This window comes from Aliidiomarina sanyensis, assembly GCF_003987175.1.
Lineage (GTDB): Bacteria > Pseudomonadota > Gammaproteobacteria > Enterobacterales > Alteromonadaceae > Aliidiomarina > Aliidiomarina sanyensis.
On record NZ_PIPM01000002.1, the window covers coordinates 115,344 to 173,014 of the forward strand.

Sequence of the window (57,671 nt, forward strand, 5' to 3'; positions counted from 1 at the left end):
ACCTTCGAAGGTAGCTCCGAAGGTTTGAATGCTAGCTCCGAAGGTTTGAGTTCATTAGGGAGTCATTCTAACGGTGAAGGTGACGTAAGCACTCCTCCGAGAGATTCATTTGGAAGGCTAATCATTGAGGGATTAGATAAGCCGTTCATAGATGATTTGAATGAGCTACATGGAGAGTTCCGAGAAAATCTCTACCAAATTGCTCAAAAAGCTCATCAGACACGAAAATTATCAAAAGATACAATGCACGAACTAATATTAAAGTTATGCGAGGAGCAATACCTATCGAGAACTGTCCTAGCAACGCTACTTTCACGCTCACCTGATGCTTTGAGACAAAGCTACTTAACTCAAATGATCAGAAATGAAATCTTATATTACGCTTTTCCACAACAGCCTACGCATGAAAAGCAAGGATATATAGCAAGTCCTAAAAAACAGTAGTAACTTATCGGAAATAAGCAATGACGACGCACCACTTACCGATCTCATAGCACCACAGACTATACAATTTTCGACCGAGAGAGCCAAAACGCAAGCTTTTAATATTTATAATTTGAAAGAGAGTGAATTAAATGTCTGAAGACAAAGCTAGAAATTTCCTCAATCAAAATGTCTTTCTCGGACTTTTGTTCGGATTTATTTTATTAGTAGCAAGTATTGTCCTCTTCGTGTATCTCATGGCCTCAGAGCGCACATTTACCGCTAATCACGAGCATATTTATTGGTTCGCAGGTATCTTCAGCGGAACCTTTGGAACTTTGGTCGCAGCGGTTGCTGCTATTCTTTTTGCAAAAAGCTTAGAGCAAATCAATGAAAGCAATAAACTACTTGCTGCGAGTGCTACCGCATCAAATAGGGCTGTCACAGAAAACACAAAAGCGTTCCAACTCAACGAGTATCGTTATGCTATAAAAGCCATAACAGATCAGATTCTTCAGAAGAACAAATCAGTAAAAGTTTGGCAGCCAGAAGGGAACGATAAGAACCCTCTCTATAATATTAATATTGAAGTTAAAACGAACTTTTGGGACCTGTTTCACGGCTCACTTTCCGCGCTCTACCCAGGAATTGATATTGAACGTGTCATTGTAGCTCAAGCTGGTTGGGCTGATTTATTCGATAAGTTAGACGATGAAGATAAGAGCGATTTGATTTCATTTGGGAAATTATTAGCAAGACAAAGAGCTTTAATCAAAGAATACATACACCTTGGGGGCAACCCTTCAATCTATCTGGACGATATCGAGAACTCCGAGTACTCGGTAAAATACCTAAATAAACCATGCAAATTTTATAACCCCCCTCCCTTTCTAGACAGACTTCCTCATGTTTTTTGCTCCGTTTACACGGCCTCAATAGATCTAGTCGAAACAATTGATAGACTCACGGAATGAGTTCTTCCCTAAGAATGGTCACATGACACCCAGAGAAAGTTTGCTATCATTGGAGTTGTTAAACAGGTGATACAAGAGTTTTAGAGTTTATGAGAAATATAAACGTCCAAATCGAAGACTGCTTTTGCACTATAAAAGTTCCAAGTGATCAATGTGAACTTACAGAAATGAAACTTACAAATGGAGAAAATCTAGAGGTCTGGTGTAATTCGACAAGTCGTTGTTGTAGCATGAAAATACAAGAGTTAAATAGTGCGCACATAAAACTAAAAAACTCATGTGGTTATTATTCAGATACCCATGTTATATATTTTTAATTATTTGCAGAGCGGTATAACTACTACACCCAGTTAGGTAGAGAGCTTTTTGATAATCCATCGCGCGACATGCGTCAGCGAAACTATAAAGTTGCGCCCGCACCAAGTCAATTGGATCATGTTTGAGCTCTATTCTGAAAGTTTGACATTGTCTTCTCGGGATAAAGCATTTGCAAAATCGGATTTCGGGAAAGCTGTTCTAAAGAACCAAGTTTAGCCATTTCACTTGAATTTTAACCATTCTAAAATACAACTCTTGCCTGTTGCTGCTCTTGAAGTGCTTAATTTACTGGACTTACAGGCTTCCTCGTTTAAAATAATTTGTTAGCGCTTATTGTGGGAATTTAGCATTTATTGTGGAAATTGACACATTGGTCCTATTTTAAGGGATGCTTACAAAGTGATTACGTATCTTCTTCGTTGACTAATCGTTCTTGAATTAACTTATGATTTGCAATGCTGGAGAGGTGCGCTTTTATTTTATTGTTGTTGTTTAAAAGTTCGATCAATTCATCTAGCTTTTCGCTACTCCATTTACTCAAATTCGCGTCTTGAGAGTCTAGCCACTTTAAAAACCCTTCATCATCTCGTCCGACTTGTAAAAGATATAAGAGTACTTCCGCGGCCTTTTCAACATCACTAAAATCAAATGTGATCTCAACTCCAAAGTGGCTCACTAGCATGATTTTGTAGTCCGGTGGGTAATTATGAATATTGAACACGGATTGAGCCGCCGAAATCACACGCCGACGACTAGGACCAGTTAAGATCTCTACCAGCATGCTGAGCCATTTTTTTTCTGCAGTTTTTAATCGCTCCTTATCTGAAATAATGGTTATAATTGCAGCGGTTAAATTGCCACATTGTTTGAATGATTTTCCTTTTTGCAAAAAGCAAGCTGTAACGAAGTGTCTGATATTCTCATGCGGAATTTTTATTTGGCTTTCCCACCATGCTTCATTTTTCGCGCCTAACAGGTTGCGTATATGTTCTGCGAACGCATCTCCCGATGGGCTTTCGCTCACCGCATCGATAAAGCTCTTGGGCGCACTTAGTACGTGAGGGAGTGTTATATCTGTCACATCCCAGCGCTTCAGCCAGAGTAGAATCTCTTCGCTTGGCAATTGGGATAACAATAACAACTCAAATTTTTCGATCGCATCTCCAATGACTAGAGTGTCCACTTTGTCATCAATGATTAAAACCTTTAAAGCTCTTGCTACAGGGACTAAATGATCTTCTAGGGCCAATTCCTGATATACGTCTTCCAACGAGCACTGACTGGCTAAACAAGATGCTAAATAAGCATAGTCAGTCTGATCTTCGCTTCTTACGTCCTGCGGAGGCCTTTGTTTAGTTATTAGGCAAACCGTAATAATTTGAGCCCACAGCTTTGATTTTGCGTCTTCATTGGTAAGGCTCTGTAATTGTTTCAGCATTTCTCCAATTTGAACCTGAGTCCATGCCACTTTGAAAATATTTCGGGTAAGTCTTTCTGGATCCTTGTCAGCGTCTGAGATTTTGACAAGCGGCTGAGGTTTTTTTGATTCGAATCGCTCCCAGCTCAATCGATACGACGTTAAAATATGCTCAAACAGTTCATTAGTGTGTTCAGCTATCGCAGCTAAGGCAGTCCCATCAGATTCATCATAGGGGACTTGGTCTAACTCATTGAGGAGAGCAATCGCCTGCTCTTCCTCTAACTCGATATCCTCGATACTCCAATAAGGTGTCTTGTTTCGATTAGGCCATAATAGGGTGACATAAGTCACGGCATTAAAATCCGAAATAATTGACGGCATTACTTTGAGAATGGTGCTTAGCGTATATAGTAGCTCAAGGTTTTCATCTTGAATTTTATGGGCTTTATTGTTCAGTGAATTGTATATTCTAAGAAGTTTTGCGTCCGATACTTGATAGCCGGCTTTGTGAACGGTTTGCCATGCACTTGTGTATTTAACGCTGTCATTTAACTCCTGCGAATCAGATTTTGTTTTGTCATTAATTACCGGTAAAAACTTGCTCATCCAGACATGCCCCGACTCTTGAGTGGCTTTATCCTCAAGCATGTGTGCGGCTGTTACAACAATATCTTCCGTGCCAATCTGATCAATCGCATCCTCTAAAATGGATTCATACCCTAGAATCCCTTGCTTGCTCAACAGTGCTTTAGGTGCGTTCTTACGTAAAGCACTTTCTATTGGTTTTATAAGAAACTCACTTTCCGCGATTTCATAGCTTGTTTGAAAGTGTATTGACGCTAAATCCAATGTAATGTCCTGAAGGGGAATACCACTCTTTAGCACTTTCATGCTTTGAACGATTCTGTCGTCTACTACCGAACTTCTTGGCACTTCAGCCTCTGCGTAATCACTAGCTACTTGATCGAGAGGTATGCCGCCTAAGTAAACGGCCAGGTAATAATAAAATGCAGTGGCGGATTTTATTTCCTCTGCTTCTAATAGCATTGAACTCACAACCAAATTAACAAGACGCTTAAGGTATCGTGGCGTTATTTCATCGTCATCTCCGGTCCAAATGCCAATCAATTTTGTCGCCATGTCAACTTCAATTGTTGGCATTTTAGGTATAGATTCTTGAGCCATTCGCTCAAGCTCTTTTCTCCAGTCGGCAGTGACCAGTGGTGAAACTCGGAACGTGATCGGTATTCGTTTCGAAATAAACTCTCTCCCGATGGCAGCATGCTCTTGTTTGGCTTCTTTATTCAAGATGGCTTCTACATGGACAGCAGAATAGGGAATTAAAACTTGTATTTGCGTATTCGCAATTGACTTGAAAACATCAATATCACTCCAGACTTCCCGTAGCTTGTCATCTGTCACTCGATCAATATTGTCTATCACCAAAATGATTTTGACATCTTCTTTGAGTGAGTGTTGAAATTCCTTTAATGCTTCCTCAAGCTCGTAGGGCCCTACTTCGCGCGTAATATCGAATGTCTCACTAACTCGGTCGCTACCGGTACGTTTGAATAAGTTTGAGATTGATGGGATGTTTAATCTTTCTACTTTTAGGTAGGAGAGGAAGAGAATCACAAACGGCGATAGGAAAAAGAAAACTGCTAGACCGTGTTTAAAGCTGGGCTCGTGGCTTTCACGTAAAACGACGAACTCTAGAAAATATCCTAAACCTGTCAAACCGTCTCTTGCAGCCCCAACAGCAAATAAGACAGCAATTGCAAATGCGATTGTCCAAGCGCTGAAATGGCTGTTGACGTCGATGCTGTAATCGAGTTTATTGCCTAAGGCGATTTGTTTTGCTTTAAGTGCTCTCTCAGTGCAGCCTGGTTTAAAATGGCGGTTTATATTGTCATAGATAGTCTCGATTAGTGCTTTTTTTGTGGCGCCATGCTGATATTTTTCAACATTAAAATCTATGATCTCAAAAGTCTTGTGCTGAGGATTACCCTCTAATTTCTGACGTATTAACTCAATAACGGTGCTTTTCCCGGATCCGAGCGGCCCCTCAATACCAACTATATTTATACCATTATCTTCAGTTAGAGTGTCACATACAGCGCTCGCAGCGCGTTGATGTCCGCCTCCTAAAAATCGGTCTTCTGCTGACGGAGATTCATCCTGAAATCGATATTTATTCATTGGTTTACTGGCTCCATGTAAAGAATATGGCGTCGATGCTGATGCATGGTTAGAGGTCTGTTGCTCAACAATACGTTATTACGAATTGAATTTGTAGATTTTTAAAGCCTCTCCCGGGCACCGATCAAATGAGCGCTTTGATATTGCTTGTTCATACATTGTGACACCAGTCTAAATGGAGTTCGAATTCAATCTTTAACGGTCCTCATCTCGAGTGCTGAATGAGGTAGGACTCATCGTTGCTTGCTGAAAGAAGTTTAAAGGGGACTCCAACCAGACAACCATCTGCGCTTCGAGTCGCGATCGCTTCGCCTGAAAGTTTGGCACATACCAAAATCCCTATCGCTCAGATATTCAATAGAAAGTCTTTCGATGGAGATATAGGGAGACCCGAGCGGCTCCGTGCGGTGACTATTGTGCATTTTATTATTCTTGTGAGACTCGTTGAGTTGGGCTACGTCTCGTCCCATCATTTTTTTCGATCTATGCCGACGGTGGTATCAATGGTATCGACAGTATCTGTATGTGGATCATGCGGAGATGGACCAGTAGTAATTCCCCACGTATTTCGCTCTATCGCACCTGTTGTGAAAGTTAACAGCAATTGCAGATAGCATTGAATAGACAACATAGCACAACGATACCCATTATCATCTATTTCGCCTCATTATCATTTATTTTGCAATCTTACAGCCACCACCCACCAAAGCGGCTGCAGAACACGAATGATGAGGGCTCCGAAATGGCCGCAAGCGCCAACGCTCGGGCGCAAAAGAAACTCCGGATAAAGACTCGATGGCCGCCACTTCCAATGCTTGGCTTTCATTGAGCGGCGGCATGAGCGTCGCGAGCCGCTGGGCGAGCATGGTTTTTCCCGTCCCGGGAGGCCCAACAAAAAGCACATGATGACCACCTGCGGCGGCGATCAAAAGTGCCCGCTTCGCAATCGGTTGCCCTCGCACATCTTGCATATCTCCGGCTTTCGCCGGAATGTAGTTCAATTCACAGGGAGTCACCTGAGGCAAGGCCTCGTACTTTTGAAGATGTCGTACAGCCGCGAGTAGTGAACTCACCAATAACGCGTTGGGCTCACGTAAAAGCGCCGCTTCCTCTCCGTTACCGGCTGGGATAATCCCCTGATGACCCGCCGCTTGACATGCTAAAAGGGCGGGTAGCGTCCCATGCATTGGTCGGATCGCGCCATCAAGAGCAAGCTCACCAAAGCACTCCAATCCCGCAAGCTCTGACTCATCGAATTCCTCACTGGCTGCGAGGATACCTAGGGCAATGGCTAAATCGTATCGTGCGCCTTGTTTCGGTAATTCCGCAGGAGATAAGTTGATCGTAATCTTTGCAGAAGGGAACGTCATTCCGCTATTGAGAATTGCTGTTCGCACTCTATCCTTCGCTTCGCGAATGGTAATTTCCGGCATGCCAATAATCTGAAAAGCCGGCACACCACGCGCAACATTCACTTCAACGCGAATTAACGGTGCATCCATACCCATTTGTGCTCGCGTCAGCACCACCGCAAGTCCCATAAACGACTCCTCTTTCATCCATGAAAACTGAGACTAAGAGTGTAGAAGGGTTGCAACGCCACGAGTAGTACCCATGCAGGACTTCCGCGAAAGCTTACACCTTTCTTATTCTTGGGTACTTCGGTCGCTCCCGACTACGTAGTTCTCAACTAGAAGAGCTACTAACTCATCCATATTATCCATCGCGCCTTCCAGTTCTAGGAACTCCAATAACTCATGATGCTTGCCTTGGGCCTTCAATGTCGGCAAAGTGGTCGGTCAGCGAAGTCAGGCTCATCGGGGCTCTCCGTATAAGAGAGTATATGATCACGACTGGAACTGATCGTCAAATCAATCATTTAGCAGCTCAAGTGCTCAATAGATGTTCGCGATCCAACCATAGGTTTCTGCGACGCTTACTTCTCAACGACTAATGTAGCGTGGAACGCTTTTTTGTGCGGACACCTAAGAAATTTATTTACATCTCAAGAGAAAATGTGACTTTTATGAATAGTGAGCTTATAAAGTACACGTGAAAATAATCTCTTCAGTAGGGGCTCAGGTAGAAAGTAAAAAATGTTTGACTTTTCTACTTCCCACGGTAGCTTATAATATTCAAAATGATCAATCGGGAAATTAAGGAGCGTATATGACACGGAAGAATATTTTGTTAAGCATATTGTATATGGTGTTTATTCTAAATTTCACCAGTGCAAGTGCAACCAGCGAAACGACCGATTGTGTGGATATTAAAGCTCTGAATTCTGTCATTACAGACTTAGAGTCATCCAATGATTTCATGAATTGTTTTAGTACAAATGAAATCCCGCAAGGGAATGAAATTGTATTCAACGTAGTATCTATGAATCAAGCAATCCCATTTAAAGTATTGATTTACGATATGAGTGGAAGCACTGCCGTTGAAATAAAGCAACTAAATTCACCATCGGGTGAAACAATTCAGTATCAATCAACGGTAGAGGTATCGAGAATTGGCTTTCGTGTCGTTCCTGCATCGAGTGTCACTGCGGATGTGCGAATGACATTGGGCTTCGGGATAACTGAGAATGCCGGTGGTATCTTTTTCATAAATTTAGACTATGCTCCAGACGACACTGGTGGAGGCAGCGAAGCGCTGTCCACTTCCCCCTACTCATCCATGAAGCTCTCTAGCTTAGAGCGGGCTACCGATTCCTTCTAGCACTCGCTACCTATTTCCGTGAAAGCGTACAATGTAGTGGTCGAGGCTGGCTTTTGAAGCCCTACCGGCGCGTTCTTCTCGCAGCTGCTTTACCGATTTTCTAAGCGTGGAATACCCAACGCACATGGCATCGGCGGCTTCCGTGTGAGAATACCTTTGGTCGACGACTAACCGTGCTATTTCCAGTCTAAATGCCGGGTTGAAGTTAGGGCGGTTCTTCTGTGTCACTTTGTCACCTAATTTTGCTATGCTGTCATCATGACAGCCCTAATCAGGTGGCCAAATTCACTATGCCACTGCAGAAAACTTCCCCTTGCAGCCAAAATAAAGAACTTAAAATTATGAAATTAAAAAATCAGATTTATGCATTCACTCTAGCCATTTATATCGCCAGTATTACAAGCGGGTGCAGTAGAGCAGGCATTGATGTAGAACAAGAGATAGAACGTTTTCATAAACATCGAGAGTCTTTTGAGACACTCTCGAAATTAGGCTGTGACGCTCGAGAAGCAATGAATAGCAGATTTTTCCGTTACCCAGTTGATGTAAGCGGTAATGAACCAGAGCCAGCGCGAAAAGCCTTTAATGATATGAGGAGACAACTGAGATCTATTGGATTAGATAGCGTCATACTTCGTCGTTTTGAGGGGATTGAGTGCTCTTTATACGTGGGAATTTCTGGTAGTTCATTTCTTGGTGAGGGATATAATTTCGGCTACTGGTACCAACCTGAAAGCCTTGGGAACTACGAATACACTGAGGGTTTTTTTAGCTCGGAAAATGTGGAGTACAGAGATGCGAATCGAGTGCGAGGCGAAGAACCTGTAAAGTTCTCGATTGAGTTAACCGGTGGTTGGTATCTTCAATACTACCGTTATCCGTAAAGCGAATATCAAATCACAGGTTGCCACCCTTTCGATTGGCCGCTTTCACTTTAATCATGGTCGTTGCCAACTACCGAGGAGATCTGTCAATGAGAGTCTGCGTGGGCGGTTCGGCTTTTCTTATATTGAAAAAACTCTTTGAGCGTGATGACAGCTGCCAGAAAGATCGCCCAAGAAAAGAGCTTAAGGAGTTCATCCATCGATGAAAGATCTAACGTATTCCGAGAGCCCAGTGCCGTATACAGACTGTGAATGACCATAAAGAGGCCGAGTGTCGATAGCATATTGATTACAAATTTTCTTAAAAAAGAATTTTCATGAGAGTATTTAGCTATTGGTGCTGCTACGGCAAAGCAACCCTTTTCAATTGATTGTCCCAAATTCCGAGATACAAAGCTTTGCCATGCTGGGGAAACCGTATGCTTTTACGAAATAAAGCATCTAGGCAGTATCAGGTCCAAACCCAACAATAGATTACGGTCGACAAATTCTCAATAACTAGTCAATATGATATCTCGATTTTGTTAAACCACTTCGTGACAACAGATCGCGAACACGCCAAGGAAGTGCAATTGAAATTCTTATTAACCCTCCTGCTAACGGCTTCTTTTGCTGCATATTCGGCAGACCAAATTACTGAATTCTATATTGGCGATGATGGTCGACTTATTAATTGGCGAGTTTCCGATGACCGCGCGGTTACACTTGACTCTGCGATCCGTTATGAAGAGCAAGTTAGCATTAGGCTAGACAACGACCGTTTTCGTGCCTCAACGAATCATGTACTGCGTTCGTTCCCTCTGAATTTCGAGGCTGAAACCATTGAACTAAGAGCTAAGCTAAAGACGAAAGGTACAGGCGCCTATGCAGGCGCAAATATTTTTCTTCGGCAGGATATTTCACGCAACGCCATCGAGTTTTCAAATAGCCAACCCTTTGTATCTGCAAACGATGACGAGTGGCACGCGGTCCGGGTCGCGCAGGTCATAAACCCACATGCTGATTCGATCGTGATCGGGGCTTTCTTGTCGGGTCCCGGTACGGCATGGGTAACGGATGTTCAACTTTGGGTTGACGGAAAACAACTCAGTGAACTTCCGAACACTGAGCTTGCATCAACCGTGTCATCAGCGCGCAATATGAACGACTTGCAAGAACTCTCCGTTAATTGGCAAGAATTGAATGAAGATACTATCAACAACCTCGTACGGTGGATGAAAGTTTGGGGTTTTCTTAAGTATTTCCACCCTGAGGTAGCGCAAGGGAACTTCGATTGGGATCTGGTATTTATCGAAGTCACGAGGTCTTTAGTGTTGGGGGAGGCGTTAAATCAGTCTATCAATGCTGTGTTAGACGACATTAGCGCTCCGAATACCTTAACATCGTCGAATACCGACTTAGAAAGTCGTAGTACTTTGGAATCCGCACCTTCTTGGTATTTAACAGATACAACTTATAGCCGCGATATTGTGGCGGCGTTGGAGGCCCTTCGTTTAAACCGGCACTCGTTTAACGATAGTGTTTACGCTTTTAGCGACCAAATGGCTCTCCCAGAGTTCGCTCGTGAAAAGCAACTATCGTCAGAACACCTACCAAACGAAATACGATTATTGATGCTCGCACGACTATGGAATGTACTCGAGTATTGGTTTCCTTATCGTGAAGAAATTCAATCTGATTGGTACGCCGTGCTAAACCAGCTAACGGCTAAAACGCTACAAAATCACAGTGAATTTGAATTTAAGAAGATCCTACAAGTACTACTGGCGCAGCTAGATGATGGACATGCTGGTTTATCAGAAGCGATCTTCAAAAAAGGTTCGTGCTATCTGCCGTTTACTGTGCGTCACATAGATACAGACATTGTTATTAGCAGGATCCATAAGGATTTGCCCACAAAAAACGTGCAGGTTGGGGATCGGATAGTCGCTATTGATGAGCAATACATACACGACTTAATCGAAGAGCAAACGCCGTACCACTCCGCCAGTAACGAGACTCATGGCTACTACTCGATTGCAAATGGACTTATGGCACGCTCATGTGAGGAAGCTACATTGCTTTCGTTAAGCAGAGCGGAAGAACATCATCAAGTAGCCATCTCCAATTATGGGGTACCGGAACCAGCCCATAGCGTGCCGGGTGAAGTCGTCCAAACTCTGGAGGGTAATGTAATTTATTTGAAAGTCTCAGGTGTTGATTTCGACATGGTTGACCGTGCACTGGAGCTAAGCAGTGAAACAGGGAAGCTCATCATTGATGTTCGAGGTTATCCGAGCGCATTTATACTTTATTACTTAGGTAATCGGCTCGCAAAAGAGCCACAGAAATTTGCTCGTCTCGCCCGAGTTGATCCTGCATCCCCGGGGCGTGTCACTATGCTTGAACACATCTCCACACTGACACCCGAGGACTCAATAGAGCTGGATGGTATTGCCATATTGGTAGATGAAGCATCTATCAGTCAGTCAGAATTCAGTGTAATGGCATGGAGGGAGCTGCCGAATGCTACAGTGATTGGAAGCACAACCGCAGGCGCTGTCGGTAATGTCCGGCTGGTACCGCTTATGGACGGCATATCGGCGTATTTTACTGGGCTGAGGGTGTACGATAAGAATGGTAATGACGTTCAAAACATTGGGATTGTGCCGGATATCTATGTTCGACCCACCCAGTCAGACATTCGAGAAGAACGCGATGTCGTCCTCGAAAGGGCGCTCGAAATACTCAATGACTTCAAGCCGAATTAGCGAGTTGCTGCGTCAGCTCCTGAAATTTAAAGCCGCGTGGCAGCTTTAAACGCTTCATGTTAAGGTGAGCGACTTGTCGTTCTAACGCGGTATTGTGAATGCGCTTTTATCTAACTCCTTTGCTTTCGGCCTTACTCTTAAGTTTTCTGCTTGTCAGTCCGCACGCGTCGGCATCAGATACTTGGTCGCTCGAATATAACGCAACCTGTTTCACGCCCCCATACGACACCTACGAAAACTTTATTGATCAGTTTGTTCAACGCAACACCAACCCACGTTACGACCGCGCCTACTTCGAACGGATTTATCCCGCAGCTCAATTTCAATCACTACGCACTGATTTTGACTGTCGCTGGCTGGTTTATCGGAATGGAACTGCTTATGTCGGTGGCTTTGCGGTATTTCCTCGCGAATTTTCAGGTAAAGACGACGGCGCAAAACTACCCGTCATTATTTATAACCGCGCGGGTCACGGCCCAACCCATGGCGTAAGCTTTGCCGACATCTTCCAGCGCATTTTCCCGCTCGCTGAAGCTGGCTTTATGGTGATCGGCTCGCAGTATCGCGGTGGTGGTGGTGTGTTTTCTGGCATGAGTAATGGCACCGATGAATATGGTGGTCGGGATCTCAGTGATGTGTTGCGCCTTCCGCAGGTCGCCGAAGCGGTTGGCCCGGCCGATGCAGAACGTGTGGGGCTATATGGCCGCGCGCGAGGCAGTATGATGAGCTTTATGGCTGCGCGCGCACGTCCAAGTGCGTTCAAAGCGCTCGCAAGCGCTGCAACGGTGAGTGATCTTGGCGCATGGATTGATGAGTGGGACGGTGATCACGCAGCAACGCGGTACATCCCAGACTTCACTGAAAATGAAACGACCGCGTTGCAGGCACGTTCGGTTATCGAGTGGGCCGACGAGCTCTCATCTGATCTGCCGATCCTCTTGATTCATGGCCAGCGCGATTGGAATCTTCCGGCAACGCAGTCTGAAGCATTAAGCGCACGTTTAAACGAACTGGGGCACTCACATGAATTGCTGCTGTGGTCACATGCGGATCATCAATTCACGAATTATCGGAGCGACCTCACACAAGCATTGATTGACTTCTTTTCGACACACTTAAAATAACAAAGGCCAGCTTGCTGCTGGCCTTTGATAACATTCGCTCATATTAAACTAGCGTGAATCCGTCCGATCGCGACGACGTTCTCCGCGTTCCTGTCGCCGTTGCTGCATCCGCTCGAGCGCTTCACCGCGGCGCTGTTCTGCCTCTGAGCGACGCTCTTGTGCTTCTTGCCGACGCTCAATGACGCGTTCCCGACGTTCTTCACTTAACGCACTCAGGCGCTCAACAAACTGATCTTCAGTAATGACACCCGTGCCATCTGTATCCAGACGACGGAACATTTGTTGTGCACGTTCCTGAGCTTGACGGGTCATCACCTCGATCATTTCTGATTCTGTTAACGAACCGCTCTGATCGAGATCGAATTCCTGAAAGTGCTGGCGGATCCGAGCTTCTCGAGCTGCCTGCATACGCTCGCGCATTTCTTCAGGCGACACATCCGAAGACTCACCATCGAAGTGCTCGAACCACATCATACGGCCGCTGCCTTTTCCTTCGGCCCGTGGCCCGTATCGGCGGATTTCGACGCGCTTTTCACGCTTTTCTGCCGCCGCTTCGGTTTCTGCTGAAGCGGTCGTTGTGACAACACTTCCCAAAAACAGAGCGGGGGCTAGCGCAGGTATCAGTAACATAGATAACATCTTATTCATTTTCATCTCCTCAGAGCAGCATTGCTCTCTTAACTCCCCAACAGTATGGCGAGTAAAGCTGCAGGAAATATGCGTACTTTATGAAGAAATTATGGAGTAGCTGTATATTTGTAACCAACCCCATAGACGGCCTGAATCAGCGTATTTGGCGCGCCAGCCGCACTTAACTTATGTCTTAGGTTTTTTATGTGACTATCGACCGTCCGATCGCTCACCACCCGGTGATCATCATAAGCCGCATGAATAAGTTCCTCACGACGATACACGCGCCCAGGATGACGCGACAGGGTTTGCAGCAAACGAAACTCAACCGGAGTCAGCTCTAGCTCAACTTTACCGTATCGTGCCTGATAGGCACCAGGATCTAATGAAAGTGCAGTTGCCCCTGATGCGCTTTGTGCAGGCTCTGTCTGCCATTGTTGCCGGCGCAATTGGGCTTCGACACGCGCGACGACTTCACGTGGACTAAAGGGTTTTACGATGTAATCGTCCGCACCGAGCTTTAGACCGACAATCCGATCGACTTCATCATGCCGGGCAGTGATAAAGAATACGGGTACCCGACTGCGTTCCCGAATGCGCCTACACAGCTCGAGTCCATCGAGTCCCGGCATCATCACGTCTAACAGAACAAGATCCCATTCGGCTTCGCTAAATGCTTTCCAAGCCTCCCCACCATCGAGATGGTGAGTGCAGCTATGTCCGGCTTGCTCTAGATAGTCTTTGAGTAACGAGCCAATCTCCGGCTCATCTTCTGCGACGAGAATTCTACCCATGCTCCGGTTTTCCTCCAAACTGGCGTGGTAACTCAATGATAATACACAAGCCTCCGAGAGCGCTTGCTGTCGCCTTAACGCGGCCTTCATGCGCCCGAACAATTCGCTCGACCAACGCAAGCCCAAGACCAGAGCCCCCCGTGTGTCGAGCGCGATCTGACTGAACCCGATAAAACCGATCGAAGATGCGTGGTAATTGATCAGTTGAAACGCTTGGCGCACTATCGTCGACTTGCACGCGAATCCAAGTTTCATTTGTACTAATGTGTATATCCACCGTGCCCGGCGCGTCCGTATAACGAATTGAATTGGTCAACACGTTTGCAAGCACTTGGCGTAATCGCTCTGGATCACCATAAAATGTCAGAGGCTTTTGAGAAGCGACAATCCGCAGACTTAGACCTTTCGCTTGGGCTGCGTCGTGATAAGACTCTGATACTTCAACCGTCAGAGCATTAAGATCAAAGGATTCCCAACGGTAATTGAGGCCCCCTAAATCGGCCTGGGCCAATGTATCGAGATCCTGCACCAAGCGTGTCAATTGCTTCGCTTGCGCCTGTAATCGCTGAATGACTGGGAGCTCTGGCTTACGAACACCATCTTCAATCGCCTCGAGTTCTCCTTGCAAAACAGTCAGCGGCGTACGTAATTCATGAGCAATATCCGCCATGAACTCGCGTCGTTGATACTCATTCGCAGCAAGGGTCGCAGCAAGTTTGTTCAATGTTCGTCCAAGCTGGGCAACATCGTCCATCCCTTCTTGCGAGAAGCGTGTGCTTGCATCACCTGCCGCGAGTGCTTCGGTACTGTGTCGCAAGCTTTGCAAACGTCGCCGCAACCCATTGGCAAATAAAAATGCAACAAGCGCCGCTAAGACAACGGCTGCACCTCCAGCATACAGAAGTGCCTGCTGTTGATTTTGTGCATAGACCGCATCAATTGGAGCGACCGCACCACGTGGGATCGGTGTGCTCAATATGCCGAGAACTTGCCCTTCAAACAGCACGAGTTGAGAAACTGCATCCTCAATTCTCGGTCCAAAAATCAGCTCTCCTGAGTCGGTCACAAAGTTGAGTTCTTCAAATGAGAGGTCTGGATCCAAATTGAAGCGTTCCGGCTCGAGCCATACGTCCCGCTGAATATCACTTAATATCACACGCCATAGCTCGTGCTCTGGCACATCTGAAGTCAACTGGCGACGTTCATATTGGCCGTAATACTCACTTAAAACCTCTGCAACTTGCTGTAGCCGATTGCGTTCTTGTTCTGCAAGGTACTGCGTAAAGTTCTGAATAAAGAGCCAGCGCATACTGAGCAAAATTAGCACGACCAGCAACAAGCTGCTGCCCGCGATCGCGAGGAAAAGTTGCGAGCGGGTGGAAAGTTGATTCAAACGGAAACGGGTAAACAAGCGCTAAACGTCCTGCGAGGAGGGACCACCTTGCTCAAGGGCATCGAGCCGCTCTTCGAGCGCCTCAACTCGCTTGCGTAAACGCAAAATAAGTTCCTGTTGCACGGCCATCTCTTCATGGGTAACGACATCGAGCCGGCCCAGTTGCGCTTGCAACGTCTGCTTCACGCGTTGTTCCATGTTGTCAGCCATATCGCGCACGCCGGGTGGAATACTTTCGGTAATCTGGCGCGCAATCTGCTCAATCTTTTTTGCGTCAATCATCTTCATGTTCTCCATCTACAGGTGACTCTACTATAGCATGACCATGAGAAATCAAGAGCGTTTCCTGAACCTGTGGTTTGCGCTACAATGCGCGAAGCAAAAAGCCGTCATTCTGAACACCAAAAAGTGAGTTCCACATGCAGTTAAATCCCCAGCAACAAGAGGCCGTGCATTACATCGGCGGTCCGATGCTCGTGCTGGCGGGAGCAGGCAGTGGAAAGACCCGCGTGATTACAGAAAAAATTGCCTATTTGATTGGGCAAGCAGGTTATTTACCAAAACATATCGCCGCCGTTACGTTCACCAACAAAGCGGCCCGCGAAATGCGGGAGCGTATCCATCAACGGGTCGGTCGCAAACACTGTCGTGGTTTGCGCGTTTCAACGTTCCACACGCTCGGGTTGGACATGATTCGTCGAGAGACAAGCCTACTTGGTCTCAAGCCAGGCTTTTCGCTTTTTGATGATCAAGATACATTTGCGCTGTTAAACGCACTGAGCGAAGACACCTTGCAGGGTGACAAACAACAACTGCAACTTCTGCAAAGCCGAATTGGGCAATGGAAAAATGCAATGCTGCTTCCGGAGCAGGTCAAGCCCGATCCTGAGCGCCCCGACGACATCTTATTTGCAGCTTTATATGAACGGTATCAGCGCCAGCTCAAAGCGTGCAATGCACTCGATTTTGACGACCTCATTCTACTTCCGACGCTTCTTTTGAAACGTTCAACCGATGTCCGACTGCGTTGGCAACAGCGAATTCGTTACCTCTTGGTGGACGAATACCAAGATACCAACTCGAGCCAGTATGAATTAGTTCGCTTATTGGTCGGTGAACGTGCTCGATTTACCGTGGTGGGTGACGATGATCAAAGTATCTATTCATGGCGCGGGGCGCAGCCCGAGAACTTGGCTCTCTTGCAGGCCCACTTCCCAACCCTGCGCGTGATAAAATTAGAACAAAACTATCGCTCCGTCGGGCGCATCCTTAAATCGGCGAACATTTTAATTGCCAATAATCCCCACGTATTCGAGAAAAAGCTGTTCTCGGTGATGGAGTATGGGGAGCCGCTTCGCGTAATTTTCGGTAAAAACGAAGAGAACGAAGCGGAACGTGTTGTGGCAGAGATTGTCCGAGAGCGCTTTTTAAATAATACCCGCTACGGCGACTATGCCATCCTCTATCGAGGAAATCATCAAGCGCGCATTTTCGAAAAAGCGCTTATGAATAATCGCATTCCCTACAAAATCACCGGGGGCCAATCGTTTTTTGCCCGCGCGGAGATAAAGGATGTGATGGCCTATCTGCGCCTGGTCGTTAATCCGGACGACGACAATGCGCTGCTGCGGATTATCAATACACCGCGGCGCGGAATTGGTCCGAATACCATCGAGCGAATTGGCCAGTTCGCCTTTCAAGAGAATATCAGTCTGTTTGCGGCCTGCCAGCACTCTGGCCTTCGTACCGTTCTCGCTACCCGTGCCTATGCCGACGTGCAAGCGTTTGTGGCCATGATCTCGGTGTGTGCACGGGAGTCGGATGGTGGAGCCGAGCACGCAACACAAGCCGTGAAGCAATTACTTCAAGATATTCATTTTGAGGACTGGCTATACGAAACAAGCGGAAGCCCGACCGCCGCTGAGATGCGTATCAAAAATGTGAATGAGCTCTACCGGTGGGTGAGCGATATGTTGATGGGAAGTCCCGAAAACGAAGCGATGACCCTTGAGCAAGTGGTCAATCGTTTGGTTCTGCGCGACATGCTCTCGCGCCAAGAAGATGAATCTCTTGATGACCAGGTTCAGTTAATGACCCTACACGCCAGCAAAGGCCTTGAATTTCCCTACGTCTTTTTGGTGGGCATGGAAGAGGGACTCCTGCCTCACCAGACGAGCATCGACAATGATGATATCGAGGAAGAACGTCGCCTTGCGTACGTTGGTATTACCCGAGCGCAGCAAAAACTCACATTTACGTTGGCACGCGAGCGCCGGCAATATGGTGAAGTCATTCGCCCTGAAGTGAGTCGTTTTTTGATGGAGTTACCGCAAGACGATATTTCGTGGGAAGATAAAAAGAAAGTGGTGACTGCTGAGGAAAAACAAGAGCGCAATGCGGCTAACGTGGCTCGCCTAAGGGAAATGCTGCGACGGTAATTTTGTTCGCTTTTGCTTGTTTGATCATATCCCCTGCCGCCATGGGACCCGTTTCAAACACTAAATTACCCTGTCCCGCTTTCACCCCAAGCTCGAACAGCCATTCCCGTTGCTCATCACTTTCGATCCCTTCAGCAGTCAGCTCAATCGAGAGTTCTTGGCAGAGGGTCACAATATGGCGCACCATCGCTCGCGCACGCTCTTTACGCGGAACCTGCGCCACGAAACGGCTATCAAGCTTCACGAAGTCGAAGGGGTAGTTGTACAGGAAGTGCAACGGCCCTGTTCCGCGCCCGAAATCATCGAGGGCAAGCTTAAAGCCAAATTCTTTGAGCTTTCTGAGGCTTGCAAGAATGCGACGCGGATCATGCTGCTGCAGTGACTCTTCATCGAACTCAAGGACCAACAGGCCCGCTGGCACTTTCGCATTTTCGACAATTTCGGTCAGGCTCTGAATATGGCGAGGACGCATCAAGTGCTGCGTACACAGATTTAAATGCACAGGTTTGGGGTTATGTCCGGCTTTGCGCACCTCGGCTAGCAGGCGACAACTCTCCTCGAGAACCCATTGATCAATCTCAATAATCGCACCGGATCGCTCTGCCATCAGCATGAAGTCAGAAGGCATCACAATCGTCTCACCGCGCTGCCAACGCACCAAGACTTCATTTCCAACAATCGCATTTGATTGCATGTCCCAAATGGGCTGATACCACAAGCGGAAATCTCGTTGCGCTCGGGCACTGCGTAACGCGGCCTCTTGATTAAGTGCATCGACCAAGCCACTTCGGATCGTCTCATCAAAGACCACAAATCGGCCCCGACCGAGATTTTTCGCTTCATACATGGCGGCATCCGCATCGCGTAATAGGCGATCTGCGCTATCTTCTTCTCCACGGCTTGTGGCAATTCCAATACTCGCCCCAGAGAGGTGCTCTTGCCCTTCAAGAACAAAGGGCTCCTTCATGACATCGATGATGCGTGCTGCGACATCTTTGGCGTCATCAATTTGCTGAATCGGATCTAAAAGAATGACGAATTCGTCACCACCTAAGCGCGCGAGGAAATCTTCTTCGCGGATGGCGTTGTGGAGACGCCGACTGACTTCGAGCAAAAAGTGATCACCTGCCGAATGCCCAAGAGTGTCATTGATATTTTTAAAGCGATCGAGATCCACGAAAAGTAATGCGCAGTTTTCTTTCGGGTTGCGTTTTTGCCGCGCAATGGCACAGTTCACACGTTCAGTGAACATGGCCCGGTTCGGTAAACCGGTCAGGTTGTCGTGATGCGCATCATGATACAACCGAGCTTCGATATCCTTTCTGCGCTCAATCTCTTCGACAAGTTCTTCTGTTCGCTCCGCGATACGTTTTTCCAAGAATTGGTTCGCTTTGGCGAGCTGGTCTGCTGCACGGCGCCGCTCTATTGCCACTGAGACGTGGTGGGCAACAAAATTTAAGAGCTCTAAGTCCTCACGGACAAATGCGCGATCACTCCGATAGGTTTGTGTGGCAATGACACCAAAAATCTTGCCATCCATCATCAAGGGTGAGCCGAGCCATTGATACGCCAATTTTCCTCGATTCTCGGAGAGGACGACATCACCCCTTTTTACCAGCGCGTTGCGCGTGGGCTCATCGACAAAGGCTGGCTTTTTCTGCCGAAGAACATACTCGGTCAGCCCTTTTTGCAAGCTACGTTGACGTGCTTGGAAGCCGCTTTCATCGGCATAATACGGGAAATATACTTGCTGACGGTTCTCCGTCAGCAAAGCGATATAAAAGTTGTCTGCTTGTACAAGTTTCGAGACTTCAATATGCAGCCGTCGGTAAAAACTCTGCATATCTTCTGCGGTATTCGTCAATTCTGAGATCGAGTAAAGCACCGCGTTCTGACGCTCGGCTTTTTCCCGTTCAATAATCTCGCTACGCAGGTCTTCGTTCGACTTTTGCAATTCTGCGGTTCGTTTTCTCACTTCTTGCTCAAGGTATTCCCGATGACGGAATCGCTCAAGCGCGTTCACAACGTGTTGTGAAACGAACATAAGGAGCTCGAGGTCCTCAGCACGATAGCGAACATCTTCCTCGTAGCTTTGCACGACCATGGCACCAATCAAGGTGTCATTTGCAATCAACGGGACACCGAGCCAATCGATCGGAAGTGATCCGAGGAAATTCACTTCGCCGGTCTCAACGAGGTGTTCAATCTCTTCTTTTGTGCACAACATAGGCTCACCGGTCCGAAGGATATATCCGGTGATGCCACGCATCAGCGCCTCAGCAGGCACCTCATCAATGAGCGTGACGTCATCATACTGATCAACAAAATATGGGAATCGGAAGCTGTCTCTGCTCTCCGTGTAAAGGCAGATGTAGAAGTTCTTGGCCGACATAAGCTGGCCAATGATGCGGTGGACCGAATGATAAATCTGGTCCATGTTTTGTGCAGATGAGGCAAGTTCAGAAATACGAAAAAGTGCCTGCTGAACAACTTCAGCCTGCCTGTATTTCTGGGTTAACGCTTTTAAACGCTTCACGACTTTTTCAAGTCGTTTCACCTTCAATGCGTCTTCATTTTCCCGCGAAATCGTGCTCACCCGTGAGCATCCCTCCAACAGCCCTATGTCTAATTCAGCTTTCCTTGGACCTGAGACATCCTGACATCCTACTGAAAAGTAAGGGTTTCCCCTCTAGACAATCATCAGACTTATTTGTTGTTATGTTGTTATTTTTTTGAATTTGTTGAGTATACGACGTAAATCATAGGTTGAAAAGCAATCAATCATGAGAAATTGTGATTTTCAATAACAAAAAAAGCCACTCGGGTGAGTGGCTTTTTGCTCGCTCTTTCAAATTAGAGCTCGGCGATCATGAACTCAATCGCTGCTTCAATCTCTTCATCGGTACAACGGGCACAGCCACCGCGCGGAGGCATTGCGTTGAACCCGTTGATTGAATGCTCCAGTAACACATCCATGCCTTGCGCTAAACGATCAGTCCAATCTTCGGCGACGTTCTTGCGCGGCGCACCGAGTACTCCGCCCGTATGGCAGGCTGCACAGGCTTGATTGTATACCTGCTCGCCCGAACGTGCTTCGCTCGCTGCGGCTTGTTGTTGAGTTTCTGTCCCAGCAATCCGTACTTTCATGGTCGGCTGGATACGTTCAGCAATTGCTTCACGTGACATATCTTGGGTGATTGCCATTACGCTGCCGGCAATCGCGACACCGGCAACAACGGCCAGTACTTGTTTCCACTTAAGTTGCTTTACAAACTTCACGGCTTTCTCCTGACTGATTCAGTGCCAAACTTGAAATCGGTTGCTGAAATTCTGCCCCGATTATAACGAGAAATTCGGTTCCATGAAACTGCTGTCTGCGGGGTTCACTCAGAAGCAGTGTATCTTTACTCACTGTGATACACTTTTTTCTCGTCTTTTAATACGGATTTCTTGCCGCTTGGTTCACTCTGACAACCGTAAAATAGCTCTTTTAGACCTCGACGCCTTCTTTGCAGCAGTCGAGGTAATCAAAGATCCAAGTCTTGCTAAACGCCCGTTTGCAGTCGGTGGTGGAGGTGAGCGTGGCGTGGTGGCAACGGCAAATTATCACGCACGACAATATGGGGTCCGCAGTGCCATGCCGGGCCATCAAGCACGTCGATTATGCCCTGATCTGCATTTTGTAAAACCGGACATGCCCGCCTACAAAGCAATGTCAAAACAAGTACTGGCAATTCTTTCTGAGTATACCTCGTTGGTGGAGCCTGCTTCGATTGACGAGTTCTATCTTGATCTCACCGATAATACCGCGTTTAAAGGAAGCGCAAGCCTCACGATGGAGGCGATTCGGGCGGAGCTTCGGGCGCTTGGTGTCTCAGGGTCTGCTGGCATTTCATGCCAGAAAATGGTCGCAAAAATAGCCTCTGAAGAACGTAAACCTGACGGTCAATTTGTCGTCGCACCGGATCAAATTGTCGAGTATCTCGCCACCTTATCGCTGCGCCGTATCCCCGGTGTCGGCCCAAAGAGCCAAGAACGACTTCAGGCTGCTGGCTTTCGAAACGTGGCCGATATCCAGCAAGCGGATGTTGCCAAACTCCAGCGATTGCTTGGGGATCACGCGGGATATTTGCTCTTTCAACGGTGTAGTGGCATTGATGAACGTCCCGTTTCCATCAGCCGGATGCGCAAACAAGTCAGTGTGGAATCCACGCTGCATCGTGACTTTACCCACGTAAAACATGCAGAGCATTTTTTAGAGACCAGCCTACTGCCTTCTCTGAAGAAAAGGCTCGGACAAGCCCGCTGGCAAGACGTGAAAGCCAAGGGCCAAACCGTCAAGCTCAAGTTCAGTGACTTTACCCAAACAACCGTGAGCCGCGTGAGCAACCGCGTTTCACCGTCGCTGTTTTATCAACTTCTGCACGAAGCATGGCCGCGCGCCGAGCACCGAAGTGTGCGTCTGATTGGCGTTGGGATTACTCTTCCAGACCCAGATGAGAATCGACAGCTCGAATTGGAGTTGGAATAATCGGTCGGTCCCCCAACGAGCAGGTCATATCCGTTTCGGAGAACTGCAGCTCATCGAGAAGTTCTTGCGCTTGATATACGTACCGTAAGAGCCACAGCAAAAAGCGAACATCCGCATGAATCAAGCGATGTCGTTCTTCTTTGAACATCCAGTCACTAAGAATGCCATCGGTTGTACTATCAAAAACAAGCCCTATCAGCTCTCCCCGGCTATTCACCGTGGGGCTACCCGAACTTCCGCCCGTCCCATCGGCCGTAGATAAGAAATTTACGGTCAAGGCCTCAGGACTGATCGCCAAACACCCTGCTCCATGAACCGATGCGGCGGCGAACATACTAAAAGGAAGCGTATAGCGAGGCTCGCTTCCGGATATCTGCAACAGCGAAGCCAAGGTCGTTTGCGCCTCGTTGTCACTATACCCTGCGACAACACCCGTACTCAGTCGGTAGGTGCGATTCGCGTTGTCGGGAAGTCGCCGCCCTTCACTCCGCGCCTGACGTCGAAATGCGTCCATCACGATGGAGCGGGCTTGCTGCTCTTGTCCGCGCAACTCACGTTCTCGCGTGTCCCACTCAAGCCGCTCTTCCGCAGAGTTCATCGCAAACTGTAACCAGGGGTCATGCGAACGGCGCATCTCTGAAAGTGGTGTCCGCATCCACTGTTCAACAACCTCTACCTGATTCAACGAGGATTGCGCGTACAAGGCCTCCACACGGTCACGGATTTTTGCCTCATCATCTGCCTCGTCAAGCTGAAAGAATCGCCGAACAAATGGAATTTGTTGGTCATCAGGCAATGTTTGATGACGCATAAGCAGGTCGACCAACAGCGCTTTCTCAACATCGGCATCGAACTGTCGAATCTGGCCCACCAACTGGGCCCGTAGCGCGGGCACCTGCTGAGCCTGAAATCCACGCGTGCGTCGCTCTTCAGGACGATTTGATTCCTGAGCAAGCCGATACAGTCGTTGAGCTATCACCGGAAGCTGGAGTTCTTGAAAGAACGACCACCAGGTTTGTTGTGCCAAAGTCTGCCGGCGCAGGGCGAGCGTTCGTTCTACTTGATCAAGGCCGGAACGATAGCGGTCACGTTGATCACTTGATTCAAGTTGCTCTATCCAGGACCGTAATTGTGCCTCTTGCGCTGCGCTCTCTGAGAAAAACTGATGCCGCTCCGCTGCGTCCAACATCCCCAAAAAATTTTGCCGACGATTCCCCCACCGCATCAGCGCGGGTGAGTAACGCAAAATACGTTCTGGGTATTGCTCTGAGAGTTCCAGAACAATGTCTTCAAATGCCTGTAAATACTCAATTGCTGCGGGATAGAATTGCTCAAGTGCAAGACGCGCTTCCTTCTCGAGCCGATAACGTTGGGTCAGTCCAGGAAACCCTGCGGTAAATACCGGCTCACCAACATCAGGAGCGGCCGATGATAACGGCAACCAATGGGTGGGTCGCACCGGTTCGCCATCCTGATTGTAGACTCGCAGAAGCGCAAGATCCGCACTATGACGCGGCCACTGCCAGTTATCTTCAACGCCACCAAAATACCCGACATCTTCGGGCGGCGCCCAGACAAGTGTGACGCGCGGGAATATATAATCACGGACCAGCAGATAACCAATCCCATCATATTGCTCAACCACGCGACAGCGGATCTGCGGCGCATTTTCACAGCGGCGCAAAATTTCATTGCGATTGTTCGCTATCAGGTCAAAACGAGCGCGCCCCGTGACACGATCCGTGACGCCTTGCAAAACGTCTTGGGTCACTTCGGTCCGACTGAGGGTTTGTGCCACAACAAAGTCTGCAGGCGCTAGCAACTCGAGCTCTTGCGTTAAGGCTAGATATCCTGTTTCAAGAAAATTGTTTTCAAGGGTTGAGCGGTACTGCAGTAAATCGACAATACAGTGATGGTTGGTGAGCACGAGACCCTGTTCGGAGATAAAGGTACCGGAACATCCACCGACTTTGAGGACCGCAGAGGCGTGAGGTTGAATTGGCCAGTCCGGTTTTTGCTCGGGAAGCCAGAGCCCTTCGCGACTTTGCGCGGAAGATGAAGCAACCACCCACAGACACACACAGAATAGCCAACCAAGCCCTATTCGCTTGGAGCGCTGAATGGATAACTGCTCTTGACTGACACCGATAACCGCTCTGGACACCCTCGAACCTCATATTGCTCCGCGGGCACTTCAACGCGGATTCCATATAGTGTACGCAAATTAAGCATTTTTGGAGACAAATATTACACTTCTTTAAAGATACGCTCTGTATTTCTGTATGCGGATTGTCCTGTTTTCTGCTACAATCCGCGCCTTTCAGAATTCCGGTCATCGCAGTGACTGTACCTGCGATGGCGAATCACCGTTCACTTAAAAATGCCGGGAGAAACGTTCATGGCTTCGGTTCTTATTCTGATGGGGTCAACATCTGATTGGCCTGTCATGCAGGCAGCAGCGCGCATGCTCGATAGCCTCGGGGTCTCTTGGGAGGCGCGAGTTGTCTCTGCGCACCGGACACCAGACCTCCTGCCGACCACCATGCAAGAAGCCGAACAAAATGATGTCCGCGTCGTGATAGCGGGTGCCGGTGGTGCCGCGCACCTTCCTGGCATGCTCGCCGCATTTACTCACCTCCCCGTATTTGGTGTTCCTGTCCCGAGCAAACAGCTCAAGGGGCTAGATAGCTTGCTATCCATTGTTCAGATGCCAAAAGGGGTCGCGGTTGGAACACTCGCTATCGGAGAAGCAGGCGCGGCTAACGCAGGGCTTCTGGCCGCACAGGTCATTGCCACCACCGAACCAGCGGTACGCGACAAGGTGATTGCATTTCGGGCGACACAACGTGACACCGTCCTCACCAACAGTAAATTGGATCTCGATTCTTTATGAAAATAGTCATCCTTGGGAACGGTCAACTTGGGCAAATGCTGGCTCAGGCAACGATTCGTTTAGGGCATGAATGTTTACTCATCAACACGCGTACCGACCAGGTGATGCCGGCCGGTGCCCACGTCCCTCTTGAACTGAGCGTAGCTGAAGCGATGCAGTGGGCCGATGTGGTAAGTTGGGAACATGAGCAGTTGGATCCGAACCATGTTGCCTTGGCCGCTGATAAATTACTGACCGATCCCGCTAAAATTCTACCATTGACTCATCGCCAACTCGAAAAGCAGCTTTGCGATGATCTTGCCATTGCGACGGCACCTTGGGTTGCCTTCGACACGACCGAACAATTTGAAAACGCCCTACAACAGTGGCAAGGCAAAGCAGTGATCAAAGCTGCCAGTGGAGGCTACGACGGCAAAAGCCAATGGCGCTACGACCCCGCTGCAGGACAGAAGGTAACAGACCTCTCTGCAACCGCAGGAAAGCAGCCGGGTATTATTGAGGCGATGATTCCATTTCATTGCGAAGTGTCCCTGGTCGGTGCACGCGCGGCTGATGGTCGAATTCAATGCTATCCGCTCGTCGAGAATGTGCACGACCGCGGCATTCTAAGCCACACCTTTGCCGGTTTATCCGATTTCCCAAGCCACTTGCAACAAGAAGCAGAAACGGCGTTTTGTGCAGTGACTGAGCAGCTTGGTTATGTCGGAACCCTTGCGATTGAGTTCTTCGTCGTTGGACAGGGTGCCACAGCAAAGCTGTTGGTCAATGAAATTGCGCCACGGGTTCACAACTCAGGCCACTGGACTATGCAAGGATGCAACGTCAGTCAGTTTGCCCTCCACGTGCGCGCGCTTACCAACATGCCGTTTGCGCCTTTCGTGGTTCAACCGAGCCTGATGGTCAATGTCATTGGCGTCGATGCGATTCCAGATACGCTCTGGGCAGATGCCCAAGCCGCGCCATTCTGGTATGGCAAAGACGCTCGCCCTGGCCGCAAAGTGGGGCATGTGAATTTTCACGTGAGTGATCGCCAAAGTGCCGAAGCACTCGCCCGAACGTGGGCGCCACAACTTCAGAAGCTAGCCTAATGTCGTGCGTAGGGTCCTGATTACAGGACCCTTTTTTTATCTCCCTTGGGCGAATATCTGGCCCACATTCCCCCATACACTACGAACTGAGAAGTCCATGAATCCCCATGAAGAGTGGAGTCTCGCTTTCGGTTTGCCTATCATGAAGGTAATTCAAAACCGGAGATGTTTATGTCGAAGCAAGGCTATCTACTCGCAATAGACCAAGGAACCACATCAAGCCGCGCGATTGTGTACCGTGCATCCCCGAAGACCATGGATGTGATTGGTCGTGGCCAGCATGAGTTCAAGCAGTACTTTCCCTCCGATGGTTGGGTTGAACATGACCCCGAACAAATCTGGCAAACCACCCTACAGGCCTGCCAAGATGCACTCGAGCAAGCCAACATAAAAGCCTCCGAATTATCTGGAATTGGCATCACCAATCAGCGCGAAACTACCGTGATTTGGGACCGAAAAACGGGACGACCCATTCACCGTGCGATTGTCTGGCAAGATCGTCGAACATCCTCTCTCTGCAAAAAGCTCAAAGCTGATGGACTTGAATCCGAGATCCAGAAGAAAACCGGACTTCTGCTCGACCCTTATTTTTCCGGGACTAAGGTTCAATGGCTACTCGATCACGTGAAAGGCGCACGGGCACGCGCCGAAGCAGGTGAGCTTGCGTTCGGCACCATAGACACGTTTTTGCTGTGGCGTCTCACTGAAGGCGAAGTCCATGCAACCGACATCACCAATGCTTCCCGTACTCTCTTGATGAACTTGAATACAGGTGAATGGGACGACGAGTTGTGTAAAACCTTTGATGTTCCCCAAAGTGTACTTCCGACCATCAAAAAGAATGCGGACCATTTTGGTGATGTTTCTGCAGCCCTATTACAAAAGGGCGAGACTGCATCTGACAAAATCCCTGTTTTTGCAATGGTTGGGGATCAGCAAGGCGCACTCATCGGCCAAGGATGTTTTGAGGTCGGTCAGATGAAAAGCACCTATGGCACGGGGTGTTTCGCACTGGTAAACACCGGCCATGATATTGTGCACTCCGAGCACCGGCTCCTCACAACCGTTGCGTACCACATTGAGAGTAAGCCGGTGTACGCCCTCGAGGGCAGTATTTTTATGGCGGGGGCCATCGTACAATGGCTGCGTGACAAACTCGGTATTATTCAACAAGCGGCTGAGACTGAGCCCCTTGCTGAAGGTGTGCCGTGGGATCAATCCGAACAACTCATTCCTGCGTTTACCGGTTTAGGTGCGCCCTATTGGGACCCCGATGCCCGCGCCGCACTATTTGGTATGACTCGGGATACAGGACGTGCACAGATTTCTGCCGCAGCGCTTCGCAGTGTTGCTCTGCAAACGCGCGACTTGCTTAAGGCAATGGCAGACGATGGGCAAGTTGTAGACGAGCTCCGTGTCGACGGTGGTATGACTGATAACGCTTGGTTCATGCAAGCCCTTGCAGATATGTGTGGGCATCCCGTGCTTCGTGCAAATACCGCCGAAACCACGGTACGTGGGGCAGCGTTCCTTGCAGGATTAAAAGCGGGCATCTTCGATGATCTGACGCAAATTCAACGCCTTTGTACATCCAAAGGAAAGTTCATTCCCGAACTTGAAAAAGATGCGCGCGAACAAGTGTATGCACGATGGTTAGCCGCAGTCGAAAAAGTTAGGTAGAATGTGTGCCCTTTTTTGAAAAGAGTCAGTGTGTATGAGTCAGGACCCGTTGTTTGAAATGGCGAAAGCCGCAATGAAACGTTCCTATTCGCCGTATTCGCGGTTTCCGGTTGGCTGTGCCATTCGCACATCGTCGGGCGCTATTTTTTGCGGCTGCAACGTGGAAAACGCATCCTATCCCGAGGGGACCTGTGCAGAAGCCGGTGCGATTGCCGCGATGGTCATGGGTGGGGAAGACACCATTCAGGATATTTTCGTCATTGGTGAGGCGGACGGTTTGGTCACCCCGTGTGGTGGGTGTCGCCAACGCATCCGTGAATTCTCCACCTCGGAAACACGTGTCCATATGTGCGGGCCAGAGGGCGTTCGGGGTGTGATTAATATTCACGAACTCCTACCCCATTCATTTGGGCCCGAGCACCTCGCACCTGCCGATCACAAGCCGGAGACAGTATGACCGAACTCACTTCGCAGCAGCGTCGCGACGCTGCGCGTCTTGCTTTTTCATTACTTGATTTGACGAGCCTGACCAACCAAGAAACCGATGCAGACATTCACGCCTTGTGTGAGAACGCTCAATGGCGAGATGCAGAAGGTCACCGGATCCATGTCGCTGCGCTTTGTGTCTATCCGCGCTTTATTCCTCTAGCACGCAAGCTGCTCGATGAACGTGAGCTCTTCCAAGTGCGTATTGCGACAGTAACAAACTTTCCGGCAGGTGGTTGCGATATTGATATCGCGGTCAAAGAAACTCAAGCAAGCGTCGCATATGGTGCAGATGAAGTAGATGTCGTCTTCCCTTACCAAGCGTTCATGAATGGGGACACCGAAACACCCCTGCGCCTGATACAGGCCTGCAAAGCAGCCTGTGGCACGGGCGTGCAACTGAAGGTCATTTTGGAAACCGGTGAATTAAAAACCGCTGCATTGATTCAGCAAGCCAGCGAATTAGCCATCGCCGCTGGTGCTGACTTTATCAAAACATCAACGGGGAAAGTGCCAGTCAACGCAACCCCCGAAGCAGCCGACGTTATGTTGCAGTGTATTAGTGCGCACTACGCTGCGGCCGCAAAAAATCCTGCGCCCGCCCGCCCAGTGGGCTTTAAACCCGCTGGTGGCATTCGCACCTTAGAAGATGCCTTAGTTTATATCCGAGCCGCGGAGCGCATTGTCGGCGCAGACGCAACACGTCCGGCCGTTTTCCGACTCGGTGCCAGTTCGGTGCGAGGCCATTTAGTATCTGTGCTTGAAGGCGCAGAAGAAACACAGCAAGCAGGAGGCTATTAAGATGTTGCCCCAAGAAATTATCAAAGCAAAACGCGACGGGAAAACGCTGAGCCCAGAACAGATCGCATTTTTCGTCCAAGGAATTACAAGCGGGGGCGTTACCGAAGGGCAGATCGCTGCATTTGCGATGGCCGTCTATTTCAATGGAATGGTAATGCCCGAGCGCGTTGCGTTAACGGAAGCCATGATGAATAGCGGCAATGTGCTGCAATGGGACCATTTGAATCTTGATGGACCTATCGTTGATAAACACTCCACAGGCGGTGTCAGCGACTCAGTAAGTCTTATGCTCGGCCCCATGGTGGCCGCATGCGGTGGTTACGTGCCGATGATTGCAGGTCGCGGCCTCGGTCATACCGGCGGGACCCTCGATAAGTTCGAGAGTATTCCAGGCTACAACATTCAGCCAGATCAAGATGATTTCCAGCGCATTGTAAAAGAAATCGGCGTCGCGATTATTGGCCAAACAGCGCGCATTGCGCCAGCAGACAAGCGGTTCTATTCAATTCGTGATGTCACGGCGACCGTCGACTCCATTCCACTTATTACCGCTTCAATTCTCTCGAAGAAGCTCTCGGCCGGCCTTGAAGCACTGGTCATGGATGTCAAAACCGGCAACGGTGCCTTTATGACCGACCTTGAAAAATCGCGCGCACTGGCAAGCAGTATTGTTCAGGTCGCAAATGGCGCGGGCGTGAACACGAGCGCGTTGATCACCGATATGAATCAGGCGCTTGGTGATACCGCTGGAAATGCAACAGAGATGCGTGAAGCGGTGGAATATTTGATTGGGAAACGTCGTAACCCGCGTCTCCACGAAGTAACCATGGCACTCTGTGCACAAATGTTGCTCCGCAGTGGCTTGGCCACTAACACGGCTGAAGCTGAATCGAAGCTCAACGATGCCCTCGATTCAGGCAAAGCAGCGGAAGTTTTTGGAAAAATGGTCCATGCTTTAGGAGGTCCAGCGGACTTTGTCGAGCGCTATGACCATTATTTACCAAAAGCACCTGTCATTATGCCCGTTTATGCGGACGCGCCGGGCTATGTAACTCAGGTTGCCACGCGGGAGCTCGGCTTGGTGGTGGTCAGCCTTGGGGGTGGACGCACGAATCCAGAGGACGCAGTGGACCACGCAGTTGGCTTAAGTCAATTGGCATCCATCGGCAGTTACGTCGACCAAGATAAGCCTCTGGCCATGATTCATGCGCGCGATGAAGCTGCAGCAGCAATGGCGGCAGTTGAATTGAAAGCATCGATTGGACTGAGCGAAAACTTGCCGACCCTTGATCCGGTGGTTTATGAGATACTGACCAAAGACAGTATCAAGGAGTCTTAGTATGGCACGTGCGATCATTTTGATGATGGATTCGTTTGGCGTTGGCGCTTCCGCCGACGCTGCAGACTTTGGTGATGTTGGCTCAAATACGTTTGGCCACATCGCTCGCGCCTGCGCGAACGGAGAAGCCAATGAAGGTCGCACGGGTCCGCTGAAACTACCGAATCTTGAACGGCTTGGACTCGGAAAGCTCGCAACCGAAAGTGGCGGCGAGATACCGGCAGGGATGGACTATACCGGCACAGTCGAAGCCATGTACGGATACGCTCAAGAGCTCAGCCGGGGAAAAGACACCCCCAGTGGACATTGGGAAATTGCCGGTGTCCCGGTGCTATTTGATTGGCATTATTTTCCGAAATCCGTCCCCACCTTCCCATCTGACCTCACCGAGGCCTTGATTCAACGGGGTGACTTACCCGGAATCTTAGGGGATTGTCACGCCTCCGGAACAGAAATTATCGCCAAACTCGGCGAAGAACACATGCGGACTGGGAAGCCTATCGTTTACACGTCCGCTGATTCCGTTCTGCAAATCGCAGCTCACGAGGAAACGTTTGGCCTTGAACGACTCTTGGCGTTGTGTGAACTGGCGCGTCAAACACTCGATGAACAAGGGCTCCGCGTGGGGCGTGTCATTGCTCGGCCGTTCGTTGGTGACAGTGCACAAACCTTTAAGCGAACCGGGAATCGACGGGATTACTCTGTACTTCCGCCCGCGCCTACGGTCTTAGATAGTCTAAAAAAAGCCGGTGGTGAAGTGATTAGTATCGGGAAGATTGCTGATATTTATGCCGATCAAGGGATCACGCAAAAAGTCAAAGCGAGCGGGAACGACGCAATTTTTGACGCCACATTAAAGGCGATTCAAGAAGCACCTGAGCACAGTCTGATTTTCCCAAATTTCGTCGATTTTGACATGGAATATGGTCATCGACGGAACGTCGCAGGGTATGCGCGAGCACTCGAAGCATTTGATCAGCGATTACCTGAACTGATCAAGGCATTGCGACCAGGCGATCGAGTCTTCATCACCGCGGATCATGGGTGCGATCCGACGTGGCCGGGCACCGATCATACCCGTGAATACGTACCAGTGATTTGCTTTGGGCCGGGCGTGAAAGAAAAGAATATTGGCCGGCGTGCTTCTTTTGCGGACATCGGACAAAGTATTGCCACACATTTGAACTTGCCGAAAACAGAATACGGGGAATCGTTCTTATAACGAGCAGCCAACGCGTTCGCGTTGGCCACCCAGACACTTTATTTATTTTTTATACCGCTCAAACCACGCTAAGGCATATTCGACCTTCGCGATCATCCGAGACGGTCGGTTCGATACCCCATGAGCTGCACCCGGTACCCGCACCATGACCGTGTCGACGCCTAATAATTGTAGGGCCTGATAAAATTGCTCCGTATCGGCAATCGGTGTCCGACGATCTTCCTCGCCGGTGAACAACAGCGTGGGGGTCGTCACATTACCTACCAAGGATAGCGGTGAACGCTCCCAATAGTGCTCCAGCTCATCCCAAGGCAAGCCAGGGAACTGATTCGGGATCTGCGACAAATATGAGTCTGCCGTCAGCACTTTGCTGATCCAGTTGGTCACCGGGTTAGTCGCGACGGCCGCATTAAATCGATCCGTCAAGCCAATCGCATACGCAGTCGCAATTCCGCCCGCCGAGCCACCGGTAATAAACAGGTTATCGCTATCGACAAAGCCTTTCTCAATCAGCGCATCAATTCCCGACATGTGGTCAGCAAAGTCGTAAGGCGATGAATAACGATTGTGGAGCAGCATCGCGAAATCTTCGCCATAGGACGTGCTACCACGGTAGTTGTTGTAAAAGACAATGTACCCTTCCGCCGCATACCGTTGCAGCTCGGCAGCGAAATAGGGTCCGTAGGCCAAATGCGGTCCACCATGGATTTCTATCAACAGCGGGTAGGACTTCTCTGGATCGAACCCAGGAGGCGTAATATACCACCCATGAATTTCTTGCTCATCATAGCTCGACTTGTAGGTAAACTCATGAACTTCACCGAGCTGGCGTTGGCCGAGCATGCTCTCACTTAAGTTCGTCAGGACTCGCTGATTATTGCCTTGCCAAACCGCCACCTCACCCGGTCGATACGCAGTTGCGTGAGTGAACGCCAACACGCCATTTTGCGATGAGGTAAACATACCCCCAAGATAAGGTCGCCCATTACTGCCAGTGCCCACGTTCTCCGTCAAATCTGTATGGCGTCCGCCGCGCACAGGAACGCGAGCGAGTTTTAACTTTCCGCGGTCAGCATACTGAAAGACAATCGTATTGCTATTCAGCCAGTCTGGACTCTCAATTGAGCGGTCCAAATCGCCCAATAATTCGGTGACTTGCTGATTTCGCCACTCCATCACGTGCAGTTTTGCGTTGCGATAAGGGACTCGCTCATTGCTACCGTGTAAGAAAGCAAGGTATCGCCCATCCGGTGAGAAGACTGGGCTGTATTGACGGCCTGCGCGATCCGTCAGTGCTGTTAGCGTTTTATCCTCGAGGGAAACTTTATAAAGATTTGCTTCGAGAGTCTGGAACTCCCAATCCTCACGCCGATTCGCGGAGAATACTAAACCTGCGCTATCAGGTGTCCAAGCAAGGCGCCCCCCGTGATTGTAAGGCCCGTCCGTCAGCTGTCGCTCCGTTCCACCATCGGCAGGTACGACAAACAGGTGCCGATACGCACTTTGCAACAAACCGCGACCATCCTGCTGATAGTAGGCCCGCTCAATCACGATTGGGGCATCGGCCCAGCGAGCACCTTCCGGTCGTGTTGGCCGATAAACGCTACGCGCAAACTCGGTTGTGCCTTCAGGAACTTCCATACTAAACGCGAGCCACTTCCCATCAGGCGACCACGTAACATCGCTCACACCATTGCGAACGTCAGTCACCCGCGCACTCGTATGTTCGTTTATCCAATGCACGTGAATTTGATTGCTTCCAGAGCGATTTGAAATAAATGCTACGCGGTTGTTGTCAGGCGCCCAGCGTGGGCTTGAGTAACTATATTCATCAGAGAACAGTGGCACATGCTCGCCACTTGCGATATCGAGCATCCACAAACTACGGCGTGTGCTATCAGTCATGATGTCATTGCTATGACGCACATAAATAACACGCTGCCCATCCGGTGAGACCTGCACATCATTGGCAAACTCGAGTGCAAAAATGTCATCGGAGGTAAACCGTGTTTCAGCGGCTTGCGCTGGACTGCTGCACAGCACAAGTACCAAAGTAACAAAAAGCCATAAAGACCAACGAACGATCATTGGGAGTTCTCCTTTTAGCTCAAAACACGACTTAGCCAAGCGCTAATATCGTTGATTTGCGGTGGACACACTTGGTGTGCCATGGGGTACGTTTGATAGGTTACAGTGTAGCCCTTGCCCTGCAACCAAGCCCGTGCATGCTGCCCAAGCTGCTCTGGAACCACCGGATCTTGCGTCCCATGTTGTACCAGAAATTCTGTGTTTTTATTGGTGTCCGATGGGCGAATCGACGCGTGAGTCGCCAAATAAGTCGAGAGGCACATCACCCCCGCGAGCTTCACATCCGCAGTCAGTGCCGCCTCATAAGCGACAGCCCCGCCCTGAGAAAAACCTGCAAGTACAATTCGCTCCGCAGGAATGCCACGTTCAATTTCACGTTTCACCAGCGCGAGTGCTTGGTCAGCCGATGCGCGTAGCTGACTTTCATCCACATTTCGTTCGATGGTCATTTCAAGAATGTCATACCAAGCAGGCATGGTCATTCCACCATTGATCGTCACCGGAATTCGGGGCGCGTGCGGAAAGATAAAACGCGCGTGAACGCCATCAGGCAAACGAATATGGGGAACAATAGGCTCAAAATCATGACCATCGGCACCAAGGCCATGTAACCAAATGACCGCTGCATTTGCCGGTTCTTGTGGCTCAACTTCCACGCAGGGTAAAACACGCATGAGATTTCCTTTTACTTCTTATTCATCAACTAATTCAGTGGGTATTTCCAGTCGCTCGTTGGTGAGCGTCTTATGAACGGGACATTTATTGGCGATTTCGAGCAAACGAATTCGCTGCTCTTCACTCAAATCACCCTCGAGCTTGATGTGCCGGTTCAATTGCTCTGCTCCCTGCTCCCCTTTCGTGTGGGTCAGATCCACCGTGACACGCTCAAGCGGCCAGCCTTTGCGTTGCGCGTACATTCGTAAAGTCATTGATGTACAAGCGCCAAGACCTGCCAAGACCATTTCCATCGGCGCGGGTCCTTCATCGGCGCCCCCAAGCTGTTCTGGCTCATCCGCTATCCATCGATGCTTATGAGTAGTCACTTGGTTTGTAAACGGTGCCATTTTCTCTTTGACACGCACCGCACCGGGTTCAATCTCATGACTCATGATTCCCTCCTTCCTCTCAAAATGCACCTGGCCGATTATGTGGCCCTCGCTTTCATGTGAAGCCTCAAGCTACCCGAGGTACCGACTTGTTGCAAAATTTTTGAGTCCAACTCTTGAAAAGAAAAGTTCAAATCCCTAAATCAGAGGTGTAGGCGGCGGGTCTCAAAGAGAGCGCCTCACCTACACAGTCTACTTACATTGTCATCGCTCAAAATGAGGATACACGACTATGAACACAATTGATTTAACCCCACTTTATCGCAGCAGCATTGGTTTTGATCGACTTGCATCAATGCTCGACAACGCGCTACGAGGTGACACCGGCACTGGTGGATATCCTCCATACAACATCGAAGCCACCGGCGAGAATCGCTATATGATTTCAATTGCCGTTGCAGGCTTCACCGAAGACGAATTGAATATCCAAGTTGAACGTGGCGTTCTTACCGTACGGGGTAAAAAAGCGGAAGACGATCAGGAGCGCAAGTACCTATATCAAGGGATCGCGGCTCGCAGCTTCGAGCGGAAATTCAACTTGGCAGAGCACGTGGAAGTCACTGATGCTGAAATTAGCAATGGATTACTGAACATCCATCTGGTGAAAGAAATTCCAGAAGCAATGAAAGCCCGTTCGATAGAAATTAAACGAGGGGCTGCACTCGAGCACAAGAAGTAACGTCGCTTCCTCTTCGTGTGCGGATAAAAAAGGCGCCGAAAGGCGCCTTTTTACTATGAGGTCTATTATTCCCCGCTATACAGCTTGACCCACTCGGTCAGCAGACGCACACCGTAACCGGTTGCGCCTTCCGGGTGAATCCCAGAGGCACTATCAATTAATGCGCTTCCCGCCATATCGATATGAATCCAAGGCGTGTCTCCTGCAAAATGACGTAAGAAGATAGCGCCAGCTTGTGCGCCAGGTGCACCGGTGTTTTTGATATCCGCAATGCGCGACTGAATCACTCGCTCATAGCCATCCATCGGCAACTGCCACACGCGCTCGCGGGTTAAATCACCAGCCTCACGCATGGTGCGCAGAATTGTTTCATCATCGGTGAATACGGCAGAGTATTCAGTCCCCAAGGCGCCTACTTTTGCACCGGTCAGTGTTGCAATGTCAGCGATCGCTCGGGCGTTTAAATGTTCCCGCGCATACCAAATACCATCTGCAAGAATTAAACGGCCTTCAGCGTCGGTGTTGGCAACCTCGATGGTGGTGCCATCGCCCGCAACAACAACGTCACCCGGCAGGGTCGCTTCACCCGAAATCATGTTCCGTGATAGAGGGACGACACCTACAACATTCACCGGCGCTTGCTGACCTGCAAGCGCTTTGACTGCGCCGACAACCGCTGCACCGCCCGCTTTGTCCGTTTGCATGCGGAGTATTGAAGCAGCATTCGTTTTCAGGTTATACCCGCCTGTGTCGAACGTATTTCCTTTCCCCACCAGCGCAATCGGACGCTCATCATTGTTGTTTTTATAATGGGCTACGAGCAGATGAGACTTATGTTGGCTTCCCTCGCTCACGCTCAGGAGTGACCCCATGCCAAGTGCTTTTACTTGCTCACGGTCATAAATGCGAACTTCGACACCCAATGGCTCAAGCTGCTGACGCGCATACTCAGCAAACGCTGCGGGATATCCATCACTACCCGGAAGATTCGTTAGTTCACGCGCAATAAACACACCCTGCGCGAGAGCATTCATTTGCCCATAGGCTGTCTCCGTATTCGAACGGCTCGTCACAATCCAGGTGAACTGTGCGGCGGGACGGGCGGCCGGCTCGCTCTTGTAGCGGTCAAATCGATAGTTTCTGAGGTCAACCCCATGAGCAACCGCTGCGACGATATCTCGGTTCTCGCTCGCTCCAGTAATCAAACCGGCATCAACTACCACACGCTCGGCTTTTGCCCGATCAACGTATACGGCGAGATCTGCACCGAGCAATTCCGCTGAATGACGCGGAAACTCACTTGGTGCACCAACGCCGAGCACCAGCAGTCGATCAAACGATAAGCCCGCGGGTGCAAGAATGTCGGCCTGCTGGCGCGCTTTACCCGTGAAATCGGCTGCGGACAATGCTCGCTGCAAGTGACGATTACTCTCGTTACTCCAACCCGGCACCGACAAGGTATTTTCATGTTCTGGTACCAGTAGAACCAATACATCACCCTCGGTCACAGTACTTTCGGTAAAGCTGGCCGACGTATTCAAATATTGAGCACTTGCGGTAAATGAAAGCAGCAAAGCCGCCACGGCAAGACTCCACCAACGAGTAATTTTTCGCATCGTATGCGCTCCTCAACGTCCAAGTGTGTTTTAAAAGAACCCTAGGGTTGTCAATTTCACCCAAGAACGCAAGACAAAATCCCGGAACTCCCCGAAATTTGGGACTAAAAGCGGATTTTCAGCCACTTATCCTGCAAAGCATTCGAGTTTTGGCTACCCTTAAAATGTTGAAATGTTCGGAAGGTTCGTTTAGGATTCGCGCCGCTTACGTGTGTAAGTCATTTTTATGAGAGATACATGAACATTAATTATGGTTGCTTAGATTCGGAACCTCCGAGTTGTAGCTTAATAAAAACACGCCGGACTCAATCCGGGTTGTAACCGCTCCGCACGCTCGCCCTCTCCGCCTCACGGCATCGGGCAGTCCTCGGCGCGAACAATCCGCTGAGCGACTGGCCAAAAATAATCAATAACCCAAGTGATGATCCTTCATGCGTCTCGCGTGTGCTGCTGATTTGAGTTATCGATCATTTCTGGAATATCGCAGGAGTCTGGCATTCAGCTAAAAAAGGAATGCTGATATGCGTATGACTAAACTAAAGCGCCTCGCGCTGACGAACACCCTTGTGCTTGGATGCTTGGCGACTGGCTCTGCAGCAGCGAATGGTGGCCATTTCTTGGTCGATGATGCCACCATCACAGACCCTGGCACCTGCCAACTCGAAACCTGGGCTTCCCGCTTCTCTGGGGAATCCTTTTGGGTCTTGCAGCCTGCCTGCAGCACAGTCAATGGGTGGGACTTTACCCTTCCTGCCGTGTATTCGTGGGGCGACAATGAGTTTGTCGAGCTCGGGCTTGAAGTAAAAACTATCCTGTCAGAAGACTTTGCAGGTGGTGCTTTAGCAATCACCTTAGGGACATTCTTCGACCTCGTGGACGATGAGTTCGCAGGTGGTTTTGTCAACTTCCCATATTCTCGGGCACTCGACAGCTACTGGACCCTCCATCTCAATGCGGGTGCTGAATATGACCGATTTTCGAGTAATTGGGATGCCACCTGGGGTGTTGCAACCACCTACGCCCTGACCCAACACATTGAGTTGATCGCAGAAACTGCTGGGATTGGTTCGGACGATCCGATTTTTGGAATCGGGGCTCGGTATGCGTTTGAGCGCTTTGACCTTGATATCGGAATTGCGCGCGTGACCGAGCTCAACGATACGGTTTACACCATCGGATTCAATGTCGCGTTTTAAAAAACTGCGATAAATAAAGGGAGGGCATCCCCATGACCAGAGAAGAATTACACGCAAAAATTAAAGCGCAACTCGCGACATTTGATGCGAATGACTGGCTCTTGCTCGTTCGCGAGCAACAAGCGGCCGATATTGCCGATGAGCTGCAGCAAATGGAAGCTGACGAAGTGCATCAGCTCCTTGTCGCATTGCCTGACGAAGAACTGGCCGAACTGTTTGGCTACTTTACGAATACGCAGCAAGATACGTTGCTTGCGCTATTCACGAACAGTGACAAAGCTCGGCTGCTCGCGGCCATGGCCCACGATGAACGAGTCGATATCTACAACCGCTTGTCATCTGAAATTCAAAGTAAGATTCTTCCGAAACTTGCGAAAAAAGAACAAGAAGACATTCTGCGCCTTGCTGCCTATGAAGAAGGCACCGTCGGTGCGCTTGCGACTTCTGCTTATGTTGCCATTCGCGCACATATGTCCGTTGGCGAAGCCCTTCAGTATGTGCGTTCACATGCAGCCGGCATGGAAACCATCTATCAAATGTACATTGTGGATGGAAAGCAACGCTTGTTGGGCACTCTCTCCTTGCGAGAACTCATGACCAATGAGGATGATGCACTGATTTCGGAAATCATGAATACCGAGTTGGTCTCGGTAAACGCGCAAGATCCGCGTCAAGTAGCCGCCGATATGATTCGGCGCTACGACTTGCTTGCACTTCCTGTGATCAATGGAGGCGACAAGCTGATTGGTATCGTCACCGTCGATGACGCAATGGATGTTGATGTCGAAGAAAGCACGGAGGACTTCCATAAAGGAGGGGGTACCCTTGCCTTAAAGGATGTCTCGATCCGTGACGCTAGCACCAAGACCATGTTTTTAAAGCGCGCACCTTGGTTGCTCGTACTGGTGTTCGCGAACATGTTCTCGGGCGAAGTGTTGGAGTACTACGAAGATACCATCCTCACTTATGTGGCATTGGTCTTCTTCTTGCCTCTGCTCGTGGATAGTGGCGGTAACGCGGGTTCGCAGTCGGCGACCTTGATGGTTCGGGCACTCGCCACCGGTGACTTGCACATGCGCGACTGGCTGAAAACATTGGGTCGGGAGTTTTGGGTCGCCCTCCTGCTTGGGGGCGCAATGGCCATTGCTGTCTTTGGGCTTGGGGTCTACCGAGGCGGCCTTGAAATTGCCATGGTCGTCTCCTTGTCGATGGTGCTTATTGTCATTGCAGGAAGCATGATTGGCATGCTATTGCCGTTTATCTTGAGCAAATTCAAGCTCGACCCAGCAACAGCGAGCGCGCCATTAATCACCTCAATTGCTGACTTTGTCGGTGTCATGTTGTACTTCTATATTGCCGTACAAATGCTTGGCATGCCGAATTAAGCGCAATCTCATCCTGTCCTCCGGCCCCACAAGGGGTCGGATTATGATAAAGTCCATGACAAAGATGCGCTGTACCCAAACTCGCAGCGCATCTCCAATTTCTTTGTTTAAGCAATAAGTGGATGTACCCATGAAGCGTCTTAAATCCCATATGCGAACGATCGTTCCGGTCGTTTCTATCGTGCTGTCAACAACGTTTGCGGCTCTCGTTGCCAATGCCGTCGTGGTCTCTGACGTGACTGCGGAACAGCGCCCGATCACACCTGAAGATATCTGGAAGGTTGAACGGCCCTCCAGCCCCGTGATGTCGCCTGATGGCCAACGCGCCATTATTGGACTGACCCGATACAGTATGGATACGGATCGGGGCACCACGTCCCTCAAAGTGCTCGATCTCTCCGACGGCAGTCTGACCCCTTTTACAAATCCGCGAGAAGGAAGTGATAGCAGCCCAATTTGGAGCCCGGATGGTAAGAAAGTGGCATTTATCTCGCGACGCGGCGCCAGCAGTAATCAAATTTTTCTCATGCGGACCGATGGGGGTGAGCCGCAGCAACTGACCGACTTACCCATCGGCGTTTCGGCACCGAAATGGATGCCAGACGGTGAGCGCATTGTTTTTATGGCACAGGTTCCGAGTGACTTTGACGGCGATTTCGAAGCGCTCAAGAAACAGCGTGAAGAAGAGTCCAAGTCAAAAGTCTCAGCGATTGTCACCGAAAACCGTTTGTATCGGCATTGGGATCGCTTTCTACCCACCGATACCTACCCGCGCCTGTTCACAATTGATGTGAATAGCAAAGAAGTTCACGAGCTGACTCCCGGGTGGGCCCGCTTCTTCAACATTGGCGGAGGCATTAGCTACGACATCTCGCCTGACGGTTCCTTGATTGCACTTACCGCTAATACCACCGAGCCGCCTTATGACACGTTAAAAGCAGACGTTTTGTTGTTAAAGACTGATGGTTCTGGTGAATATACCAACATCACCGCCGAGAACACGGGCCGTGGCGTGAATCCGATTTTTAGCAACAACGGCGAATATGTGCTCTATGGACGCACCCTTCGCACTGACTTTTACGCCGACCAAATCAACTTGGTGCGCTACAACGTGCGTACGGGAAGCGAACGCGTACTCACAGAGCGCTTCGACAATACGCCCGGCAACTGGCAATACAGTCGCGATGGAAATCAGATCTTCTTCGAAGCTGATGACCGTGCGATGCGCTCAATTTTTGCCATTCCAGCAAGCGGCGGTGATGCGCGAGAAATTCTGCGGGGTGGCACGAATAGCGGGATTGCGGAGACTGCCGATGGCCGCTTGGTATTTGTTCACCATGGCTTAACCTTTATGCCAGAACTTTTCTCTGTGCGTACTGATGGCGAGGAAAAAACACAACTGTCCAATATCAATACAGCACTTCAAGAGCAAATCGCCTGGGGACGGGTTGAGAACGTCACCTATGCAGGTGCCAACGATGCACCCGTACAAATGTTTGTGATTTACCCACCGGATTTTGATGAGTCAAAAACCTACCCGGTCTTAAATCTCTTGCACGGTGGACCGCACGGCTATTTTGGTGACAGCTTCCATTATCGTTGGAACGCCCAGGTGTTTAGCGCGCCAGGGTATATCACCATCATGCCAAACTTTCATGGTTCAACGAGCTTCGGTCAGGATTTCGCCATCTCGATTCATGGCGAGCACCCAACCAAACCGTTTATTGATTCGGAAAAAGCGATCGATTTCATGCTCGAGCGCCCGTACGTTGACAGCGCCCGCTTAGCGGCTGCGGGTGGAAGCTACGGCGGCTACCTGGTGAGCTGGATTGCGGGCCAAACGGATCGCTACGCGGCGCTGATCAATCATGCCGGAGTGTATAATTTGAAGGGGCAATTTGCCTCAGACACCACAGAGCATCGTGTTCACGCATATGGCGGCGCGCCTTGGGATGGTCTCGACCACATGTTGCAGTGGAGCCCGTCCATGAATGCAGCAAACTTTAAAACTCCAATGCTTATCATTCATGGAGAGCTTGATTATCGCGTGCCGGTCACCCAGGGCTTTGAAGTTTATGGCGTGTATAAAGGCATGGGACTTGATGCGCGATTGGTGTATTTCCCCGATGAGAATCACTGGATCCTGAAACCGAATAACTCCGTGTTCTGGTTCAATGAATTCCACAACTGGCTCGACCGTTATCTAGGCGCCGGCGGTCAGTAAATTGAAGTGATAAAGTGCAAAACGCGGGAATAACTCCCGCGTTTTTTTATATGAATTACAGCTTGGAAGGATGAACCGGCTTCGAAAAATAGTAGCCTTGGAACTGATCGCAACCCTGTCGCTTCAAGATGTCATACGCTTCAAGGTTTTCGACCCCCTCAGCAACAATCTGCAAGTCCAAACTGTGTCCCAACGAGATAATACTGCGAGTTAACTTTTGATGGACCTCGCTAATTTCGAGATGCTCCACGAAACTCTGATCGATTTTCAGTTGGTCAATCGGAAGCCGCTGGAGGTAACTCAAGCTTGAGTAACCTGTCCCAAAGTCATCCAATGCAAAACGGACCCCATGCACGCGAAGCGCATCCATTTTCTCGATTGTTACTTCCGTATCACCGATCAACATTGACTCAGTAATTTCCAGAATGAGCTGAGAAGGCGCCGCACCGGTCTCACGTACAATTGATAACACTTGATCGACAAAATGATCGGCCCGAAGTTGCCGGACACTCACATTTACCGCAATGGACCACTTATTTCGTTTTGGATCTGAAGCCCACTGTTCAAGTTGTTCACATGCGGTGCGAAGCACCCACTCACCAATTCTCAGAATATCGGCTGAGGCCTCAGCAACCGGGATGAACTCAGCGGGAGAAACCATCCCTCGTGTCGGATGATGCCAACGCAACAATGCTTCTACCCCAACGACTGCACGGTCATGATCGACTTTCGGTTGGTAGTAAAGCTCAAATTCATCTTGGGCGAGAGCGCGATGTAAGTCCCGTTGCATGTCCAGCCGGCTGTTAAGACGCGCCTCAATCTGTGCATCAAAGAAAACAACTCGATTCTTCCCTTCAGCTTTCGCCTCATGCATCGCTTGATCCGCTTGCTGAAGCACGCGTTCAGCCGAAAGATCCTTGCGGTTCAGAAGGCTCACTCCAATGCTGGCCGTCAAATGGTACGTATCCCCACGCAATGAGAGTGGTTCATCGATCGACGCGCGCAGTTTTTCTAGAATCTGCTCAATAACCCGCGTCGCGTCCTCGATTGCCGCAGGCAGCTCCGTGATAAGAACAATAAATTCATCACCGCTTGTACGAGCAATGGTGTCATTCTCACGTAACGTCGATTCAAGGCGGTGCCCCACTGCCCGAAGGGCGCGATCCCCCTCCTCCTGACCCAAGCTGTCATTCATGATTTTAAAGTTATCTAAATCAATTGAAATCACCGCAGCTTGTTCATTCGTGTCGCGGCTTCGCCGAAGTGCGTCCAATAGTCGCTTATGCAACATCGTACGGTTAGGTAAGTGCGTCAAAGCATCGTAATTTGATAGCGCATCAATCTGCTCTTGAGCGCGATGCTGCTCCGTCACATCCATCATGACACCATGCCATACTTGACCAATGCCGTCGTGTTCGCCCGGCTGCGATTGGATATTCAGCCATTGAGTGCGGCCATGGATAATAAAACGGCCTCCCCAACGAAAACTCGAGCCTGACCGAACAGCGGCTTCCTCCGTTTGAATGAAATCTTCCAAGTCATCAGGGTGCGTCCGCTCCATCAAAAGCGGTAATGCATCAACCAAACTAATACTGCTATCGAGTCTAAAGATCTCGCGAGCCCGCTGGCTCAGATAGAGAAACTCCCGTTCTCCGTCATCGCGGATGCGGATCTGGTAGACACCGACCGGAAGCATGGTCGTCAGGCGACTGTAGCGTTCGAGCGATGTCATCAGCGCCTGCTGGCGCTGCTGAATTTCCGCATCGGATTGATCCAATAATGCCCGAGCGCGACGATAAGACAGATACAGAGCAAGAACACAGGCGAGTAAAATAAGTAAAGGAACCAACAAGCGTTGTGCGAACTCTTTAATCAGCTCGGAACGTGGACGAAAAGCCACCACGAATAGATCGAGCTCTGGAATCGATTGCACGGCGACATAATTCGCAATCGTATGCTCACCCCGAGCATCAGGTCGAGGATAAAGATAGGCTCCCGATGGACGCCGCAGCATCTCCCGCAACGCCGAGCTTACCTGGGTTCGATAAACGCGTTCCATTCGTTCGTAGGTGTCGGGAACCGGAAACAAAAAGACGACATAACCATCGTCGCGCAGAATGCCGATTTCTACTCCTGAAGGAAGCGATGTCATTGCCCAAGGTGCATCCTCAATTTCCAAGCGAAGGCCGGCAGACATAAAGCCTCGCAACTCGCCTCGGTCGTCATATACTGGGGTTCGGATCGGCACAACCCACTCACCGGCCACCGGCGCATAAAAAGGTCGAGAAAGTGATAGTCGCGGTTGGCGCAATAGGCGCTGGAAATCCGCCGCGGCTTGGGGGTTGTCGAGAATATTAATAGGCGACTGTTGTGTTTCTGGGTAGCTTGAAGCCACAAACAATCCATTGCGGTCTAAAAATGCCAGTCCCACCAAGTTTTCTTGCCCCTCAACAATTCGGGTCAAGTAGGCAGAACCAATTTCTGGCTCCGAAAAGACATCGCGGTACAGCAATTCATCGCCTGCTGCGCGCAAAAACATATCATGCACGGAGACATAATTCGCAAACCCTCGTTGCATCACTTCCGTGATGTTTTGCATGTCTCTCGTCTGAAGGCTCGCAGCTCGGAACCACAAAGTAGAAAAGGTGAGGATGACGACGATCACGAGTATCCAAATAGATACAGTGACAATCGCTCGCAACGACGCCGTATGGGAGCGAAAAGGTCTTCGATGGGGTGCTCGACGTTCAGCTTCAGCGGACCGCTTCCCAAGCACAGAGCCTGAGCCGAAAATATTCAAAGTGGTAATTCTCTATCGCTAGCTTGCAGAAGATTAGCGTAACAGATTCATGCACTTTGGCAATGTGTGGATTGTGATATACCTCAACTTGCTCGCGCCGCAAGATATCGTGCTCGCTTTTGTGCCTTTAGCTTCGTTAGATCAGCAATCAATAGGCCCCGGACGAACGTCCGGACCGTGTGATTTGATGTCGCTCGCATGACCATTCCATTCCCCGACCAGCCAGTTTGAGGGATTATGGGCGAATTTTCTGACAGTTCCTTGTGCAATTCTTGAACATTTGGTGACATCGGCGGAGGATTCCACACCATTGGTCTGGACATCGAGGCGGGAATTCCCTAAAATCCCCGCCTGCTTCTAAAGCACATATTTTGCGCCCGTAGCTCAGCTGGATAGAGCGCTGCCCTCCGGAGGCAGAGGTCAGAGGTTCGAATCCTCTCGGGCGCGCCAGAACGTGAAAACCCTCCCTTGCGGAGGGTTTTTTCGTTTGTAGCCAACGCACCGCGTTGGTGCCGCACTTAAGATGCGGCCCTTCAATCCTCTCGGGTACGTCATGCATAGCAAGTTCTTAGCCGATAGTTCCCACTCACTCAAACTCCCTGTGTGTCCAAATTGTGGCTCAAATTTCCGTTCGTTTTCATCAATCGTACTTGATGGACCTCTAGCCACAAAAAATTAGGTAATGACCTTTCCCCTGAAATAACACCACATTTTCAATGAGACTTTAGTTTTTATGCCGCCTGTTTTCCCTAATCAGCAGGCGCGCCATTCTTGCCCTTCGACTCATTACTCTACATGATATCGCTGAACGGCTCGAATGAAATTGCAGTTTACGCTATGACGTAAAAATTGACATTTTACTTTGTAGCGTATATTCTTCCATTTTACCCTGTAGCGTATAAAGTAAAAATTACGCCAAACCGTCTTTAATCGCGTTGGCTAGTAAACATTACACTTCGGAGCAGCCGAATTATGAACATCACGCGACCTGAACAGCTTAGTACCTTTGTTAAAGACTACCGCATGAAGCAAAGTCTAACCCAGACTGATATTGCGAAGCTTGTCGGTATTCGGGTGGCCACTATTTCAAACTTTGAGAACAGACCTGAAACCTGTAAGTTAGAAACTGTTTTCAAAATCATGGCCGCCCTGAACCTGAGAATTGACATCGCGACCCGAAGCGAAGAGCCCGCAGAAGGCACCCCTCAATGGAATGAAGGGTGGTAACGAATGCAGAAGCTCGATCTATACATGAATGGAATCAAGGTTGGTGAATATACTCAAGCGCGGAGTGGCGCTAATCATTTCAGTTATGACAAGGTATGGCTTGAGTCTCCGGGGCGGCGGAGTATCTCTTTGTCTTTGCCACTTCGCGCCGCGCCTTTCTCAGGGCCTGAGGTCTACAATTACTTTGACAACCTCATCCCCGACAATCGTGAAATTCGTGAACGCGTTGCCGCTCGCTTTCATACAAGATCAACGGAGCCATTTGATATTCTCGCGGAAATTGGGCGTGATTGCGTCGGGGCTATTCAGCTCATCCCGCACGGCTCGCCAGCACCCAATGTTAAGCGTATTGAAGCGACCCCGCTTACCGATAAAAACGTCGCAGAAATACTAAAGGGATATCAATCAAAAGCGCCATTAGGGATGATAGAAAAGACCGCTGACTTTCGTATCTCGCTCGCCGGTGCACAAGAGAAAACGGCCTTACTTTTTCACCGCGGGGAATGGCATTTACCGCTTGGTGCAACACCAACCACTCATATTATCAAATTGCCCATTGGTGAAATTAAGTCTCACGACCGCTTGATTGACATGACCCACAGTGTTGAAAATGAATACTTGTGTTTAAAAATTGCCAAAGCTTACGGGTTTGAAGCGGCTGACTGTGAGATCATCACCCCCGATAATATGAAGGCACTCGCTGTCAAACGCTTTGATCGAAAGCTCAGCTCGGACGGCACTTGGATTATGCGGCTACCACAAGAAGATTTTTGTCAGGTCACAGCCACATCACCAGCCAGAAAATATGAATCCGATGGTGGCCCAACAATCTTAACAATCATGAATGAGCTTTTAGGCTCAAGCAATCCAACCAAGGATCGTCGCATCTTCATGCGCGCACAAGTTCTGTTTTGGCTATTGGGCGCAACCGATGGTCACGCAAAGAACTTTTCAATTTTTATCGAACGACAAAATCAATATTGTCTCACTCCGCTTTACGATATTTTGTCAGCATTTCCAGCTTTAAGTAAAAAGGGCTTACACGAAAAAGATCTCAAACTAGCCATGTCACTCAGAGGTCGTCAAGGCAGAAAGTATGAGTGCCGTATGATTCGTCGCAGACACTTCCTGCAAACCGCAAGAGAAATAGGCTTTAGCGAAGAGTCTATGCATGAAATACTGGATGAAATGGCCGCGCTAACCGAAAGCGTCATACAGAAAGTTACTGATGAGTTACCTGCTGAATTCCCAAGCCATATTGCTGAACCCATTTTCGAAGGAATGCGCAGATATGCACGGAAACTAATCGGTGACTAGAGCGCTGCCCTCCGGAGGCAGAGGCCAGAGGTTCGACAAAACGGGTGGAAGCCGTTTTGGACCTGCGGGTACAGCAAATGAGTTCGTAGGTGATCTGGATCACAACTCAGTTGCATTCCCCAAAAGTACCCCCTCTTTACGGTAAAGGCTGATAACCCATCCAGTCCGGAGCAAGGGTCTGCTGACCACCATCGTGCTCACAATGCACATGAAAACCATCCAGTAGATCGACAGCTAAACAATCATCAACCGCCAACAAATCATCTTTGTGGAATTGCTCGGCCCCAGCTAACCCAACCGCCATGACTTTAGGTTTCGCTAAAGACTTTGCTTCCTCAACAGAACCAGCGACGACCAAGGTAAAGTCATGATATTCGGCTAACTTCCCGGGGAAATATCCCCCAAAGTTCACAAAATAGAGTTTCTTGCTACTGTCAGAGGGAGTTTTCACTAGGTCAATCCTATAGCCGTCCACATGATGTACATGCACATAACTATCCATGTGCACGCTGCCGCGATCGCCAAACCACTGTTGCTTCAACGCCGGATACGTATCCTCAATCGTCTTCCCCACGACAAAACGTACGTCATGCAATTCGATATTTGACCCCGGTGCATCCCCACCCACATAGACTAAGAATAACTTCTCATGCATTTTATTTTCCTCATTCGCTGAACTAGCTCGTTCGGCGGACTTTCTATTCTTCATCAGAATTTAATGTACAGTTGCTTCAATATGTACTCTTTTTCTTGTAAGGTCTCTTTCAAACAATCACCGTAAAAGGATTTCCTGTGAAGTATTTACCGTTTATTCTTGTTCTCTTCCTTTCTGCGTGCCAAAGCACACCCGCGCAGCAAACGTCTTCTGAAACAGAACCCACTTCGCAAACATTCGCTGAGTATATCCGTGATAGTAAACCACCGGCGGGTCCACGACATATCGTGAATGAGGGTGTTATCGACCCGATAGAAGCTGTTGTAACAGCTGCACAATCTGCACCCAACAGTTTTGTGGGCACCTTCGGAATGGAAGTGCGAAATACCGGTCAGTTACCCGGAATTCTTTTTCTTAATAGCGAACTGAATTACCGAGAGCAGTTTAACCTGACGGTTGCCATGGATGAGTCTGTTGCCCGTTATTTAACACGCACATATGGAAGAAACTGGTTCAACGACGTGATTGGGAAACAAATTGAGGTGCGCGGTGAGGCTGAGCGTGTTGTGATTTGGTTTAACTGCGATGGTCAGCGAACGAGCTCTTATTACTATCAGACACAAATCCGCGTGACACACCCTGACCAGTTTAAAATTGTTCCTTCAAATGCCCCATGAATAAAAAGGCGTGATGCGCTATGAGTTTCGCATCACGCTTGTGATCTCACGCCATAGGCATGACCGAAGAAAGTAGCCTTAGAAGACGTAAAGGAATCCAATGCCCACTTCACCTTCGAAGTTCTTGCGCGCAATAGGGCTGCGTCTTACATCGCTTCCGTAATGTTCATAGAGGACTTCGCCGAAGATCTGCCAATTCTTGGTGATGTATTTCCGGTAATTGTAATGCAGACCGACGGAACGGAAACCGCCACTCATGTTGGTCTCTGCAAGGCCCGAAGCCGCCGCCTGCGCCGCATTAATACCAAAGTCTTTATTCGCATATTTACGATCGTGAAACAGAACAGCGAGTGCAATGTCAGAACCCGTACCATCTCTTTGATCACCGAAACGGCGGCCAACACCAAACAGGCCTAAATTACCATCATCCCCCGTGATGATTCGTCCGTCTAGCCAGTAGCGCCAGTCATTACTGAACGCTTTTTTCGTTTGCAATACGAGCTCAAAGCCTTCATCGGCATCCCCTAGCCCGTCCAAACGTCCCTTTTTCGAATCACTTTCTTGACGTCCCTCATCAAAGCCGAGGGTAACTTCAAATAACCAAGTCTCTGCACGAAGGCCGCGCCATCCGAGCGCTTCGCCGGCAAAGTAGAAAATGTTGTCACCACGACGCCATTGAATTGCGCCAGCCGGGTCCAACTCAAAGCCAAATTCATCGGAACCCTCGTAGGCGGATTCATATTCAATCCCTAAACCCAGCCCAAAAGCCCAGCCGTCTTCTCCTCGGGTGAAGTCCTCTAGTGAAGGTAACGGAACTAAAGCGTTGTTTTCGCTCTGAGCAAATACAGGTTGGACGAACATTAAGTAGGCGACTAATGCGATTAGTGAACCAGTGAGTTTTTTCATCTGCGTGCTTCCAAAAAAGGTGCTCAATTACACCTGTGTTCAAGATCAGTATATTACTGAAGCTGAATATTAAAAGTTCACAGCAAAAATATATTTTTTGAGGGTGCCTGCGTAGAAAGCCCTCATGCGCGAGGGCGTCTATTTGGGGATGATTTTTGTGTTAGGGCGCGGGGCCCAACGCGATGCGTTGGCTACCGTTTTAACAGCTTAAGCAAGGCCTCGGCCGTTGCATCAGAGGATGCCGGATTTTGGCCTGTGACTAAGAGCCCATCAACAACCACATGTTTCTTCCAGTCATCTGCATGCTCGAAATTGCCACCATTGGCTTTGAGCATATCCTCAACTAAGAATGGAACCACGTCAGTAAGCTCTACCGCAGCTTCTTCTGAGTTGGTAAAACAGGTCACTGCTTTTCCATTGACGAGCGACTTTCCATCGGTTCCTTTGGCGTGTTTAAAGACCGCTGGGGCATGGCAAACCGCACCAATGGGCTTGTTCTGCGCATTGAAACGTTGAATCAGATTAATCGACGTCTTATCTTCGGCTAAATCCCACAACGGTCCGTGTCCACCGGGATAAAATATCGCATCAAAATCATCGGCACGAACGTCTGACAATTTCACCGTGTGTGCTAGCGCTTTTTGCGCCGCGCTATCTTGATTGAAGCGCTCCGTTGCGTCTGTTTGCGCATCGTCCCCGGTGCTATTCGGATCAATCGGTGGCTGTCCACCTTTCGGCGAGGCAAGCGTTACATTCGCACCTGCATCTAAGAAGACGTAGTAAGGTGCAGCGAACTCTTCTAACCAAAAACCTGTTTTGTGCTCTGTATCGCCCAGTTGATTATGCGATGTCAGGACCATCAAAATGTTCATTGGATCTCCTCGTTTTTTCGTGACTTCACAGTCACCTTAACACAGTGACTGTTTCCATTGAGTCTTTATGAACGAATAGAATTCAAAGATAGTTCAGCGTTGAAAAAACGCTCGGTGCAGCAAACCGAAATGTGCGAAGGTGTAATCAGCCAAATGCGCGTAATCGGGCAACTGGGTGAAATTTACTAGGCACGTCGCCATCTTTGCATTTCGTCCCGCTTGGAGATCATATTTGTAGTCACCCACCATCATGATCGCCTCCGTCGGGAGATTGAAGTCGTTTGCAATATTGATCAGTGCCGTGGGGTCAGGTTTTGGCTTCGACGTTTCCCGGGTGACAATGTGCTGAATGGGAATTTCGTTCCGGCCCACTTTAACTTGTGTTGGAATTGCAGAGTTACGAGTCACAATGGCCATCGGGATGTCGTTTGCAGCGCATTGTGCGAGAAATGGGCGCACATGAGGGAGCCAATCACTTTCCTGAGCATCATTCATTTCGTGACGATGCACAATGTCCATGATTGATGCTTTTCGCTCCCCGGGAACCGTATCAAGAAATGTTAGAATATCCTCGGTCGCAGGACACCCAATTTCTTGTCGGATCGCGGTGAAATCGAGGGATGATGTCACCAGCGTCCCGTCCAGATCAAAAATAAATCCTCTAATATGCTTCAATGGGAGCTCCACAAACTGCGCCTGCTATCGAGTGACCCTTCTACGCAATTTTGCTGCCAGAGGATTTCACGCTGCGAAACTTTTACAACGCCCTAACGCATTAAACCTATTTCCGCTCGCCGGACTGCGTTTCTGAACTGCGTCTGCCTCGATTGCGCGGATTTGGCTTTTTCGCAGGGCGACTTGGTTTGGCCGTTGGCGCAGTCTTGCCATCCAAAGTCACTTCGGCAAAACCCTCAAGCTGACACCGCTCTATTGGCTGTCCGATCAGCTTTTCAATCGCTTTGAGGGTTTTAAATTCTTCATCCATGACCAAGGAGATTGCATGACCTACCTGTCCCGCACGACCTGTGCGACCAATTCGATGTACGTAGTCTTCTGCGACTTGGGGTAAATCATAGTTAATGACGTAGGGCAGCTTTTCGATATCAAGCCCCCGCGCGGCGATGTCTGTCGCAACAAGCACTTGCACTTGGCCTGATTTGAACTCAGACAACGCTTTGGTACGCGCACCTTGGCTCTTGTTGCCGTGAATAGCAGCCGCTAAGAATCCATCCGCAGAGAGCTGCTTCACCAAGCGATTTGCGCCATGCTTCGTTCGTGAAAAAACAATCACTTGCGGCAAGCGAAGATTCCGCAGTAATTGCTTGAGAATTCGCGGTTTATCGCTCTTTTGTACCGCATACATGGTTTGTTCGATTCGTTCTGCCGTTGCGTTTGGTGGCGCGACGGACACTTCGACTGGCGAATTGACTAAGCTCTTTGCCAATGTTCGGATATCGTTGGAGAAAGTCGCTGAGAACATGAGCGTCTGGCGCTTGGCCGGCAACAGCTTAATGATTTTTTTGATGTCATGAATGAAACCCATATCGAGCATTCGATCCGCTTCATCAAGAACCAAAATTTCCAATTGAGGAAAACGAATGGCATTTTGCTGATACAAATCCATCAAACGCCCTGGCGTCGCCACGAGAATATCGACGCCTTTGCGAAGTTTCATCATTTGCGGGTTAATCTTTACGCCACCGAATACAACGGCGTAGTTTAATGGCAAGTTAGCACCATAAGTCGCCACACTCTCACCCACTTGTGCTGCGAGCTCTCGGGTCGGGGTCAAGATCAGAACTCTTGCCGTGTTCGGCTTTGCGCGCTCCTTTCCTTTTAACATCTCAAGAATAGGAAGGGTGAAACCGGCCGTCTTTCCGGTGCCCGTCTGCGCGGCAGCCATCAGGTCGCGACCTGAAAGGACTGCTGGAATCGCTTGCGCTTGGATGGGGGTCGGTTCTGTGTAACCTTGGCGTGTCAGTGCATCGAGAATTTCTGGGCAAAGTCCGAGTTCGGCAAAAGTCATGTAAAATTGTACAACTCATTGATGATTTGGACGTGCATTCTATAGCAGACCGGCCCCAGACGCATATTTTTTGCGGCCAATACCGCCAAAAGATCGGAGACAATGATCGCTCCAAAGATCCTTCTCGTACTTACTTCACCTTAATTCGGACGGAAAACCTCATGAGCACTTTGTTTAATTCCAAGGACTTAGCTTCCATGTCATCTCGCTACCGCGCTCACTTTATTAATAGTCTGTCGGGATTTAAAAGTGCAAACTTACTTGGTTCAATCAACCAAGAAGGTATCAGTAATTTGGCGATGATCAGCTCTGTGGTTCATCTTGGCGCCAATCCTGCCTTAATCGGTTACATCACGCGACCTCAGACCGTCCGCCGCGATAGTGTCGATAACATACTGGCAACGGAAGTTTTTACACTCAACCATGTCACCCCCGAAATGCTCCCTGCGGCGCATCAAACTGCCGCCAAATATCCGGCCGATATCTCTGAGTTCTCCGCTTGTGGATTTACCGAAGGCTATGTCGAGGGATTCGCCGCGCCTTTCGTTCAAGAAGCGGAAATCAGTATCGGTTTACGTTGGATTGAATGTGTCCCCATTCGTCACAACGGAACTCAGTTAGTAATCGGGCAGATTGACTGGGTGAAAGTCCCTGAAGCAGCCATCAATGACGATGGGTATGTTGCGATTGAGTCGCTCAACAGCGTCGCGATTTCCGGGCTTGATGGATATCACCAAACCCGTCGAATTGGTCGTTTTACCTATCCTGATCTCGAGCAGGACCCACAGGTGGTCCGGTCGAAATGAATTGCTAAAAAATAATCCGATCGCAGCTCTCGTAGCTCTCAATCCTGCCCGTTTGGGTCGTTACTTCGTAACTAAACCCTCGAGCACCATCTTGAGCATTCCAAGTACTCACAGATGCAACCCATGAGTTTCCATTTGGAGAAATTCTATAAATTCCTCCTTGGCGGAGACTTCCGGCACTCGATCGACTGAACGTAGCGCGAACACACAAGTCTTGTGAACTGCGGAGATTATATACATAGAAATCAACCTGAATTCCGGCATTTATCCCGGTAAAATTGCTGTACGTTCTGGTTTCATAACTATCAACACGATAGCCATCATAGTACATCGAATCTTTAAAGTTGGTTTGCTCAGACCAAGTCATATCATCCATGACTTCGCAGCCCGTAAGCATCAATGCTAAGGCAAGAAATAACATGACTTTTTTCATTGCGAGATCTCAGTGAGGGTGGATGCTATTTGTATAATCCAGAGAGTCTTTCATTAGCAAGCCCCTCCGAGGAACTATTTTATCGACAACGTCTCACGGTTGCCTGTATCTCCGTTTTAGGTTTCGACCGGAGCTCACTTTTTATGTCTATTTTTTCTAGCTCCGCTGTCCCAAGGGTTAAAGTTTGACTGTGATGACGCCCCTTTCGCCGGGGATCCACGTTTGGATTTTGGGTTCTTTTGCGCTGGCTTATGCGAACGATCCGACTGTTTGGCATCCGATGATCGAGGTCCCTGAGGCTTTGGCCGACGACTGCGGTGTCCCTCCGGGGCAAGACCGGTGGAGTGTGCAATCGACTGCATTAATTCAGACAGCTCCTCCTTGGTAAGATCACGCCACTTGCCCACCGGCAGAGAGTCGAGACGTATATTCATAATGCGCGTTCGCTCGAGTTTTCGAACACCATAACCGAAGTGCTCACACATCCGGCGAATTTGACGATTCATTCCTTCAATCAGAATAATCTTAAAGGCAAATGCCGAAAGCTTTTGGACTTTACAGCGCTTCGTACGGGTGCCAAGTATTGGCACACCATTCGCCATCCCGGAGATAAACTCAGCATTCACGGGCTTATCAACCGTTACGATATATTCTTTCTCGTGCTTGTTTCCCGCCCGCAGGATTTTGTTGACCAAGTCCCCATTGCTGGTGAGGAATATAAGACCCTGTGAATCTTTGTCTAAGCGGCCGATGGGAAAAATCCGTTCTTTGTGGCCAACAAAGTTCGTGATGTTGTTACGCTCCGCAGAGTCAGTGGTAGAGACGACACCGACCGGTTTATTCAAAGCAATAAAGACGAAATCCGATTTATCTTGAGCGGCAATTAAACGACCATTCAATCGAACCTCATCCCCGGGCTTCACTTTATCCCCCATCACTGCACGCTGCCCATTGAGGGTTACCTGACCCCGCTCAATAAACGTGTCCGCTTCTCGACGGGAACAAATTCCACTCTCACTGATGTATTTATTGAGCCGCACACTATCTCGAGATTCCATGTTTCCTCTATATCGCCTACCGGGTCGACTTTATGATTACTGCTGAGACCTAATGATACCAATAAAATCTAAAATGTGGGGTTTATCCAACGAGCGGTCAGTGCCCTTGCTTTACATAGATGACCGTCTCTTCTTCAACGTAAGGGGTATGATGGCTCACGTGAGGGCTTCGCATCCACATGCCTTATTCACCTGGAACAAACGCAGCAATGATAGGACAAGGCTGTCCTCTGTTGTGTTCGCAATCGTGTGCGAGTTTCTGCAAGGCGCTTCGAGCGCTTTGCAGTGATTCAATTTGTTCATCCAATGCATGGAGACGCGCAATCGCAAGCTCCTGTGCTTTGGCATGATCACGCGTTGCATCGAGCTGGAGCAGCCGACTAATTTCCTGCAACGTAAACCCCGCCGTTTGAGCCCTTTTTATGAATTGAAGCCTCCTCGCATGCTCTTCAGAATAAAGACGAAACCCTGATGTAGTTGAGGGAATTTCTAGTAAATTTTGTCGGTGGTAGTATCGAATGGTTTCCACGCCAACTCCGACTTTCTTTGCTAGTTTTCCAATTGTCATCATAATAATCAGATCATCCACTTGACTCCGTACCATAGTACGGAGTCTATGCTATTTCTCGTCCCAAGCCAAAACGAGGATTACACAATGCAAAAGAATACCAAGCATGCGGTCGTGTACCGAATGCTCACTCCTAAACATAGTTGCCCTTATGGACTCAAGTTGATCGATTTACTTCGAAGAGAGGGGTACACCATTGAGGATAAGCCGCTCCGATCTCGTGAGGAAATCGATGCGTTCAAAGCGGAAAATGACGTAAAAACGACACCACAAGCATTCATAAACGGTGAGCGCATTGGGGGCTACGAGGCCGTGCGTAAGCACTTAGGTAAAAAGGTTCGCGATCCAGAAGCCACAACCTATCGGCCCGTTGCGGTCCTTTTTAGTCTGACCGCTCTGACCGCAATCACCTTAACGAAAGGGTTTTATGACCAATGGCTCACCGGCCAAACCATCGAATGGTTTATTGCACTGTCAATGGTCGCATTAGCAATGTTGAAGCTGCAAGACGTTGAGAGTTTCTCCACCATGTTCCTAAATTATGACCTGCTCGCAAAACGTTGGGTGCCCTACGGGTATGTCTATCCCTATGCAGAAGGTTTGGCTGGCGTGTTAATGGTGGGCGGCTTACTGAACTGGATTTCTATTCCTGTGGCCCTATTCATCGGTACGGTCGGCGCTTTATCTGTATTTAAAGCAGTTTACATTGATCGGCGAGAACTCAAATGTGCGTGTGTGGGTGGATCAACGCGGGTCCCACTCGGATTCATCTCACTCACTGAAAACCTAATGATGATTGGGATGGCCCTGTGGATGTGGTACGCCCACGGCTGGTTTTAATGCATTGGGTCCTCGGAACGACTGAATCCTATGAGTCGCCAATGGCGCGTTAGTCGCGTGCACCATGAAGGTTCTGGAGTGGGATTTCGATCTGCCCACTATCATGGCTGACATAGAGCACATTGTCCGTGATCATCACGCCCCAGTGGGTATTGCGGCTCACCTGCGTAGCGAGCTCGGCATGCAACGTTTCGGGAAGACCCAAGACCGTTACGTTCGATAAATGTGCAATCTTCGGGATGGTTTTTTCAGACCAGATCCGAAGGTTGCCATACGCTAATACCGACATTTTTGGCGCCTTGCGACTCGCTCGAATCATGCGATCGGCGTCGGGTTGTCCCACGTCAATCCAATGATCAATCTCGCCAGATAAATTCACTTGCCACAAGGCCGCTTCGTCAGTGTCCGATAAACCCCGACCAAAGCTTAAGTATTCATGGTAAAAGAGTGCATAAGCGAGAATCCGTGCTACCAGCCGCAGCTCGGTCTCTGAGGGATGCCGGGCGATCGTGAATTTGACCGCCTCATATACGCCGCGATCGACATCAGAAATGTCTAAACTAATTTTATACGGGGTGGCTTGCAGTGCCATATCAACCTCAAGTTTGAGAAACGTCGAGGATAGTAGCAAAGGAAATAACATCTCTCATGGTTTTATTTGTCATTTTCGCGACGAAACCCCACTTTTCGGTTATCAATGGAATAGCGCAGAACGAACAGCTCGCATATGATGGAGTGTCACCTGTCTTTAGGTACACCCAAACCACCTGCCCATAAACCTGAGATGCGAAGTTTCGACATGCGTTGAACAGCACCGGTCTATTTGAGGAATTATTCGTGAAAAAGACGCTACTTTGCGCCGCAATTGGCATGGCGCTTGCGGTTTCCGCCTGCTCTGAGCAACCAAACACCTACGCTGAATCAGAATCAGTGAATACTAGCGCAGCCTCGGCTGATGTCACCGCCAGCAATCCATTTTTTGCACCGTCGTCTCTGCAGTACGGTGCGCCTGATTTTCGGGTGATCGACGACGCGCACTTTATGCCTGCGTTTACCGCTGGATTCGCGGAGCATACGCAAGAAA

General features: G+C 49.3%; 47 protein-coding genes and 1 tRNA gene (2 of these 48 cut by a window edge). 26 read left to right on the top strand and 22 right to left on the bottom strand.

Annotated elements, in window-relative coordinates; genetic code table 11:
* Positions 1–444, top strand: partial view of an RNA-binding domain-containing protein gene (locus CWE11_RS02825; RefSeq protein ID WP_126776087.1) — the 3' end only. The gene continues 1,542 nt to the left of window position 1, outside the view; the window shows 444 of its 1,986 coding nt (coding positions 1,543–1,986); the start codon falls outside the window, past its left edge; its stop codon occupies positions 442–444.
* Between the two features lie 131 nt (positions 445–575).
* Positions 576–1,397, top strand: a complete 822-nt coding sequence (locus CWE11_RS02830) for a hypothetical protein (RefSeq protein WP_126776088.1) — start codon at positions 576–578, stop codon at positions 1,395–1,397.
* 721 nt (positions 1,398–2,118) lie between these two features.
* Here the strand turns inward: CWE11_RS02830 and CWE11_RS02835 are convergent.
* Both CWE11_RS02835 and CWE11_RS02840 read right to left on the bottom strand, forming a co-directional pair.
* On the bottom strand, positions 2,119–5,334 hold the full coding sequence (locus tag CWE11_RS02835; RefSeq protein ID WP_126776089.1) for a P-loop NTPase fold protein: 3,216 nt from the start codon (positions 5,332–5,334) through the stop codon (positions 2,119–2,121).
* A gap of 674 nt (positions 5,335–6,008) precedes the next feature.
* The gene (locus CWE11_RS02840) at positions 6,009–6,875 is read right to left on the bottom strand and encodes a YifB family Mg chelatase-like AAA ATPase (RefSeq protein WP_126776090.1); all 867 of its coding nucleotides are present in this window, start codon (positions 6,873–6,875) and stop codon (positions 6,009–6,011) included.
* A 628-nt stretch (positions 6,876–7,503) separates the two neighbouring features.
* Between CWE11_RS02840 and CWE11_RS02845 the strand changes: the two genes are divergently transcribed.
* The 4 genes from CWE11_RS02845 (at position 7,504) to CWE11_RS02860 (ending at position 12,813) form a co-directional block, all read left to right on the top strand.
* Entirely contained in the window at positions 7,504–8,055 is a 552-nt protein-coding gene (locus CWE11_RS02845) for a hypothetical protein (protein WP_126776091.1), read from the top strand.
* A 290-nt stretch (positions 8,056–8,345) separates the two neighbouring features.
* A complete protein-coding gene (locus tag CWE11_RS02850) occupies positions 8,346–8,939 on the top strand; it encodes a hypothetical protein (RefSeq protein ID WP_126776092.1) in 594 nt (197 codons plus the stop codon).
* Positions 8,940–9,511: 572 nt separating this feature from the next.
* The gene (locus tag CWE11_RS02855) at positions 9,512–11,689 is read left to right on the top strand and encodes a S41 family peptidase (RefSeq protein ID WP_126776093.1); all 2,178 of its coding nucleotides are present in this window, start codon (positions 9,512–9,514) and stop codon (positions 11,687–11,689) included.
* A gap of 98 nt (positions 11,690–11,787) precedes the next feature.
* Positions 11,788–12,813: an alpha/beta hydrolase family protein gene (locus CWE11_RS02860; RefSeq protein ID WP_126776094.1), complete on the top strand. Its 1,026-nt coding sequence runs from the start codon at positions 11,788–11,790 to the stop codon at positions 12,811–12,813.
* A gap of 48 nt (positions 12,814–12,861) precedes the next feature.
* Here the strand turns inward: CWE11_RS02860 and CWE11_RS02865 are convergent, their stop codons facing one another.
* The 4 genes from CWE11_RS02865 to ubiK all read right to left on the bottom strand — a co-directional run bounded on the left by CWE11_RS02865 (position 12,862) and on the right by ubiK (position 15,912).
* The gene (locus CWE11_RS02865; RefSeq protein ID WP_157981277.1) at positions 12,862–13,461 is read right to left on the bottom strand and encodes an EF-hand domain-containing protein; all 600 of its coding nucleotides are present in this window, start codon (positions 13,459–13,461) and stop codon (positions 12,862–12,864) included.
* A gap of 89 nt (positions 13,462–13,550) precedes the next feature.
* Positions 13,551–14,237, bottom strand: a complete 687-nt coding sequence (locus CWE11_RS02870) for a response regulator (RefSeq protein ID WP_126776096.1) — start codon at positions 14,235–14,237, stop codon at positions 13,551–13,553.
* Positions 14,230–15,648 carry an ATP-binding protein gene (locus CWE11_RS02875; protein WP_126776097.1) on the bottom strand — a complete coding sequence of 473 codons (1,419 nt, stop codon included), beginning with the start codon at positions 15,646–15,648 and terminating at the stop codon, positions 14,230–14,232. Before CWE11_RS02875 ends, CWE11_RS02870 begins: the two co-directional genes overlap by 8 nt.
* A 3-nt stretch (positions 15,649–15,651) precedes the next feature.
* A complete protein-coding gene (ubiK, locus tag CWE11_RS02880) occupies positions 15,652–15,912 on the bottom strand; it encodes a ubiquinone biosynthesis accessory factor UbiK (RefSeq protein WP_126776098.1) in 261 nt (86 codons plus the stop codon).
* A gap of 137 nt (positions 15,913–16,049) precedes the next feature.
* Between ubiK and rep the strand changes: the two genes are divergently transcribed.
* Positions 16,050–18,068 (top strand): DNA helicase Rep, encoded by a 2,019-nt coding sequence (gene rep / locus CWE11_RS02885; RefSeq protein WP_126776099.1) that lies wholly within the window; start codon positions 16,050–16,052, stop codon positions 18,066–18,068.
* Here the strand turns inward: rep and CWE11_RS02890 are convergent.
* Together CWE11_RS02890 and CWE11_RS02895 are read right to left on the bottom strand one after the other, a co-directional pair.
* The gene (locus CWE11_RS02890) at positions 18,031–20,664 is read right to left on the bottom strand and encodes a sensor domain-containing phosphodiesterase (RefSeq protein ID WP_126776100.1); all 2,634 of its coding nucleotides are present in this window, start codon (positions 20,662–20,664) and stop codon (positions 18,031–18,033) included. The genes rep and CWE11_RS02890 overlap by 38 nt on opposite strands.
* A gap of 257 nt (positions 20,665–20,921) precedes the next feature.
* Complete coding sequence (locus tag CWE11_RS02895; RefSeq protein ID WP_241971705.1) at positions 20,922–21,347, bottom strand: c-type cytochrome; 426 nt, start codon at positions 21,345–21,347, stop codon at positions 20,922–20,924.
* A gap of 178 nt (positions 21,348–21,525) precedes the next feature.
* Between CWE11_RS02895 and dinB the strand changes: the two genes are divergently transcribed.
* Complete coding sequence (gene dinB / locus CWE11_RS02900) at positions 21,526–22,599, top strand: DNA polymerase IV (protein ID WP_241971706.1); 1,074 nt, start codon at positions 21,526–21,528, stop codon at positions 22,597–22,599.
* Here dinB and CWE11_RS02905 read toward each other — a convergent pair.
* Positions 22,547–24,763: a S46 family peptidase gene (locus tag CWE11_RS02905; protein ID WP_126776102.1), complete on the bottom strand. Its 2,217-nt coding sequence runs from the start codon at positions 24,761–24,763 to the stop codon at positions 22,547–22,549. The genes dinB and CWE11_RS02905 overlap by 53 nt on opposite strands.
* A gap of 234 nt (positions 24,764–24,997) precedes the next feature.
* On the opposite strand from CWE11_RS02905, the gene purE reads away from it, so the two are divergent.
* The 7 genes from purE (at position 24,998) to CWE11_RS02940 (ending at position 32,108) form a co-directional block, all read left to right on the top strand.
* On the top strand, positions 24,998–25,492 hold the full coding sequence (gene purE / locus CWE11_RS02910) for a 5-(carboxyamino)imidazole ribonucleotide mutase (protein ID WP_126776103.1): 495 nt from the start codon (positions 24,998–25,000) through the stop codon (positions 25,490–25,492).
* Complete coding sequence (locus tag CWE11_RS02915) at positions 25,489–26,580, top strand: ATP-grasp domain-containing protein (RefSeq protein ID WP_126776104.1); 1,092 nt, start codon at positions 25,489–25,491, stop codon at positions 26,578–26,580. The genes purE and CWE11_RS02915 overlap by 4 nt, the downstream gene beginning before the upstream one ends.
* A gap of 171 nt (positions 26,581–26,751) precedes the next feature.
* On the top strand, positions 26,752–28,260 hold the full coding sequence (gene glpK / locus CWE11_RS02920) for a glycerol kinase GlpK (protein WP_126776105.1): 1,509 nt from the start codon (positions 26,752–26,754) through the stop codon (positions 28,258–28,260).
* A gap of 34 nt (positions 28,261–28,294) precedes the next feature.
* Positions 28,295–28,717: a cytidine deaminase gene (cdd, locus tag CWE11_RS02925; protein ID WP_126776106.1), complete on the top strand. Its 423-nt coding sequence runs from the start codon at positions 28,295–28,297 to the stop codon at positions 28,715–28,717.
* Entirely contained in the window at positions 28,714–29,547 is an 834-nt protein-coding gene (deoC, locus tag CWE11_RS02930) for a deoxyribose-phosphate aldolase (RefSeq protein WP_126776107.1), read from the top strand. Before cdd ends, deoC begins: the two co-directional genes overlap by 4 nt.
* 1 nt (position 29,548) lies before the next feature.
* Positions 29,549–30,886 (top strand): thymidine phosphorylase, encoded by a 1,338-nt coding sequence (deoA, locus tag CWE11_RS02935; protein ID WP_126776108.1) that lies wholly within the window; start codon positions 29,549–29,551, stop codon positions 30,884–30,886.
* 1 nt (position 30,887) lies between these two features.
* Positions 30,888–32,108 (top strand): phosphopentomutase, encoded by a 1,221-nt coding sequence (locus CWE11_RS02940; RefSeq protein WP_126776109.1) that lies wholly within the window; start codon positions 30,888–30,890, stop codon positions 32,106–32,108.
* A 42-nt stretch (positions 32,109–32,150) separates the two neighbouring features.
* Here CWE11_RS02940 and CWE11_RS02945 read toward each other — a convergent pair whose 3' ends face one another.
* The 3 genes from CWE11_RS02945 to CWE11_RS02955 are packed head-to-tail and all read right to left on the bottom strand — an operon-like array spanning position 32,151 to position 35,305.
* Positions 32,151–34,196, bottom strand: a complete 2,046-nt coding sequence (locus CWE11_RS02945) for a S9 family peptidase (protein WP_126776110.1) — start codon at positions 34,194–34,196, stop codon at positions 32,151–32,153.
* A 14-nt stretch (positions 34,197–34,210) separates the two neighbouring features.
* Positions 34,211–34,870 (bottom strand): alpha/beta hydrolase, encoded by a 660-nt coding sequence (locus CWE11_RS02950; protein WP_126776111.1) that lies wholly within the window; start codon positions 34,868–34,870, stop codon positions 34,211–34,213.
* Positions 34,871–34,888: 18 nt separating this feature from the next.
* Positions 34,889–35,305, bottom strand: coding sequence for an OsmC family protein (locus tag CWE11_RS02955; protein WP_126776112.1), 417 nt, complete (start codon positions 35,303–35,305; stop codon positions 34,889–34,891).
* A gap of 229 nt (positions 35,306–35,534) precedes the next feature.
* Here CWE11_RS02955 and CWE11_RS02960 point away from each other — a divergent pair, with 229 nt between their 5' ends.
* Positions 35,535–35,981, top strand: a complete 447-nt coding sequence (locus CWE11_RS02960; protein WP_126776113.1) for an Hsp20 family protein — start codon at positions 35,535–35,537, stop codon at positions 35,979–35,981.
* Positions 35,982–36,046: 65 nt separating this feature from the next.
* On the opposite strand, the gene CWE11_RS02965 is transcribed toward CWE11_RS02960, so the two are convergent.
* Positions 36,047–37,597 carry a leucyl aminopeptidase family protein gene (locus tag CWE11_RS02965; protein ID WP_126776114.1) on the bottom strand — a complete coding sequence of 517 codons (1,551 nt, stop codon included), beginning with the start codon at positions 37,595–37,597 and terminating at the stop codon, positions 36,047–36,049.
* A 521-nt stretch (positions 37,598–38,118) separates the two neighbouring features.
* On the opposite strand from CWE11_RS02965, the gene CWE11_RS02970 reads away from it, so the two are divergent.
* The 3 genes from CWE11_RS02970 to CWE11_RS02980 all read left to right on the top strand — a co-directional run bounded on the left by CWE11_RS02970 (position 38,119) and on the right by CWE11_RS02980 (position 42,402).
* A complete protein-coding gene (locus tag CWE11_RS02970) occupies positions 38,119–38,793 on the top strand; it encodes a hypothetical protein (RefSeq protein ID WP_126776115.1) in 675 nt (224 codons plus the stop codon).
* A gap of 32 nt (positions 38,794–38,825) precedes the next feature.
* On the top strand, positions 38,826–40,178 hold the full coding sequence (gene mgtE / locus CWE11_RS02975; RefSeq protein WP_126776116.1) for a magnesium transporter: 1,353 nt from the start codon (positions 38,826–38,828) through the stop codon (positions 40,176–40,178).
* 130 nt (positions 40,179–40,308) lie between these two features.
* Positions 40,309–42,402: a S9 family peptidase gene (locus tag CWE11_RS02980; protein ID WP_126776117.1), complete on the top strand. Its 2,094-nt coding sequence runs from the start codon at positions 40,309–40,311 to the stop codon at positions 42,400–42,402.
* Between the two features lie 55 nt (positions 42,403–42,457).
* On the opposite strand, the gene CWE11_RS02985 is transcribed toward CWE11_RS02980, so the two are convergent.
* The gene (locus tag CWE11_RS02985; protein ID WP_126776118.1) at positions 42,458–45,001 is read right to left on the bottom strand and encodes a bifunctional diguanylate cyclase/phosphodiesterase; all 2,544 of its coding nucleotides are present in this window, start codon (positions 44,999–45,001) and stop codon (positions 42,458–42,460) included.
* A 574-nt stretch (positions 45,002–45,575) separates the two neighbouring features.
* Between CWE11_RS02985 and CWE11_RS02990 the strand changes: the two genes are divergently transcribed.
* The 3 genes from CWE11_RS02990 to CWE11_RS03000 all read left to right on the top strand — a co-directional run bounded on the left by CWE11_RS02990 (position 45,576) and on the right by CWE11_RS03000 (position 47,746).
* Positions 45,576–45,652, top strand: a tRNA-Arg gene (locus CWE11_RS02990).
* 522 nt (positions 45,653–46,174) lie between these two features.
* Positions 46,175–46,429 carry a helix-turn-helix domain-containing protein gene (locus CWE11_RS02995; RefSeq protein ID WP_126776119.1) on the top strand — a complete coding sequence of 85 codons (255 nt, stop codon included), beginning with the start codon at positions 46,175–46,177 and terminating at the stop codon, positions 46,427–46,429.
* A 3-nt stretch (positions 46,430–46,432) separates the two neighbouring features.
* On the top strand, positions 46,433–47,746 hold the full coding sequence (locus CWE11_RS03000) for a type II toxin-antitoxin system HipA family toxin (RefSeq protein ID WP_126776120.1): 1,314 nt from the start codon (positions 46,433–46,435) through the stop codon (positions 47,744–47,746).
* Positions 47,747–47,882: 136 nt separating this feature from the next.
* On the opposite strand, the gene CWE11_RS03005 is transcribed toward CWE11_RS03000, so the two are convergent.
* The gene (locus tag CWE11_RS03005) at positions 47,883–48,401 is read right to left on the bottom strand and encodes a DUF1543 domain-containing protein (protein WP_198675569.1); all 519 of its coding nucleotides are present in this window, start codon (positions 48,399–48,401) and stop codon (positions 47,883–47,885) included.
* A 137-nt stretch (positions 48,402–48,538) separates the two neighbouring features.
* Between CWE11_RS03005 and CWE11_RS03010 the strand changes: the two genes are divergently transcribed.
* Complete coding sequence (locus CWE11_RS03010) at positions 48,539–49,078, top strand: hypothetical protein (protein ID WP_126776122.1); 540 nt, start codon at positions 48,539–48,541, stop codon at positions 49,076–49,078.
* Between the two features lie 78 nt (positions 49,079–49,156).
* Here the strand turns inward: CWE11_RS03010 and CWE11_RS03015 are convergent, their stop codons facing one another.
* The 4 genes from CWE11_RS03015 to CWE11_RS03030 form a co-directional block, all read right to left on the bottom strand.
* Positions 49,157–49,984, bottom strand: a complete 828-nt coding sequence (locus tag CWE11_RS03015) for a MipA/OmpV family protein (protein WP_126776123.1) — start codon at positions 49,982–49,984, stop codon at positions 49,157–49,159.
* A 191-nt stretch (positions 49,985–50,175) separates the two neighbouring features.
* Positions 50,176–50,856 carry a type 1 glutamine amidotransferase domain-containing protein gene (locus tag CWE11_RS03020; protein ID WP_126776124.1) on the bottom strand — a complete coding sequence of 227 codons (681 nt, stop codon included), beginning with the start codon at positions 50,854–50,856 and terminating at the stop codon, positions 50,176–50,178.
* A 93-nt stretch (positions 50,857–50,949) separates the two neighbouring features.
* The gene (locus CWE11_RS03025; protein ID WP_157981278.1) at positions 50,950–51,531 is read right to left on the bottom strand and encodes an HAD family hydrolase; all 582 of its coding nucleotides are present in this window, start codon (positions 51,529–51,531) and stop codon (positions 50,950–50,952) included.
* 106 nt (positions 51,532–51,637) lie between these two features.
* Positions 51,638–52,882, bottom strand: a complete 1,245-nt coding sequence (locus CWE11_RS03030) for a DEAD/DEAH box helicase (RefSeq protein WP_126776126.1) — start codon at positions 52,880–52,882, stop codon at positions 51,638–51,640.
* Positions 52,883–53,043: 161 nt separating this feature from the next.
* On the opposite strand from CWE11_RS03030, the gene CWE11_RS03035 reads away from it, so the two are divergent.
* Positions 53,044–53,688, top strand: a complete 645-nt coding sequence (locus CWE11_RS03035; RefSeq protein ID WP_126776127.1) for a flavin reductase family protein — start codon at positions 53,044–53,046, stop codon at positions 53,686–53,688.
* Positions 53,689–54,255: 567 nt separating this feature from the next.
* Here CWE11_RS03035 and rluF read toward each other — a convergent pair.
* Entirely contained in the window at positions 54,256–55,179 is a 924-nt protein-coding gene (gene rluF / locus CWE11_RS03045; RefSeq protein ID WP_126776129.1) for a 23S rRNA pseudouridine(2604) synthase RluF, read from the bottom strand.
* Between the two features lie 184 nt (positions 55,180–55,363).
* Complete coding sequence (locus CWE11_RS03055; protein WP_206750178.1) at positions 55,364–55,783, bottom strand: MerR family transcriptional regulator; 420 nt, start codon at positions 55,781–55,783, stop codon at positions 55,364–55,366.
* Between the two features lie 51 nt (positions 55,784–55,834).
* On the opposite strand from CWE11_RS03055, the gene CWE11_RS03060 reads away from it, so the two are divergent.
* Entirely contained in the window at positions 55,835–56,587 is a 753-nt protein-coding gene (locus CWE11_RS03060) for a MauE/DoxX family redox-associated membrane protein (RefSeq protein ID WP_126776130.1), read from the top strand.
* A 49-nt stretch (positions 56,588–56,636) separates the two neighbouring features.
* Here the strand turns inward: CWE11_RS03060 and CWE11_RS03065 are convergent, their stop codons facing one another.
* On the bottom strand, positions 56,637–57,179 hold the full coding sequence (locus CWE11_RS03065; RefSeq protein WP_126776131.1) for a YaeQ family protein: 543 nt from the start codon (positions 57,177–57,179) through the stop codon (positions 56,637–56,639).
* Between the two features lie 245 nt (positions 57,180–57,424).
* Between CWE11_RS03065 and CWE11_RS03070 the strand changes: the two genes are divergently transcribed.
* Positions 57,425–57,671: the beginning of a M3 family metallopeptidase gene (locus CWE11_RS03070; RefSeq protein ID WP_126776132.1), read on the top strand. 1,925 nt of this gene lie beyond the right edge of the window; only the first 247 of its 2,172 coding nucleotides appear in the window; the start codon lies at positions 57,425–57,427; its stop codon lies off the right edge, out of view.

Bases quoted from the DNA above. Each gene is read 5' to 3' on its own strand.
- CWE11_RS02830 (WP_126776088.1), top strand. From the start codon at position 576: ATGTCTGAAGACAAAGCTAGAAATTTCCTCAATCAAAATGTCTTTCTC.
- CWE11_RS02835 (WP_126776089.1), bottom strand. From the start codon at position 5,334: ATGAATAAATATCGATTTCAGGATGAATCTCCGTCAGCAGAAGACCGA.
- CWE11_RS02840 (WP_126776090.1), bottom strand. From the start codon at position 6,875: ATGGGACTTGCGGTGGTGCTGACGCGAGCACAAATGGGTATGGATGCA.
- CWE11_RS02845 (WP_126776091.1), top strand. From the start codon at position 7,504: ATGACACGGAAGAATATTTTGTTAAGCATATTGTATATGGTGTTTATT.
- CWE11_RS02850 (WP_126776092.1), top strand. From the start codon at position 8,346: ATGCCACTGCAGAAAACTTCCCCTTGCAGCCAAAATAAAGAACTTAAA.
- CWE11_RS02860 (WP_126776094.1), top strand. From the start codon at position 11,788: ATGCGCTTTTATCTAACTCCTTTGCTTTCGGCCTTACTCTTAAGTTTT.
- CWE11_RS02865 (WP_157981277.1), bottom strand. From the start codon at position 13,461: ATGAATAAGATGTTATCTATGTTACTGATACCTGCGCTAGCCCCCGCT.
- CWE11_RS02870 (WP_126776096.1), bottom strand. From the start codon at position 14,237: ATGGGTAGAATTCTCGTCGCAGAAGATGAGCCGGAGATTGGCTCGTTA.
- ubiK (WP_126776098.1), bottom strand. From the start codon at position 15,912: ATGATTGACGCAAAAAAGATTGAGCAGATTGCGCGCCAGATTACCGAA.
- rep (WP_126776099.1), top strand. From the start codon at position 16,050: ATGCAGTTAAATCCCCAGCAACAAGAGGCCGTGCATTACATCGGCGGT.
- purE (WP_126776103.1), top strand. From the start codon at position 24,998: ATGGCTTCGGTTCTTATTCTGATGGGGTCAACATCTGATTGGCCTGTC.
- CWE11_RS02915 (WP_126776104.1), top strand. From the start codon at position 25,489: ATGAAAATAGTCATCCTTGGGAACGGTCAACTTGGGCAAATGCTGGCT.
- glpK (WP_126776105.1), top strand. From the start codon at position 26,752: ATGTCGAAGCAAGGCTATCTACTCGCAATAGACCAAGGAACCACATCA.
- cdd (WP_126776106.1), top strand. From the start codon at position 28,295: ATGAGTCAGGACCCGTTGTTTGAAATGGCGAAAGCCGCAATGAAACGT.
- deoC (WP_126776107.1), top strand. From the start codon at position 28,714: ATGACCGAACTCACTTCGCAGCAGCGTCGCGACGCTGCGCGTCTTGCT.
- deoA (WP_126776108.1), top strand. From the start codon at position 29,549: ATGTTGCCCCAAGAAATTATCAAAGCAAAACGCGACGGGAAAACGCTG.
- CWE11_RS02940 (WP_126776109.1), top strand. From the start codon at position 30,888: ATGGCACGTGCGATCATTTTGATGATGGATTCGTTTGGCGTTGGCGCT.
- CWE11_RS02945 (WP_126776110.1), bottom strand. From the start codon at position 34,196: ATGATCGTTCGTTGGTCTTTATGGCTTTTTGTTACTTTGGTACTTGTG.
- CWE11_RS02950 (WP_126776111.1), bottom strand. From the start codon at position 34,870: ATGCGTGTTTTACCCTGCGTGGAAGTTGAGCCACAAGAACCGGCAAAT.
- CWE11_RS02955 (WP_126776112.1), bottom strand. From the start codon at position 35,305: ATGAGTCATGAGATTGAACCCGGTGCGGTGCGTGTCAAAGAGAAAATG.
- CWE11_RS02960 (WP_126776113.1), top strand. From the start codon at position 35,535: ATGAACACAATTGATTTAACCCCACTTTATCGCAGCAGCATTGGTTTT.
- CWE11_RS02965 (WP_126776114.1), bottom strand. From the start codon at position 37,597: ATGCGAAAAATTACTCGTTGGTGGAGTCTTGCCGTGGCGGCTTTGCTG.
- CWE11_RS02970 (WP_126776115.1), top strand. From the start codon at position 38,119: ATGCGTATGACTAAACTAAAGCGCCTCGCGCTGACGAACACCCTTGTG.
- mgtE (WP_126776116.1), top strand. From the start codon at position 38,826: ATGACCAGAGAAGAATTACACGCAAAAATTAAAGCGCAACTCGCGACA.
- CWE11_RS02980 (WP_126776117.1), top strand. From the start codon at position 40,309: ATGAAGCGTCTTAAATCCCATATGCGAACGATCGTTCCGGTCGTTTCT.
- CWE11_RS02985 (WP_126776118.1), bottom strand. From the start codon at position 45,001: ATGCAAAACATCACGGAAGTGATGCAACGAGGGTTTGCGAATTATGTC.
- CWE11_RS02995 (WP_126776119.1), top strand. From the start codon at position 46,175: ATGAACATCACGCGACCTGAACAGCTTAGTACCTTTGTTAAAGACTAC.
- CWE11_RS03000 (WP_126776120.1), top strand. From the start codon at position 46,433: ATGCAGAAGCTCGATCTATACATGAATGGAATCAAGGTTGGTGAATAT.
- CWE11_RS03005 (WP_198675569.1), bottom strand. From the start codon at position 48,401: ATGCATGAGAAGTTATTCTTAGTCTATGTGGGTGGGGATGCACCGGGG.
- CWE11_RS03015 (WP_126776123.1), bottom strand. From the start codon at position 49,984: ATGAAAAAACTCACTGGTTCACTAATCGCATTAGTCGCCTACTTAATG.
- CWE11_RS03020 (WP_126776124.1), bottom strand. From the start codon at position 50,856: ATGAACATTTTGATGGTCCTGACATCGCATAATCAACTGGGCGATACA.
- CWE11_RS03030 (WP_126776126.1), bottom strand. From the start codon at position 52,882: ATGACTTTTGCCGAACTCGGACTTTGCCCAGAAATTCTCGATGCACTG.
- CWE11_RS03035 (WP_126776127.1), top strand. From the start codon at position 53,044: ATGAGCACTTTGTTTAATTCCAAGGACTTAGCTTCCATGTCATCTCGC.
- rluF (WP_126776129.1), bottom strand. From the start codon at position 55,179: ATGGAATCTCGAGATAGTGTGCGGCTCAATAAATACATCAGTGAGAGT.
- CWE11_RS03055 (WP_206750178.1), bottom strand. From the start codon at position 55,783: ATGGTACGGAGTCAAGTGGATGATCTGATTATTATGATGACAATTGGA.
- CWE11_RS03060 (WP_126776130.1), top strand. From the start codon at position 55,835: ATGCAAAAGAATACCAAGCATGCGGTCGTGTACCGAATGCTCACTCCT.
- CWE11_RS03065 (WP_126776131.1), bottom strand. From the start codon at position 57,179: ATGGCACTGCAAGCCACCCCGTATAAAATTAGTTTAGACATTTCTGAT.